At 40.8% G+C, this 41,982-nt stretch carries 38 protein-coding genes and 3 pseudogenes; 17 read left to right on the top strand and 24 right to left on the bottom strand.

The features are described from left to right. From QMF79_RS05580 to QMF79_RS05590, 3 genes and pseudogenes are all read right to left on the bottom strand, one after another. A pseudogene (locus tag QMF79_RS05580) lies at positions 1-118 on the bottom strand (NADPH quinone reductase MdaB); the annotation flags it as partial. A gap of 319 nt (positions 119-437) precedes the next feature. After that, positions 438-827 carry a LysR substrate-binding domain-containing protein gene (locus QMF79_RS05585; protein WP_281773046.1) on the bottom strand — a complete coding sequence of 130 codons (390 nt, stop codon included), beginning with the start codon at positions 825-827 and terminating at the stop codon, positions 438-440. Positions 828-1,115: 288 nt separating this feature from the next. Beyond that, positions 1,116-1,427, bottom strand: a pseudogene (locus QMF79_RS05590) (IS1595 family transposase); the annotation flags it as partial. Between the two features lie 176 nt (positions 1,428-1,603). On the opposite strand from QMF79_RS05590, the gene mnmC reads away from it, so the two are divergent. Further along, complete coding sequence (gene mnmC, locus QMF79_RS05595; protein WP_281773047.1) at positions 1,604-3,604, top strand: bifunctional tRNA (5-methylaminomethyl-2-thiouridine)(34)-methyltransferase MnmD/FAD-dependent 5-carboxymethylaminomethyl-2-thiouridine(34) oxidoreductase MnmC; 2,001 nt, start codon at positions 1,604-1,606, stop codon at positions 3,602-3,604. A 43-nt stretch (positions 3,605-3,647) separates the two neighbouring features. Here the strand turns inward: mnmC and QMF79_RS05600 are convergent, their stop codons facing one another. The 4 genes from QMF79_RS05600 to QMF79_RS05615 all read right to left on the bottom strand — a co-directional run bounded on the left by QMF79_RS05600 (position 3,648) and on the right by QMF79_RS05615 (position 7,293). After that, on the bottom strand, positions 3,648-5,027 hold the full coding sequence (locus QMF79_RS05600) for an L-serine ammonia-lyase (protein WP_281773048.1): 1,380 nt from the start codon (positions 5,025-5,027) through the stop codon (positions 3,648-3,650). A 123-nt stretch (positions 5,028-5,150) separates the two neighbouring features. Further along, a complete protein-coding gene (locus QMF79_RS05605) occupies positions 5,151-5,312 on the bottom strand; it encodes a hypothetical protein (protein ID WP_281773049.1) in 162 nt (53 codons plus the stop codon). A gap of 206 nt (positions 5,313-5,518) precedes the next feature. After that, positions 5,519-6,403: a folate-binding protein gene (locus QMF79_RS05610; protein ID WP_281773050.1), complete on the bottom strand. Its 885-nt coding sequence runs from the start codon at positions 6,401-6,403 to the stop codon at positions 5,519-5,521. A gap of 26 nt (positions 6,404-6,429) precedes the next feature. After that, entirely contained in the window at positions 6,430-7,293 is an 864-nt protein-coding gene (locus QMF79_RS05615) for a YicC/YloC family endoribonuclease (protein WP_281773051.1), read from the bottom strand. An 82-nt stretch (positions 7,294-7,375) separates the two neighbouring features. Here QMF79_RS05615 and rph point away from each other — a divergent pair, with 82 nt between their 5' ends. The 3 genes from rph (at position 7,376) to QMF79_RS05630 (ending at position 10,348) form a co-directional block, all read left to right on the top strand. Continuing rightward, on the top strand, positions 7,376-8,092 hold the full coding sequence (gene rph, locus QMF79_RS05620) for a ribonuclease PH (RefSeq protein WP_281773052.1): 717 nt from the start codon (positions 7,376-7,378) through the stop codon (positions 8,090-8,092). A 91-nt stretch (positions 8,093-8,183) separates the two neighbouring features. Further along, entirely contained in the window at positions 8,184-9,767 is a 1,584-nt protein-coding gene (rmuC, locus tag QMF79_RS05625; protein ID WP_281773053.1) for a DNA recombination protein RmuC, read from the top strand. Continuing rightward, positions 9,764-10,348, top strand: a complete 585-nt coding sequence (locus QMF79_RS05630; RefSeq protein WP_281773054.1) for an anthranilate synthase component II — start codon at positions 9,764-9,766, stop codon at positions 10,346-10,348. Before rmuC ends, QMF79_RS05630 begins: the two co-directional genes overlap by 4 nt. Here the strand turns inward: QMF79_RS05630 and QMF79_RS05635 are convergent. The 3 genes from QMF79_RS05635 to QMF79_RS05645 all read right to left on the bottom strand — a co-directional run bounded on the left by QMF79_RS05635 (position 10,334) and on the right by QMF79_RS05645 (position 13,323). Next, complete coding sequence (locus QMF79_RS05635) at positions 10,334-11,491, bottom strand: 3-phenylpropionate MFS transporter (protein ID WP_281773055.1); 1,158 nt, start codon at positions 11,489-11,491, stop codon at positions 10,334-10,336. The two genes, QMF79_RS05630 and QMF79_RS05635, sit on opposite strands and share 15 nt — an antisense overlap. Further along, positions 11,488-12,306 carry a pyrroline-5-carboxylate reductase gene (gene proC / locus QMF79_RS05640; RefSeq protein WP_281773056.1) on the bottom strand — a complete coding sequence of 273 codons (819 nt, stop codon included), beginning with the start codon at positions 12,304-12,306 and terminating at the stop codon, positions 11,488-11,490. Before proC ends, QMF79_RS05635 begins: the two co-directional genes overlap by 4 nt. A gap of 81 nt (positions 12,307-12,387) precedes the next feature. After that, on the bottom strand, positions 12,388-13,323 hold the full coding sequence (locus tag QMF79_RS05645; protein ID WP_281773057.1) for a hypothetical protein: 936 nt from the start codon (positions 13,321-13,323) through the stop codon (positions 12,388-12,390). 181 nt (positions 13,324-13,504) lie between these two features. On the opposite strand from QMF79_RS05645, the gene QMF79_RS05650 reads away from it, so the two are divergent. Further along, positions 13,505-13,723 carry a YdcH family protein gene (locus QMF79_RS05650; protein WP_005706248.1) on the top strand — a complete coding sequence of 73 codons (219 nt, stop codon included), beginning with the start codon at positions 13,505-13,507 and terminating at the stop codon, positions 13,721-13,723. Between the two features lie 131 nt (positions 13,724-13,854). Here QMF79_RS05650 and nth read toward each other — a convergent pair whose 3' ends face one another. From nth to proB, 3 genes are read right to left on the bottom strand one after another with little or no spacing between them, the layout of a single operon-like run. Then, positions 13,855-14,490 carry an endonuclease III gene (nth, locus tag QMF79_RS05655; protein ID WP_111427398.1) on the bottom strand — a complete coding sequence of 212 codons (636 nt, stop codon included), beginning with the start codon at positions 14,488-14,490 and terminating at the stop codon, positions 13,855-13,857. Continuing rightward, positions 14,490-15,254 carry a TSUP family transporter gene (locus tag QMF79_RS05660; protein WP_281773058.1) on the bottom strand — a complete coding sequence of 255 codons (765 nt, stop codon included), beginning with the start codon at positions 15,252-15,254 and terminating at the stop codon, positions 14,490-14,492. Before QMF79_RS05660 ends, nth begins: the two co-directional genes overlap by 1 nt. Before the next feature lie 8 nt (positions 15,255-15,262). Then, positions 15,263-16,354, bottom strand: a complete 1,092-nt coding sequence (proB, locus tag QMF79_RS05665) for a glutamate 5-kinase (protein WP_281773059.1) — start codon at positions 16,352-16,354, stop codon at positions 15,263-15,265. A 288-nt stretch (positions 16,355-16,642) separates the two neighbouring features. Between proB and QMF79_RS05670 the strand changes: the two genes are divergently transcribed. From QMF79_RS05670 to ispC, 6 genes are all read left to right on the top strand, one after another. Then, entirely contained in the window at positions 16,643-17,758 is a 1,116-nt protein-coding gene (locus tag QMF79_RS05670) for a porin (protein ID WP_281773060.1), read from the top strand. 145 nt (positions 17,759-17,903) lie between these two features. Next, positions 17,904-18,767, top strand: coding sequence for a peptide chain release factor N(5)-glutamine methyltransferase (gene prmC, locus QMF79_RS05675; protein ID WP_281773079.1), 864 nt, complete (start codon positions 17,904-17,906; stop codon positions 18,765-18,767). Positions 18,768-18,805: 38 nt separating this feature from the next. Further along, a complete protein-coding gene (locus QMF79_RS05680; RefSeq protein WP_281773061.1) occupies positions 18,806-19,675 on the top strand; it encodes a SirB1 family protein in 870 nt (289 codons plus the stop codon). Positions 19,676-19,708: 33 nt separating this feature from the next. Then, positions 19,709-20,563: a 3-deoxy-8-phosphooctulonate synthase gene (kdsA, locus tag QMF79_RS05685; RefSeq protein ID WP_281773062.1), complete on the top strand. Its 855-nt coding sequence runs from the start codon at positions 19,709-19,711 to the stop codon at positions 20,561-20,563. Between the two features lie 30 nt (positions 20,564-20,593). Continuing rightward, complete coding sequence (locus QMF79_RS05690; protein ID WP_111427392.1) at positions 20,594-20,854, top strand: hypothetical protein; 261 nt, start codon at positions 20,594-20,596, stop codon at positions 20,852-20,854. Between the two features lie 47 nt (positions 20,855-20,901). Continuing rightward, positions 20,902-22,092 carry a 1-deoxy-D-xylulose-5-phosphate reductoisomerase gene (gene ispC / locus QMF79_RS05695; protein WP_281773063.1) on the top strand — a complete coding sequence of 397 codons (1,191 nt, stop codon included), beginning with the start codon at positions 20,902-20,904 and terminating at the stop codon, positions 22,090-22,092. 143 nt (positions 22,093-22,235) lie between these two features. On the opposite strand, the gene purB is transcribed toward ispC, so the two are convergent. From purB to QMF79_RS05715, 4 genes are all read right to left on the bottom strand, one after another. After that, entirely contained in the window at positions 22,236-23,606 is a 1,371-nt protein-coding gene (gene purB, locus QMF79_RS05700; RefSeq protein ID WP_281773064.1) for an adenylosuccinate lyase, read from the bottom strand. 104 nt (positions 23,607-23,710) lie between these two features. Then, the gene (gene purT / locus QMF79_RS05705) at positions 23,711-24,892 is read right to left on the bottom strand and encodes a formate-dependent phosphoribosylglycinamide formyltransferase (RefSeq protein WP_281773065.1); all 1,182 of its coding nucleotides are present in this window, start codon (positions 24,890-24,892) and stop codon (positions 23,711-23,713) included. 115 nt (positions 24,893-25,007) lie between these two features. Beyond that, positions 25,008-25,514, bottom strand: a complete 507-nt coding sequence (locus QMF79_RS05710) for a DUF2301 domain-containing membrane protein (RefSeq protein WP_281773066.1) — start codon at positions 25,512-25,514, stop codon at positions 25,008-25,010. Positions 25,515-25,532: 18 nt separating this feature from the next. Continuing rightward, positions 25,533-26,945: an SPFH domain-containing protein gene (locus QMF79_RS05715; protein ID WP_281773067.1), complete on the bottom strand. Its 1,413-nt coding sequence runs from the start codon at positions 26,943-26,945 to the stop codon at positions 25,533-25,535. Between the two features lie 292 nt (positions 26,946-27,237). Between QMF79_RS05715 and gss the strand changes: the two genes are divergently transcribed. Continuing rightward, a complete protein-coding gene (gene gss / locus QMF79_RS05720; RefSeq protein WP_281773068.1) occupies positions 27,238-29,130 on the top strand; it encodes a bifunctional glutathionylspermidine amidase/synthase in 1,893 nt (630 codons plus the stop codon). Positions 29,131-29,203: 73 nt separating this feature from the next. Here the strand turns inward: gss and QMF79_RS05725 are convergent. Beyond that, positions 29,204-30,330: pseudogene (locus tag QMF79_RS05725) on the bottom strand (hypothetical protein). Between the two features lie 200 nt (positions 30,331-30,530). On the opposite strand from QMF79_RS05725, the gene deoC reads away from it, so the two are divergent. Together deoC and queF are read left to right on the top strand one after the other, a co-directional pair. Next, complete coding sequence (deoC, locus tag QMF79_RS05730) at positions 30,531-31,202, top strand: deoxyribose-phosphate aldolase (protein ID WP_281773069.1); 672 nt, start codon at positions 30,531-30,533, stop codon at positions 31,200-31,202. A gap of 248 nt (positions 31,203-31,450) precedes the next feature. Beyond that, entirely contained in the window at positions 31,451-32,290 is an 840-nt protein-coding gene (gene queF / locus QMF79_RS05735) for an NADPH-dependent 7-cyano-7-deazaguanine reductase QueF (RefSeq protein ID WP_281773070.1), read from the top strand. Positions 32,291-32,386: 96 nt separating this feature from the next. Here queF and groL read toward each other — a convergent pair whose 3' ends face one another. The 4 genes from groL to QMF79_RS05755 form a co-directional block, all read right to left on the bottom strand. After that, positions 32,387-34,033: a chaperonin GroEL gene (groL, locus tag QMF79_RS05740; RefSeq protein WP_281773071.1), complete on the bottom strand. Its 1,647-nt coding sequence runs from the start codon at positions 34,031-34,033 to the stop codon at positions 32,387-32,389. Between the two features lie 19 nt (positions 34,034-34,052). After that, positions 34,053-34,343 (bottom strand): co-chaperone GroES, encoded by a 291-nt coding sequence (locus QMF79_RS05745; RefSeq protein ID WP_005706053.1) that lies wholly within the window; start codon positions 34,341-34,343, stop codon positions 34,053-34,055. A gap of 115 nt (positions 34,344-34,458) precedes the next feature. Continuing rightward, positions 34,459-35,280, bottom strand: coding sequence for a D-alanyl-D-alanine carboxypeptidase family protein (locus tag QMF79_RS05750; RefSeq protein ID WP_281773072.1), 822 nt, complete (start codon positions 35,278-35,280; stop codon positions 34,459-34,461). 76 nt (positions 35,281-35,356) lie between these two features. Continuing rightward, positions 35,357-36,394, bottom strand: a complete 1,038-nt coding sequence (locus QMF79_RS05755) for a glycosyltransferase family 9 protein (RefSeq protein WP_281773073.1) — start codon at positions 36,392-36,394, stop codon at positions 35,357-35,359. A gap of 150 nt (positions 36,395-36,544) precedes the next feature. Here QMF79_RS05755 and argG point away from each other — a divergent pair, with 150 nt between their 5' ends. After that, entirely contained in the window at positions 36,545-37,876 is a 1,332-nt protein-coding gene (argG, locus tag QMF79_RS05760; protein ID WP_281773074.1) for an argininosuccinate synthase, read from the top strand. A gap of 75 nt (positions 37,877-37,951) precedes the next feature. After that, a complete protein-coding gene (gene rnhA / locus QMF79_RS05765; protein ID WP_281773075.1) occupies positions 37,952-38,413 on the top strand; it encodes a ribonuclease HI in 462 nt (153 codons plus the stop codon). A gap of 101 nt (positions 38,414-38,514) precedes the next feature. Here rnhA and QMF79_RS05770 read toward each other — a convergent pair whose 3' ends face one another. Further along, positions 38,515-39,102, bottom strand: coding sequence for a YajG family lipoprotein (locus tag QMF79_RS05770; RefSeq protein ID WP_281773076.1), 588 nt, complete (start codon positions 39,100-39,102; stop codon positions 38,515-38,517). Between the two features lie 20 nt (positions 39,103-39,122). Then, positions 39,123-39,752 carry a MarC family protein gene (locus QMF79_RS05775; protein WP_281773077.1) on the bottom strand — a complete coding sequence of 210 codons (630 nt, stop codon included), beginning with the start codon at positions 39,750-39,752 and terminating at the stop codon, positions 39,123-39,125. 58 nt (positions 39,753-39,810) lie between these two features. Between QMF79_RS05775 and QMF79_RS05780 the strand changes: the two genes are divergently transcribed. Beyond that, positions 39,811-41,760 (top strand): ABC transporter ATP-binding protein, encoded by a 1,950-nt coding sequence (locus QMF79_RS05780; protein ID WP_281773078.1) that lies wholly within the window; start codon positions 39,811-39,813, stop codon positions 41,758-41,760. Positions 41,761-41,982: the final 222 nt, after the last annotated feature.

A 41,982-nucleotide genomic window follows, 5' to 3' on the forward strand; every position in this document is an offset into this window, starting at 1 on the left:
CTTGTACATTGTGTCCAAGTGCGGTCAAAACTTCTTTCGCTTTTTTGTGAAGTGTGTGATTTAACTCACCATGCGAATGTCCGAAATTTTTACCACCATCCAATAATAAAATCTTCATCTTTTGCTCCTAAAATAAATAATTATAAAAATGAGGCCATCATTATGCCTTTTTACTTTAATTTTTAAAAGTACATTTGCTTACCATACTATTTGAGACTATAAGGGATGCTACCTATTACGACTAAGCAGTAGCATCAATATTCATTATTTTCCTTCAACCAAACAAGCCTTTTCAATCAGCTCTCTCACCCAGCAATAGGCAGGATCTTTATGTGTCCGTTCGTGCCAAATCAATGTTTTGGTGAAACCTTGAATTTTAAGAGGGGGCTCAAAGCGTTTGAGATTATTAAAATGAATAATCAAGCGCTCAGGCACAACTACCAGTAAATCGCTTTGCTCCAGCAATTCAGGCAAGACAATAAAGTTTTGTACCGATAGGCTGACATTTTTTGTAGCCCCATCGCTTGCAGGGCTTTGTCTGTAACACCGCTGAAGCTGCCGCCATGATAGGAAATCAAGGCTTGCTCTAACTGGCAAAACTGCTCAAGGGTCAGTTGGGATTGTTGGGCTATGGGGTGATCGTGTCGAACGGCACAGATATAGCGTTCATCATACAAATTTTTTCCGTGAATATCTGGTGCTTGGAAGTCCGGCGTGACTAACGCAAAGTCGATTTGTCGCTGTTCCAGCTGATTTTTTATGATGCTTTCGTTAATCGCCAATACCGCCACTTTAATTTTCGGTGCTTGGATTTTCAGTAAATACAAGACGGGCTGCGGTTTTCAGTTCATTGCCGAACAGCGTTTACTGTTGTTAGGCTATTTCCTCGTTGCCTCAACCTCCGGCTTGGTTATGTTGTTGCTGGCTACTTTGAATTTGGCGAGACAGAGACGGTTGTTGGTGAAATGAAAAATCATGTGGCTTCAAGGTGTGATAAAACTGACATGGTTTTAGGTTGCCTGAAAACAGCGTAAGCACAGTCGGATTCTAAAATCCAGATACACTTACTGCCAGTGTATCCTTACACCTCCTTCAGCCACTCAAACACCAATTCTGGTATTTTCTAGCACTACCGTAAATACTTTTCCTTGTCGCTTTAACAAACCGAATACGGCAACTCTTTGTTTTCCTTTACGATGACCGACAAAATAGTTTTCATTAAACTCAATTTGACCATCACAAACCTCATCGGCTTTAAGGGCTAAATGATAGCTAATGACTTCACAAATTTTTCGGTAAAATAAAATCGCTGAATTGGCTTGGATACCGAGTAAATCAGCCACTACCCGGGCTGTAATTTCTAATACAAAAAATTCAAGGAGCTTATTTTGTATAGATTTCTTTAATTTACAATGAGTTATCTTCATTTTTATAGACTAGCATACTTGCTAATCTACGTTAGTCCCTAAATTTATTTCAAAAGTTAGCTTTTGATTTTTCTAGGCAGAATAGAAAAATTCGGTATTATGTAGCGGTAGCATAATAAAATAATTAACACTCTTTCAATGAGAAACGGAATATCTCCACTTGTTAGGAGCTAGATATGAAAAAACTCACCTTCTCTCAACTCACATTTAATGAAAACAACACACCCGTTTCCGAGCAGTTTGACGACATCTATTTTTCTACCCAAGATGGCTTGGCAGAAAGTTACTACGTTTTCCAAGAGGGTAATCAACTTTGGGAACGCTGGCTTTCACATGAGCGTGAAAGTTTTGTAATTGCCGAAACAGGCTTTGGCACGGGCTTAAATTTTATGGCGGTAGCAGATAAATTTCAGCAATTTCGGGCGGAAAACTCAACACATAAACTGCAACGTTTGTATTTTCTCTCATTTGAAAAATATCCGTTAACTTCCGCACAATTAAGCCAAATTCACGAAAATTATCCGCAATTTGCAACACTTTCAGCAAATTTAACCGCTTGTTGGAAACCTCGCCAAGTAGGCGGCCAGCGTTACCATTTCGGTGAGATTTATCTTGATATTTGGTTTGGTGATATGCAAGAGAGTCTTTCACAATGGGGCGATTTATATGACGAAGCTGTAGATGCTTGGTTTTTGGATGGTTTTTCGCCCGATAAAAACCCCGAAATGTGGAATGAGGGGCTTTATCAGCAGATGTTCCGCACTACACGTATGGGCGGCACTTTTGCCACTTTTACGGCTTCAAGCAATGTTAGACGAGGATTGCAAGCGGTCGGTTTTGAGGTGAAAAAACGCAAAGGCTTCGGCAAAAAACGAGAAATGTTGTGGGGCACAAAAAATGCTGAAGTTGAAAGCCAATCGCAACAATTTCCTTACTTTTACCAGCAAAATGCTGAACATTGCCAAGATATTGCGATCGTTGGCGGTGGTGTAGCAAGCCTCTTTTTGGCGTTATCACTGATTGAAAAGGGCAAAAAAGTCACGCTTTATTGCAAAGATGATCAGGTTGCTCGCAATGCTTCGGGTAATCTGCAAGGGGCTATTTATCCGCAATTAAGCGATGATGATGATCGCAATGTGCGATTTTATGTGCACGCTTTTGATTACGCTCTGCAACGCTTGAATGGGCTTAAACAAGCGGTCGATTTTGAGCATGCTTTAACAGGCGTGGCACTTTATGCCTACGATGAAAAGCAGGTCAAAAAGTTAACAAAAATGGCGGAAATCATGCAAGATGATAGCCTATTTCAACTCTGTTCTGCAGAAGAATTGAGCGAAAAATTAGGTGTTTCTGTGCCAAATAGCGGTGCCTTTATTCAAGAGGGTGGTTGGCTTTCGCCCGTGCAATTGGTGCAAAACGGCTTTGCTTTATTAGAGAAAATGGGGCTGAGTATTGTGCTTAATCACGAGGTTTGTGCTCCGCAATGGGAGAATGAAAAATGGCACTGGCAACATTCAGGCGAAACTTTCTCGCATGAGGTTCTAGTGCTTGCCAATGGACATAGTTTTAACGAATTCGTACAGGCTCAAGGCATTCCGCTTTACTCTGTTCGCGGGCAAGTAAGCCAAGTGCCGACCACTGAAAAGTTATCTTCGCTCAAATGTGTGATTTGTTACGATGGTTATTTAACGCCGCGATCTTCAAAAGGTTTGCATTGCATTGGTGCAAGCCATATTCGTGATAATGCGACTACCGAATTTAGCCTTGCAGAGCATCAAGAAAATCTTGCAAAACTTCAGCAAAATGTGACCGCTTGTGATTGGGTACAGGGGCTGGATTTATCAGGCAATCTCGCCAAAGTTGGCATTCGAGCAGCCTTTCGAGATCGTATTCCAATGGTTGGGGCAGTGCCGAATTTTGAGGCTCAAAAAGCTCAATATGCAAATTTGTATAATTTGCTTCGCCGCAAACAAGCGGTCGAAAAGGCGGAAAATTTTACCAACCTCTATATGATTAACGGCTTGGCTTCTCGGGGCTTAACCTCAGCCCCGTTATTGGGCGAATTGTTGGCAAGCTTAATTGTAGGTGAGCCTGTGCCAATCAGCGAAGATATTTGGCAAGCCTTAAACCCAAACCGCACGTGGATGCGAAAGTTGTTGAAGGGGAGTAGAGTATAAAAGTAGCCCAAAGTAAATTATGACTTTGGGCTATTAATTTAGGTTAATCACACGGCAAAATCTTAATTGCCAAGCCGCCTGTTGAGGTTTCACGGTATTTGGCGTTCATATCTTTTCCCGTTTCGTACATCGTTTCAATAACCTTATCTAAGGTAACTCGAGGTTGTGTTGTTAAGCGTAACGCCATTCGGCTGGCGTTGATGGCTTTAACCGCTGCAATCGCATTACGTTCAATACAAGGCACTTGCACTTGTCCGCCCACAGGATCGCAAGTTAAGCCTAGGTTATGTTCCATTGCAATTTCTGCTGCAATACAAACTTGATCTGGTGTACCGCCCATAATTTCGGTTAAGCCCGCTGCTGCCATTGAACAAGCCACACCCACTTCGCCTTGGCACCCCACTTCTGCCCCTGAAATTGAGGCATTCATTTTATATAACGAGCCAATCGCACTGGTTGCTAACAGATAACGCTCTATGGTTTCTTGGTTAAGTGGGGCGATAAATTGCTGATAATAAGCCAACACGGCAGGCACAATGCCACAAGCACCATTCGTAGGTGCAGTAACTACTCGTCCACCTGCTGCATTTTCTTCATTTACCGCTAAGGCAAACATATTAACCCAGTCGATAATTTGCATTGGATCTTGGTTGAATTTACTATTCGCTTCCAAACTTCGACGCAGTGAGGCTGCTCGGCGAACTACTTTTAGCGAACCTGGCAATAAGCCTTCAGTGTGCAAGCCACGCTGAATACAGGCTTCCATTGTCTGCCAAATATGAGCAAGATAGTGTTCAACTTCTCCTTTCGAACGCAATGCCAACTCATTTTTCCACATTAGGCTAGAAAGCGGTAAACCTTGCTCACGGCAATGTTTTAACAAGTCTTCCGCATATTGATAAGGAAAAGGTACGTGCACTTCGTTTTGAGCCGTTTTACCAAAATGTTCATCATCGACAATAAACCCACCACCAATCGAATAAAATGTTTTTTCGAAAAGTAGCTCATCTGCATTGAACGCTTTAAGCGTCATCCCATTTTCGTGACGAGGTAAAAAGTCGTAATGAAACGGCATATCTTTGTAGAAATCAAAATCAATGGTATGCGTGTTTGAACTATCTGCTTGAGCTAAATAGAGCTTATGGGTTTGCTTGATTTGCTCAATCGTTGGCTCAATGCTTTCAATATCCACATTATCTGGCAAATATCCCATCAAGCCCATTACTACGGCAATGTCAGTGTTATGCCCACGGCCAGTAAGCGAAAGCGAGCCATAAATATGAGCTTCTAAGCGGTTAGTTTTGCCTAATAATTTGCAAGCAATAAGTTCATCAATAAACTGTTTTGCAGCTTTCATTGGACCGACAGTATGAGAACTGGAAGGACCAATTCCTACTTTAAACATATCAAACACGCTAATCATAAAATTTACGAACTATACTTTGTAAAACTAAAGGAGCGGTATTCTACTTGAAAGTCGAAAAGATATAAACTTAAAAAAGCTATTTTAATTTATAACGATTAATGCTTTGTTTACTTCGACAGCTCAAATTGTGTTACCAATCAAGTAAACAGTTGGATAGCCTTTCGCTTGGAATGTTACGCCCATCGCCTCACCTAAAATCTCGGTCAATTGTGGTGTAGCGTACATTTCCGTTGTGCCGTGAGAACCGCCAGTTTTATTTAAAATAATACCTTTGAACTCCATCGATTTTTCCAACGATAAACTGGTTATATTAGTAAAACTTTGTGCTTTGAGTAGGTTGCTATTCCCGTTCATATTGCACAAAAATTTTGATGGATTTAGGTACAGTTTTTTTGGGCAATTTCACCCAATGATCTTCATGTGTATGAGTCAAGATAATGGCATCAACACTTTTGAAAGTGTCTTCTGCTTTGTCTACTATGCCTATACTATTCTTCTAACGAATACGGCAATTCACAAATCTGCAATGCAATGCCATTCACACGGAAATTTGCTTCTCGCTCTACATCTTTGTTCATTACTACTTGCAGACACAATTTATCTTGATAATGCACAGCAGAAAGAATTGTTCCTGTTGCACGCCAGTTTTCACCGAGTTGCATTTCAATGCTAGAAGCAATTTCTGGTAAGGTAATTTCGCCTGCAACTTGACCAACCAACGTAAACATCGCACGTTTATTTGCACCGCGATATTTTGCTCTTGCCACGGTTTCTTGCCCGATATAGCAACCTTTGGTAAAGGAAATCGCATTTTCGATCGCTTGTAAATTTGCTGCTTGAGGAATAAGTTCAAATTGGTTCGCTTTAAGTAAAATCGGCAAACCGTCTTGAATATCTATTAAATCCCAAAGTTTAGCCGGACCATTTATTTCTAAATTTTCACCCCACACAATTGCACGCTTTTGCCCTTGTGGGAACACTAAAGCGGTCGAATTTTCGTGAAGTTTTGCCAAGATCTCACTGCTTGTTACACCATAGAGTTTGGTATCTAATTCGGTGAAAGTCACTTTCGAGAACACTGCATATTTTTTGAGCTGAGTTAAAGCCTCAGGCAATAAATCTTGATGGATGATGGCAAAAAATTGCTCTTGGCTCGCTCGATATAAACGGAACAAGGCACTCATTTTACCTTTTGGATCACAGTGGCAAGTCAGAGTGTGGCTGCCTACTTCAAGCTTCGCTACATCGCAAGTTAATTGCCCTTGCAGATATTTTTCTGCATCCACACCAGCAATTTCAATCAAACGATATTGTTCAAGTAATACGCAAAGATCAGGATAGATTTTGCTAATTTGATTACATTCACATTTCATTTTAAATCCTTAAAAAAATCCTTGTTCTATTCTAAATTTTGGATCTGCTCACGCATTTGCTCAATAAGCACTTTCAATTCCACCGCAGAATTAGTAATATCAGCGTTGATTGATTTTGAAGCCAGTGTATTGGACTCGCGATTGAGCTCTTGCATCATAAAGTCTAATTTACGTCCTACTGCACCGCCTTTTTTAAGGATTGAGCTAGTCTCTTTCACGTGCAATTGCAAGCGGTCTAATTCTTCCGCCACATCGACACGCTGTGCGGTGAGTACCATTTCTTGCTCTAAGCGTTGTGGATCAAGTTGTAGATTAAGCTCCTCAAAGCGTTGTTGCAGGCGATCTTTTTGCCATTGCAACACTTCTGGCATCTGCTGTTGCACGCTTTGTGCAATCTCAGTAATGCTGTCTAAACGCTGTTGAATAATCGCCTGCAGATTCTCCCCTTCGCGCCCACGCATTGCGATAAAGTCAGCTAAAATCTGTTCAAAACCCGCTAATAAATCTTGGGCGATTTGGTCTAAATCTTGGCTTTGTGTATCTACCACTCCTGGATAACGTAACACATCTACCAAATTAATTTCTCCTTCTCCCGCAATGCTTTGCAAGGTTTTAAGCGAAGCGATAACTTGTTCTGCATAATCATTATTTAATGCAATTTTATTGTTGCTTGCTTGTGCTAATTCTACACGTAGGCTACATTCTACTTTCCCACGGGTAAGCAAGTTACGCAGGCGTTCGCGTAAGCCCATTTCTAAATGGCGGAAGACTTCAGGCAGACGGAAATAGGTTTCTAAAAAGCGTTGATTGACAGAGCGAATTTCCCATACTGCATTGCCCCACTCTTTTTTAATTTCTAAATGAGCAAAGGCGGTCATACTATAAATCATCTTGATTGTCCTGTTTTATAATGAAAATTAGCTTATTGTACTGTAAAATAGCCAAGAATTTTAGTAGAAGGAAAGAAAAACTATGCGTCCAAATAATCGCGAATTAAACCAAATCCGCCCTGTAAAAATTACCCGTCACTACACCAAATATGCTGAAGGCTCTGTGTTAATTGAATTTGGCGAAACCAAAGTGCTTTGCAATGCAACTATTGAAGAAACTGTGCCGCGTTTCTTAAAAGGGCAACAACAAGGCTGGGTAACGGCAGAATATGGCATGCTCCCACGTGCCACCCATTCCCGCACCCAACGCGAAGCGGCAAAAGGCAAGCAAACAGGCAGAACGATGGAAATTCAACGTTTAATCGCGCGCTCTTTACGTACTGTGGTCGATCTTAAAGCCCTTGGCGAACGCACTATTACCGTGGATTGCGATGTGATTCAAGCCGATGGCGGCACGCGCACCGCATCTATCACTGGTGCTTGTGTAGCACTACACGATGCCATTGCTCACTTAATCGAAAATGGTACGCTTAAAACCAGCCCACTTAAAGGCTTAGTCGCTGCGGTTTCTGTTGGTATTGTGGATGGCGAAGCGGTTTGTGATTTGGAATATGTGGAAGATTCAAATGCGGAAACCGATATGAACGTGGTAATGGTTGAAGATGGCAGAATGGTTGAAGTGCAAGGCACTGCAGAAGGCGAACCGTTCTCACACGATGAATTATTGCGTTTGTTAGACCTTGCAAAACAAGGGATTAACCAGTTAGTTGCAGCACAACGTGAAGCGTTAAATCTATAATTTTCCATCATTTATTTGGTAGGGCAGACTTCCAGTCTGCCATTGCATTTCTTTAACAGGTGGACTGGAGTCCGCCCCACATTTAGTACCTATGACAATCGATCCAATCTGGCTCTACATCGGCTTAATTTTACTCAGTTTTCTCTCCATTACCCTCTTTTTTCTGCATTCTCGCTTAGCAAACGAAGCGGCAGAACAGAAAGTTCAACTTGCCCAACTTTCGCAAAAGGCAGAACAGCTTGCGACTGAAAAATCACAGGTAGAACAATGGGCTGTGCAGTATAAAGTTCGCTCCGAAAATGCGGAAAATCGTATTAGTGAAAAAGAGAGCGAAATTCACCGCTTGCAAGCGAAAATTGATCAAGCAGCTCAGTTGGAAGATCAGCAAGAGAGTTACATCAACGAGTTGAAAGAACGCATTGGGGCAACACAAGCAAAGGTGGAGAGCTTGGAAGAACAACTTGCTTTTAGCCATCAACATTTGAACCAAAAAGAACAAGAATGCCAACGCTTGAATGGACAATTCATTCAATCTCAAAATGAACTAACTGAATTACGCACGACTTTAAACGAAAAACAGGCAAATTTTGAAGAGCAACAACGCAATTTTGTGCAGGTAAAACAGCAGCTAAATGTGGAATTTCAACATCTGGCTCAACAGATTTTAGAAGAAAAAAGCCAACTTTTCGCTCAAAGTAATCAATCCTCATTAGATGCATTACTCAAACCATTTAAAGAGCAAATCGAAGGCTTCCAAAAACGTGTGAATGAAGTACATAGCGAGTCGCTTAAAGGCACGGCAAACTTGGAAGCAGAGATCAAGCGAGTGTTACAAATTGGTGTGTCGATGTCAGAAGAAGCACAAAATTTGGCAACTGCTTTGAAAGGCAACAATAAAATCGCAGGTAACTGGGGTGAAGTGCAACTAGAAAGTGCGTTGCAATCGGCGGGTTTATTGGCAAATGAGCATTATGTGGCTCAAGAAAATTTTCGCGATGAAGAGGGCAAGCGTTTTGCTCCTGACTTTGTATTGCATTTGCCTGATAACAAGCATTTAATTATCGACAGCAAAGTCTCGCTGGTAGCATATGACAAAGCAATTCGTGCCGAAAATCAAACTGAAGTGTTACAAGCACTCGATGAACACTGCCGCTCGTTGCGGGCACATATTGATGGGCTTTCCAAGAAAAATTATAGCTCACTTTTAGGCGTGAAAAGTCCTGATTTTGTGCTGATGTTCGTGCCGATTGAGCCTGCTTATATTGAGGCAATGAAGCACGATCCGCAGCTCTTTAACTTTGGTTATGAACGTAATGTGATTTTGGTTTCGTACACCACGCTAATGCCGATTTTACGCACAGTCGCAAACCTTTGGCGAATTGAACGAGGTAACAGCGAAGCTCGTGAGATCAGCGAAAAAGCGGGTGATATTTATAACCAAGTGTGTACCATTGCTGAACGTTTGAGTAAGCTTGGCAACACGCTAAATACCGTAAATAATCAGTACAATCAAACAGTCACGGCTTTGGTTGGGCGACAAGGTTTGCTTGGTAAAGTTGAACGTTTCCAACAGCTTTCAACTAAAGCCAGCCAAAATGTGCCGCAAGTCGAATTTATACAGAATGATTTGGATACGGCGAGATTGGAATTGTTGGTGGAGAAAGAGGAATCATGAAAAAATTACTTATCATCGACAACCACGATTCTTTTACCTTTAATTTGGTGGATCTCCTCCGTCCGATTTGTCGTGAACTCAACATTCCAATGCAGATTATCTTTAGTGAGGAATTGGATTTGGATGAAGTGGAAAATTTTAGCCATATTCTGATTTCGCCAGGGCCTGATGTCCCAAGAGCTTATCCGAATAATTTTGCGATGTTAGCGCGTTATTCTCAGCATAAATCTATTTTGGGTGTCTGTTTGGGACATCAAACCATTGCGGAATTTTTTGGTGGGGGGCTATATAACCTTGCAGAAGTTCGGCACGGGCAACAACGCCCATTAAGCCAGCTTGAAGAGAATCCGCTGTTTGATGGTTTGCCTGAAAGTTTCAACATTGGGCTTTATCATTCATGGGCAATTTCGCAAAATTCTCTTGAAAAAACACCGCTTGTTGCAACCTCAATTTGCGATCAAGCGGTGTTAATGGCGTTCAAACATGCTAATCTGCCAATTTACGGGGTACAGTTTCACCCCGAATCTTTTATTACCGAATATGGTCGGGAAATGTTATCCAATTGGCTAATGAGCGAGTAGGCTTGGAAATTTTTTTGGCACAAGGAAAAAGGCTGGCACAACAAAAATTGCCATTAAAATAAACATATAAGAAGGGCTATATTGATAGAGCAAGCCCGAAATAAAGGTAAAAATTGCCACAATAGCACAGTTTGATAAGCCAAAATAAAGCCCTTGTAACTTGGCGATTTTTTCTACTTTTTGGCTAGAAATATAGCGAATCATCGCAAAATGCGTCATGGCAAAACTAAATGAATGCAAACATTGTTCAAAAATAAACAATGTTGGATCGGTAATGTTTGCCAGCAAAATCCAACGAGAAATGGTGACTGCTGCGGCAACCATCATTAAATAGTGGATTTTTACCTTGCCTAAAAAACGTTTAGCAAGAAAGAACATACAGATTTCCGCTACCACTGCAATGCCCCAAAGCAGGCTGATCATCTCTGTTGAAATACCAAGCGATGACCAATAGAGCGTGCTGTAAGTGTAGTATGCCGCATGCGAGCCTAAAATGAGCGAAACGGTAATTAGCATTCGGCAAGCGGTCTGTTCTTTGAAAATTTCCCAAGAACTTGGCGAATTTGTTGCGTGATGTTCGCTGTTTTGTTGTAACGTAATTGAAGGCTTGAATGATTGCCCGAAAGCGAGTAATAACATAAACCCCATGAAAATAAAGAGCACTGATTCTGCGCCTAAAAAGCCGACAAGATAACCGCAACTCAGTGAGCCCACCACAAAGGCGATTGAACCAAACAAGCGAGACTTACCATAATCTAATCCCACCTGTTGCTGCCAGATGGACGCGATACTGTCTGCGATTGGCATAGCCCCTGCATTGAATATGTGAAACAGCATTAACAACGGGAAAAGCACCCAAATATTATCCGCAAAGAGGAAAATGAACGGAATGACAGCGAGATTCAGCCAAGTTAAACCGCGAGCGGTTGGAATGAGATGATCGACATGTTTTACCCGTTGTGAGGCGAGTAAGCCCCCTAGAAAGCGGAAAATATAACCCACAGAGGCGATTAAACCGATCATTTCTGCACTATATCCATAATGTTTGAGCCAAACAGGTAGGAATGGCAACATTACGCCATAAGCACAAAAAAAGCCGAAAAAGTTAAAAGATGCCCATTTAAACGGGGAAAGTGTGATCATAACAATTGCTCCATTTCGTTAGCTCGTGAAATAGCGGCTTGCATTGCTTGCTCAACAGTTTCTGCTAAACGTTGTTGCTCGAAAACTTCCAACGCTTTTGCAGTTGTACCACCTTTTGAAGTCACATTTTCACGTAGCTGTGAAAGTGGAATATCGGGATTGGCTTGCACTAATTTCGCCGAGCCAAGAGCGGCTTGTTGTACTAAAAAGCGAGCATCTTCCGCAGAAAAACCCATTTTTTCCGCGGAGTGTTGCATCGCTTCCATAAAGCGGAAAAAGTAAGCGGGGCTTGAACCTGTAAGTGCGATAATCTGATTGATTTTATGCTCTTCATCCACCCAATGACATTGCCCAATGGCAGACATTAGCATCTCCGCCAATTGACAAGCGGTCGGATTCACTGACGATTTTGCAAATAAGCCCGTTAAACCTTCGCTAATTAACGCAGGCGTATTTGGCATAGTGCGAACGATGTTTTTAGCGGTCGGTAAAAGTTGTTCAAGACGAGCGATAGAAATGCCAGCTGCCACCGAAATAACGATTTTTTGTGAAAAATCAATATCTGCAAATTCAGTGCAAACTTCCGCCATTATTTGTGGCTTCACAGCTAGGACGACAACCTCAGCCTGCTCAACTGCTTCACGATTGGTAAATTGTGTTGCAATTCCTACCGCTTGTAATTCATTGCGACGGGTTTGGTTGCTTTTGTTGCAAGCAATAATTTGGCTTACAGGATAACCGCTTTTTAATAAGCCTTGAATGATTGCCCAAGCCATATTGCCTGTGCCTATGAAGGTAAGTTTTGGATGTTGCATTTTAGTGTCTCTTTTATTATTTTTTCCTACAAGGGAGAAATAGTAGATAAAAAATAGCCGACCATTCAGTCGGCATAATATTTAACTTGCTCTGATATTCTCAGGCATAGGATCTTCAATCGGACGGATGTCGATTTCTGGGTTTTCAGGATCAACCTTATTTTCCGATTTCGGTTCTGTTTTCGGTTCTTCTTGCTGGGCTTTAGATGCATCTTGAGCTGGCTGCTTTTCTGACTTTTCAGTCGTTACTTCAGCTACATTTTCAACCGCTTGTGCAGTTTTAGTTTCAGGCGTTGGCTCCACTTTCATTGGCTCAATAATGGCTTTATCAGGCATGCCAACAACTGGTTGTTTGTGCATTTTCACTTTTTCATGTGCATTTTCTGACTCAAGATCGACCACTTGTTCCGTTGTGGCAGTTTTATCTGAAAGTTCAGGATTTGGCTTACTATTTTTTTCTTCCAGCAATGGTGAAACGACATTGATTTCATCCGAATCTTCAGGAGCATTCTCAGCAATATGAATATTCTGAGAACCATTGGTTTTCTTCACAATCAATTTGCGGCTAAGCTCCACTTTTGGATCAAGCCAGATAGCTAAAATGGCATCATTGGTAGCTTTGTCAAATTCATCTGCAATAACTTGATTATTAACGATAAAATAACCACGATCAGTCAACGCAACATAATAGAGTATATCGCCTGGTTTTAAATCGGGCAAAGTTCTACGCAAGCGGTCGATTATTGCCTCTTGATTGGGAAATTTTATTTCTAAATGTGCCCAAGAGCGAGCGATAGAAATAGCAAAATCACGTCCATCCACAGGCTTATCATATTTTAGGCTCACCATAAGTGGACGAATATTGGGTTGATATTCGCCCGTTTCAGTGAAAAGAGATATGTTGTAAATTTTAAAGGGACCCCATGTGTAATCTAAATCATTGATTTTCTTCCAATCAGACAGAGCATTGCCACTTAATAGGGTAAATAACAAAGTAAAGAGAGCTTTATAGCGCATTCTTGTTGCCTCTTGAATAGTTGAGTTTACATTATACCGTTAAATTTTCCGCTTGTCGTAGTAGAAGTGGGTAAAAATTTTGTGATCTAGTTCAAAAATTTGTGAGATTTCACTACAAAATTAAATCAAAAGGAGTAGGATGAAATTAAATCTATTAATAATCTAATTTAAGGAGTTTACTATGTTTCCTGAATATCGTGATTTGATTACTAAATTGAAAAACGAAGATGCTCATTTCGCTCGTTTATTTGATAAGCATAATGAAATCGATCAAAAAATTAAAAACCAAGAAGCGAATATTGAATTCGCCACTCAACAGGAAGTTGAAACGCTTAAAAAAGAAAAATTGAAAATTAAAGATGAACTTTATGCGATTTTAAGAAAATATTCTGCGAAATAGGTTGTTAATTGAACGTTGAAAGGGGTGAATATCAAATATTCAGCCCTTTAATTTTTTAGTCAATAGGGATTAGATATTTCAAAAAAGCTTATCTTGAAACTTCAAACAAAGATCTAAAATGAGGATATTTATTAAATATCCGTCTTCTCTTTATACTCACACAAATCTTCAATAATGCACGAGCCACAACGGGGTTTGCGGGCAATGCAGGTGTAGCGACCATGCAAAATCAACCAATGGTGCACATCAACTTTAAACTCAGCAGGTACAACTTTCAGTAGTTTCTTCTCTACCTCAACCACGTTCTTCCCAGGAGCAAAACCTGTGCGGTTCGAAACACGGAAAATATGCGTATCAACTGCAATGGTTGGATGACCAAACGCGGTATTCAACACCACGTTAGCGGTTTTTCGCCCAACACCTGCAAGGGCTTCTAACGCATCACGATCTTCGGGCACAATGCCGTTATGTTTTTCAATCAAATCACGGCATGTTTTGATGATATTTTCCGCCTTGCTATTAAATAGCCCAATGGTTTTGATGTACTCTTTTAAGCCATCAACGCCCAAGGCTAAAATCGCTTCAGGCGTATTAGCAACGGGGAAAAGTTTATCTGTTGCTTTGTTCACGCCTTTGTCTGTCGCTTGGGCAGAAAGAATGACTGCGATCAACAATTCAAAAGGTGAGGAATAATTTAATTCAGTGGTAGGATGCGGGTTTTCATTCCGCAATCTTGTTAAAATTTCAATACGTTTTGCTTGGTTCATTATCCAAAAAATCCTTGTTCATAGAGCATTTTGGCGACCATTATAAACGAAATTGTCACTAACATTGGGCGAATTAGTTTTTTGCCTTTAGTTACCACCATTCTCGCCCCCAATGTTGCTCCGATAAATTGCCCAATAAGCATAATAAAGCCAATTTCCCATACGACGGCACCGCCAAAAATGAAGAAAAGTAGCGATGCGAAGTTAGAGGTAAAGTTCAATACTTTAGCGTGAGCAACCGCTTTGGTGAGATTAAAACCAAGTAAAAGCACGAAAGCGAGTGTGTAAAATGAGCCGACTGCAGGTCCGAAAACACCATCGTAAAAGCCTAATCCCATTCCCGCCGTAAAGCCGAATAGCGAGTAGCTGATGCGTTGTTTGCGATCTTGATCGCCAATGTTTGGGCTAAATAAAAAATAGATGCCGATAGCAAAAATTAGAAAAGGCAAGCCGATTTTCAATGCATTCACATCAATATTTTGTACCACAATCGTACCAAGAGCGGCGCCGATAAATGTCAGTAAAATCAGCAGTGCAACCTGTTTTAAATCGACCGCTTTTTTGCGAACAAAATAGAGCGAAGCTGAAAACGAACCACCGCACGCTTGCAATTTATTCGTACCTAAAGCAATGGCAGGCGGCAAGCCTGTCGAAAGCAAAGCGGGAATAGTTAATAACCCACCACCGCCCGCAATCGCATCAATAAAACCTGCAACTGTCGCAACGCCAAAAAGCATTGCAATCACATCAAATCCAAGTTCCATACGTTTTCCTAATAAACCACCATTTCATCGCTATGAATTGCCACCGTACCAAATTCATAGCCGAGCAAGTGTTCAATTTCAGCTGATTTTTGTCCTTTAATACGGCGTAAAGCCTCATCACCGTAGCGAACTAAGCCAAGTGCCAGAGGTTTCGCTTCGGTGTTGAATACTTTCACCAATTCACCGCGAGCAAACTCACCTTTGACTTCTAAAATCCCAACAGGTAAGAGCGATTTGTGCTGCAATAATGCAGTTTCTGCCCCTTTATCTACTACAATGCTTCCTACTTGAGGGGCGGCAAAAAGCCACTGCTTACGCCCTTCCAAGCGGTCGGATTGAACCAGAAATTTACTACCAATCGCTTGTCCATTGGCTAAATCGACCAGCACATTTTCACGTGAACCAGAGGCTATAATGGTTTCTACGCCTGAACGAGTTGCAATATCAGCGGCAATAATTTTGGTACTCATTCCGCCAGTGCCAAGCCCAGTTGAGCTTCCGCCCGCAATTTGGCGAATTTCAGGTGTGATTTTTTCAACCACAGAAAGTAAAGTTGCATTTGGATCTTTACGTGGATCAGCTGTAAATAAACCTTCTTGGTCGGTTAATAAATAGAGCTGATCGGCTTGAGCTAAAATTGCCACTAAAGCAGATAAATTATCGTTATCGCCTACTTTAAACTCTTCGGTTGCCACGGTGTCATTTTCATTGATAACAGGGATAATTTTTTGTTCAAGCAAGGCATTGAGCGTATCACGAGCATTTAAGAAACGTTCGCGATCATCAATATCAGCACGGGTCAAGAGAATTTGCCCGATATTGATACCATAAATATCAAAAAGATTTTCCCAAGTGCGGATTAACTGGCTTTGCCCAACCGCAGCAAGCATCTGTTTATAAGCAAGCGTTTTTGGCAGTTCTGGATGCCCTAAATAATCTCTCCCTGCCGCTGCCGCGCCAGAGGTCACGACAATAACACGATGATATTTATGAAGCTCGGCAATTTGTTTTACTAACTCCAACATATAAGGGCGGCTAAGGCTTTTCCCTCCGTGGGTTAAAGTGCTTGTACCGAATTTGATGATGATGGTTTTTGACATAGTGGATTCCATTTTGAAAGGGCTCAGAGACTTGGTTCATACTATAAATGAAGCTATTGTAAGTCAAGAGCGGTACGATCAATACTTTTATATCAAATATTAAAAACTATTTGTCACCTCGATAAGGAGTGTCGAAGAGATATACTTTACATTTATAAAATATCGAAAATAAAAAAACTTACTACTTATGTTTGTATAACTTTTATTTATTTTATATTGTAAAATAAACTAGATGGCACGTTTTATATGGAGTAAAATGCTCCACCTTTTTACTCTAAGGATTTTACAATGAAAAAAACCGCATTAGCACTTTTCGCAGGTGCATTTTTAGTAAATGATGTATCTGCTTTAATTTATAAAGCAGAAGAAACAGGCACGCAAATTGATTTCACTGGTTCTGCACGCTTGCAATGGCGTAGTACTGCAAATAAAACTTCACCCGTAAATGGTAACATTACCCGCAACCACGTAAATCAAGCGGTTCGCGACAATGGCTCACGTTTTGGCTTCAAAATAACTCAACAATTAGGTGAAGGCTTCTATGCATTGGGGCGTGTGGAATGGCGTTTCCAAGATTTAGCTTCATCACAACACGGTTTTGATCACTTATACGACCGCTACCTTTATGCCGGTTTTGGTCACAAATCATTTGGTGAGTTAACTTACGGTAATATGGCAACCATTACCGATGAAGTAAAGCAAACAGATTTAGCAAATACATTAAGCCTTTCTGATGGTTTATTACCTTATGCAGCACGCCACGCAATACAATATACTTACTCTGGTGTTGAAGGCTTAAAAGTGGGGGCATTCTATTCAGGTCATAGCCAACGAGGTGCAAACGGTTTAGATTTAAGCAATGAGCTAAAAGATATTTGGGGTGTAGGTGCAACCTATAAATATAAAATTGACGGCAAACAGAGCATAAAAACAGGTATTGGTTTCGCTCGTGATCGTTTCGAACAAGCTAACCGCCCAACTTATGACCGTAACGCATACGCTTTAGGCTTAGCTTACACTTACGATAAAACAACTGTAGGTGTAGATTTAGAGCGTCGTATAACCAAAGATCAAACCTATGTGGGTAACAAACGCATTGAGAAAGAAGTACGTACCGTTGCATTACAAAAATTAACCGACGATTTAAGCGTGTATACAATGTATGCGTATAAAGAAAATAAATTGAATGCGGTATCTGGTCAAAATGATACTAAACGCCGTAATAATCAGTTTATGGTTGGTTCTGAATATTACTTATTCAGCGACTACCTCAAACCAATGAACTTAAAATTTAAAGCGTTCGTAGAATGGCAGAGTAACCATATCAAAAACTTCACCAATGGTAACAAATCAAACCGTGTTCGCGATAACGTAACCGTTATCGGTGCTCGTGCTTATTGGTAATTTTCCATGTTTTCACTTGAAATGATGCTTACTGAGCTTGCCGAAGTGTAGTCTTTTCAATAAATAGAACCTAGCCTCGAGCTAGGTTTTTTATTTGGGCGTGAGTGTGCTATCCTAGCATTATTCTTTATTGACTAAATCTAATATGACTTATTCCGACTGGCTAACTTATGCCAACCAATTATTAACCGAAAAATTAAGCCAAGATCCTTATCTGAATGCGAAATTAGATGTGAACTTGCTATTACAAGCGGTGACAAAACGCTCACGTTCTGCGATTTTTGCATTTGGAGAAACAGAGCTGAATGAAGCAGAGCAAAATCAGCTAAATCAGATGTTGGAACGTCGCACAAAAGGAGAGCCAATGGCGTATATTTTAGGTGAAAAAGAGTTTTGGTCGTTGCCATTAAAAGTTTCGTCTGATACTTTGATTCCCCGTCCAGATACAGAACGATTGGTTGAAGTCGCATTAGATTGGGCAAACAAGCGGTTGGAAAATCAAGAAAGTTTGCAAATTTTAGATTTAGGGACAGGGACAGGGGCAATTGCACTGGCACTAGCTTCCGAATTAAAGCAGAAAGTGCAAGTATTAGGTGTCGATTTTAAGCCCGAAGTGGTAGTACTTGCGGAAAGTAATCGCCAAACGTTGCAGATTGAAAATGCTCGTTTTCAGCAAAGCGATTGGTTTTCAACATTAGGAAATCTGCAGTTCGATTTGATCGTAAGTAACCCGCCTTATATTGATGCGGAAGATGAAAATTTGCAGATTGGCGATGTGCGGTTTGAGCCTTTAACCGCATTGGTGGCAGATAATCACGGTTTGAGCGATTTGCAAAAGATTATCGAAAATGCACCGCTTTATTTAAAGCCGAATGGGGCGTTATTTTTAGAACACGGTTGGCAACAAGCGCGCGATGTACAACATATTTTCCGCCAAAATCATTGGCAAGCGGTTGAAACTTTCCAAGATTATGCCAATTTAGATCGTATTACTAAGGCTGAGAAATAAAGCTAGAAAAGTAAAAAAGAATAAAAAAGAAGGACAAAATGGACGATATTATTAACGAAATTTTGCAAGAACTGGAGTCGCCGAAAACCACCATAAGTGATGAAAAATTGCAGACGTTTTTGTATGAAGAGATGGATCGAATTGGTGGAATTGTGGATGAAAGTGTAACGCCTCGCCAACGTAGTGCACGTACTTCGGCTTTGGTACGCAAGGTGAGACAGCTCATTACTGCCGAGAATGAGCTTGATAGATTGCATCAATTGCTAGATGTGATTTATTGCCAAATGAAATTTTCTTATCGCTACACCGACTATTTCAACAGCGATAATTTGGTGCTGCATAAAGTTTTGCAAACTAAGCAAGGAATGCCCGTCTCTTTTGCGGCAATTTTGCTCTATTTAGCGGCGAAATGTGGCATTCCGCTGTTTGCGGTGAATTTCCCTACACAAATCATTTTGCGTGCGGAAATTACTCACTATGATGGTCGCCAAGAAACGCTTTTTATCAACCCTGCAGATGGTAAGTTTTTAAGCATTGAAGATTTAGAAAAATGGCTAGATGGTGAACCACCAATGGTTGGTGTGTTGGTTACACCTGTTTTAATTCGTCGAGCTGAGCCGTTTGAACTATTAGAACGGGTCGAAACGCTCTTTAAAATGGCATTAACCAAAGAAAAAAAATTCCAAGAAGTGCTAGAAATGATAAACTTCCGCCTGATTTTCTCGCCTGATGACCCGTATGAAATTCGTGATCGTGGGATGATTTTTGCCACGATGGATTGCTTCCAAGCAGCTTATGAAGATTTAAGCTATTTCGTTGATCAATGCCCTGATGATCCTTCTGCGATGATGATAAAGATGGATATTAAGCAGCTTGAGCAAAAAGGCAAAGAGATAGTTTTACACTAATTTTCCCTATTTTATTACCGTAAGGACTAAAAAATGACCGATAAAATCGTAAAAGTCGGCAACGTTGAAGTTGCGAATAACAAGCCATTCACCTTGTTTGGTGGAATGAATGTATTAGAAAGCCGTGATATGGCGATGCGTGTGTGTGAAAAATATGTAGAAGTTACGCAAAAATTGGGCGTGCCTTACGTATTTAAAGCCTCATTTGACAAAGCAAACCGCTCTTCTATCCACTCTTACCGTGGACCAGGTATGGAAGAAGGCTTAAAAATCTTCCAAGAATTAAAAGACACATTCGGTGTAAATATCATCACCGATGTGCATGAAATCTACCAATGCCAACCTGTTGCCGAAGTGGTAGATGTAATCCAGTTACCTGCTTTTTTAGCCCGTCAAACTGACTTAGTTGAAGCGATGGCGCGTACAGGAGCAGTGATTAACGTGAAAAAACCGCAATTCTTAAGCCCAGGTCAGATGGGAAATATTGTAGAGAAAATCGAAGAGTGTGGTAACGACAAGGTGATTCTTTGCGACCGTGGGACGAACTTCGGTTACGACAATTTAGTTGTGGATATGCTTGGCTTCAACATGATGAAGAAAGTCTCTAAGGGTTGTCCTGTGATTTTTGATGTGACTCACTCACTGCAATGCCGTGATCCATTTGGTGCAGCTTCTGGCGGTCGTCGCGATCAAGTCACAGAACTTGCTCGTGCGGGTATGGCAATTGGTTTAGCAGGGCTTTTCTTAGAAGCGCATCCAGATCCAAACAACGCAAAATGTGATGGTCCATCAGCACTTCCGCTTTCTAAATTAGAAGCCTTTGTTTCACAAATGAAAGCGATTGATGATTTAGTGAAATCATTTGAAGAGATTGATACCTCTAACTAATTTAATAAGTATTTACCAAAGGAATATAAAATGAAAAACATAATGTTATTTGGTACTATTTTGGCACTTTCTGCTTGTTCATTACCTCAACAACAAAGCTCTGTGCCAATGGATGCACAAGCTGTTCAAGCATATCAACAACGTATTAATACGAAAAATACTGTTGATAAAAACCACCCTGTACAGCAAGAAGCTCTGAATCAAAGTGATACACGTAAAAGAGAAGTAAATTATTATCCTGCTGTTCCTGCGATTTACCCTGCGGTACATTATGGTCATTGGTATTACTAATCTTATCTGTGCTAAAATGCCCTGTCTTTTCTTGAAGGTAACTTACTATGAAAAAAATCGTTATTCTAGGATCGACAGGGTCCATTGGCAAAAGCACCCTTTCGGTCATTCAAAATAATCCGTCTGATTATCAAATTTTTGCTTTAGTAGGCGGAAAAAATGTGGAGTTAATGGCAGCTCAATGCGTATTATTCCAACCTCAATTTGCGGCATTAGATGATGAAAATGCAGCCGTACAACTCAAAGCTCACCTCATAACACTTAACATCAAAACGGAAGTATTAGTTGGGCAAAAAGCAATTTGTGAACTTGCCTCTCACCCTGAAGTAGATATGGTAATGGCTGCAATTGTTGGGGCTGCGGGACTTTTGCCTACACTTTCCGCCGTTAAAGCGGGGAAACGTGTATTACTTGCAAATAAAGAATCGCTGGTTACTTGTGGGCAGATTTTTATTGATGAAGCGAAAAAGTCAGGTGCAAAACTCTTGCCTGTTGATAGCGAACATAATGCGATTTTCCAATCTTTGCCTGCGGAAGCACAAAATAAGATCGGTTTTTGCCCGCTTGCAGAGCTTGGTGTGAGCAAAATTATCTTAACAGGTTCAGGCGGCCCGTTCCGTACTAAACCATTAAATGAATTTGATGCGATTACACCAGCTCAAGCCGTTGCTCATCCAAACTGGTCGATGGGTAAAAAAATCTCTGTTGATAGTGCAACAATGATGAACAAAGGCTTGGAATATATTGAAGCACGTTGGTTGTTTAATGCAGCCGCAGAAGAGATGGAAATTATTATTCATCCGCAATCCATAATCCATTCGATGGTTCGTTATATTGATGGTTCGGTAATTGCTCAAATGGGAAGTCCTGATATGTGCACGGCAATTGCACACAGTATGGCGTATCCTGATCGCATCAATGCGGGTGTACCACCACTTGATTTTTTTAAACTTAAAGAATTAACCTTTATTGAGCCTGATTTTGAACGTTATCCAAATCTTAAATTAGCGATTGATGCTTTCTCTGCTGGGCAATATGCAACTACTGCAATGAATGCTGCAAATGAAATTGCTGTTGATGCATTTTTAAATGAGCAGATCCGTTTTACGGATATTGTAAATGTGAATCGAAGTGTTATTGAAAATATAGCACCAATTGATATTCAAGACATTGATGATGTTTTACATATCGATAAACTGGCGAGAGAATTGGCAAAACAAATTGTATTACAGATATAAAATATTAAAACGGTTAGACGAGTAAATAGAAAAGCTAATTTTATTCCTTTCTCCTTATCATCGTTGAAAAAGAGGCTTTTGCCTCTTTTCTCTACTACTTTGTCCTAATTTTAAGTGGTAATTCTCTTCTAGAGTTTTACTTATTAAAGTTTCTCAACCAGCTCCACCGCATAGCCAATATAGCTTTCAGGTGTCATCTCTTTTAAGCGAGCTTTTTCTGCTTCTGGTAGGCTTAAGCTATCAATAAACTTACGCATTGCTTCGCCTGTTACACGTTTGCCGCGGGTGAGTTCTTTTAATTTCTCATACGGTTTTTCGATGCCGTAGCGACGCATTACTGTTTGGATTGGTTCTGCTAATACTTCCCAGTTTTGATCTAATTCATCACGTAAGTGCTGCTCATTTACTTCTAATTTGCTGATGCCTTTTAAAGTTGAAGCATACGCAATTAATGCATAGCCTAAGCCGACGCCTAAGTTACGTAATACGGTTGAATCGGTTAAGTCTCGTTGCCAGCGAGAGATTGGTAATTTTTGACCTAAATGGCTCATAATTGCATTTGCTAAGCCTAAGTTACCTTCGGAATTTTCGAAGTCAATTGGGTTTACCTTGTGAGGCATGGTTGAAGAACCAATTTCGCCCGCAATAGTGCGTTGTTTGAAGTGGTTTAATGCAATGTAGCCCCACATATCTCGGTCGAAGTCGATCACGATAGTGTTGAAACGAGCGACACAGTCAAAGAATTCTGCAATGTAATCGTGTGGTTCAATTTGAGTAGTGTACGGGTTCCAAGTTACCTCTAAAGATTGTTCGATGAACTCTTGGCTGAAAGTATGCCAGTCAATATCTGGATAAGCTGATAAATGAGCGTTGTAGTTACCTACAGCACCATTGATTTTCGCCAAAATCTCTAAATTTTCGAGCTGTTTATATTGGCGTTTTAAGCGGTAAGCGACGTTTGCCATCTCTTTACCGATGGTTGTTGGGCTGGCTGGCTGACCGTGAGTGCGAGAAAGTAATGGAATGTTTTTGTAACGCTCTGCAAGTTCAACCAGAGCATCAATCACTTTTTTCCACTCTGGCAATAACACTTCTTCACGTGCGGTTTTAAGCATTAACGCGTGCGAGGTATTATTGATGTCTTCAGAAGTGCAAGCAAAGTGAATGAATTCGTTGATTTTGTAAAGCTCTGGCAAGGCTTCGCATTTCTCTTTTAAGAAGTATTCCACTGCTTTTACATCGTGGTTGGTGGTGCGTTCAATGGTTTTGATACGGTTTGCATCTTCAATAGAAAAGTTTGCCACAATGCTATCAAGATAGTTGCTTGCTTCTGCAGATAATGCTGGCACTTCTTGAATTTGTGTATGTGTAGCTAATTTTTGCAACCAACGCACTTCGACTGTAACACGATATTTTAATAGACCAAATTCACTAAAAATCGGGCGAAGGGCTGCCGCTTTGTCTTGATAACGACCATCAATTGGGGACAAGGCGGTTAAAGCGTTAAGTTCCATTGAGATTTCTCCGTAATAAATAAAAATAAGCGGGTGAAATATAGCATTTTTTTGCAAATCTTTCACGAATGAAAAGGGAAAGCGGAGTACACTCCGCCTGAATTTTATAATTGAATGTCTAACTTATAGTAAGCTCGCAAGGCTTTTTCTCTCGCTTTTTCAGTATTCTCATCGCAAGCTAAAATCACGCCCATACGACGGTGACCATCTACGCTACCTTTACCAAATAAGCGAATATTTGTGCCGATTTCTTCTAACACTTTATCGAGATTGCTGAAAGTCACATTATCTGATTTACCTTCCACCACAATCGCTTTAGAGGCTGCTGGGCTAATTTGATAGATCTCTGGAATAGGTAAGCCTAAAATCGCACGAGCATGTAAGGCGAACTGGGAAAGTGCTTGAGAAGCCATTGTGACTATACCCGTATCGTGTGGGCGAGGAGAGACCTCATTGAAAATAATTTCATCGCCACAAACAAAAAGTTCTACGCCGAAAATACCATGACCGCCAAGTGCTGAGGTGATCTTTTCAGCTACTTCTTGAGCTTTGCGTTGAGCCGCTTCGCTCATGACTTGTGGCTGCCAAGACTCTTGATAATCGCCATTTTTCTGAATATGCCCAATCGGGGCAAGGAATGAAGTGCCGTGTATATGGCGAACTGTGAGCTGCGTAATTTCATAATCAAACTGAATAAACCCTTCCACAATCACACGCCCGCTACCTGCACGGCCACCTTCTTGAGCATATTGCCACGCTTGCTTAATTTGGTCGGTTGATTTAATAATCGATTGCCCGTGTCCAGAAGAAGACATTATCGGTTTGACCACGCAAGGAATGCCAATTTCTGCAATGGCTTGCTTGAACGCCTCGAAATTATCTACAAAACGATAAGGCGAGGTTTTTAACCCTAATTCTTCAGCCGCTAAACGGCGAATACCTTCACGGTTCATTGTTAGTTTTGTTGCTTTCGCTGTTGGAATCACGTTATAGCCTTTGTTTTCTAATTCCACTAAGGTATCAGTCGCAATGGCTTCCACTTCTGGAACGATGAAATCAGGCTTTTCTTTTTCGACCAACGCACGCAATACCTGTCCGTCTAGCATTGAGATGGTATATGCTCGATGTGCCACTTGCTGAGCAGGTGCATTTTCATAGCGATCAACTGCAATCACTTCTACACCTAAACGCTGAAGTTCAATCACGACTTCTTTACCTAATTCGCCTGAGCCTAACATCATTACTTTAGTTGCATTCGGTCTTAACGCTGTTCCGATTGTGGTCATGTCTTTGATCCTTTTGAGTAAAATAAAAAGCAAACGTTTGCGTGAATTATACAGAAAAGCGGTAAGATTTTGTAATTTTTTTGTAAAATCTTACCGCTTAATAGAATGCTCAAGTCTAAACCTGATATTTTGTTTTGTCTCCGATATCAAAGTGCAGCGGCATTCGCCATTTTTGAATAGACAGAATGAGTAATAAAATGCCAATAATGATTGAGAAAATTCGCACTAGCAAAGCTTGCTCAAAAACAAAAGCAAACCAAAGTATAGCAACAAAAATCGGTTGAGCATTTAAACCAAATATTCTAAAACAGAAATATTCTTTATAACTTAATCCTCCAATTACAAGCAACATTGCTCCCAATGCAATCATTGGCAGGTTGAAAATGAAACAAAGTAACCCTATCCATGCAGCAAATTGAAAAATAAGACGAAATTGTTTGAGGTACAAATGCAAAGATGAAGCAAGCATAGTACCCGCAATTAATAATCCTCTTATTGCTATTTCAGATTGATAAGGCAACAAGAATATTGCAAGTGTCGCCAAGACAAAGCCTGAGCGGTAAATGATTACGGTAAGATAATCCCAGAAATCCATCGGGGATTTAATTTGCGGATCTGCCATTTCTTTCTCCTTTATAAATTATGTGTTATCTAATTTCTGATTGCCTAAAAACTTCCCAATCAACGCTTTTCCTAATTCTGATTGATTTAATCCCTCCAATGTTGCTGCGATTTTTGTGCCGCCTGTGGAGCTGAATAGTTCACCCACACGCTGAATACCGCTATCCACTTTTTCATCGTTAATGATGAATTTCATATCAGAATTTGAAAGTGCTTTCGCTTGTTCGATACCGATGGCTTGGTTTGCTTCAATTTGACGAATACTGATTAAGTAGCTTTGGTATCCCTCGTTGCCACCGATCTCTTTCGCTAACTCAATTTGACCTGAAACCAAGGAAATTTCAAGTTTTTGTTTCGCTTCTGCTTCTGCTGCACCAATCTTTGCAATACCTTGGGCTTCTTTGTCTTTCGTTTCAAGCAAGGCTTCCGCGGCTAAGAAGGCTTTTTGTTTTTCCCCTTCTGCCACCAAAATTTGGTGTTGGCGTTCTGCTTCAGAATTAATAATCAACGCATTTTTGTTTGCTTCGGCACGAATTTCTTGGGTGCGTTTTTCTTGATCGGCTTTTACGATTTCCACATCTTTTAAGATTTCTGCTTGTTTTACTTCCGCCACGCGTTTAACTTCCATTTCACGTTCTTTAGTGATTTTCTCTTGCTCTTTCACTAATTGTTGTGCTTGCTCGTTAGAAACAGCGACCTCGCGTTGATTTTCTACGGTTTTCAAACCCACGGCTTTTTCCGCCTCTTGACGCTTGACGTCCGCTTCTTTTTTGGCTTCAATTTCGGCAATTTGTGCTTCTTTTTGATTGCGTGCGACTTCTACACGGCTCTCTTTCTCAATAAAAGATTTTTTGATTTCCATAATGTTGAAAATCACTTTGGAAGAACCACTATCGCGAATATCCATTAACTCAATATTTTTCACTGGTTCAATCCCCCAACTTTTGAGCTGCTCTTTTACCGCTTGGGTAAAATCATCGCCCAATTCTGAACGCACTTGTAAAATATCGTTCAAGTTACGGCTAGAAAGGATTGAACGCACCGAACCTTGAATAATATCCACTAACTGAATGTTCATATCATGGAAATCTGATACACGTTGTGCCGCTAAATTAGAGTCTGACACGCGGAAGAATGCGGTGATGTCCACTACAAACGGCAAACGTTCTAAATCATAGGCTTCGTAGTTATCAATCTTGATGGAAAACACCGATACAGGAAGCACAATGGTGCTTACCCCAATGACAGGTAACCAAGAGGGGAATGCATAGTAAACGTTACCATTACCTGTATCTTTACCGTAAGATGTTGTTTTACCGCCTGATTGCACAATATGCACCTCGTTAGTTTTCACTACTCGGCGGAATAAAAGTGCAATGACTAACATTGCTACAATAAGTAAAATGACGAAAATACCAACTAATAAATACATAAATAGTCTCTATCATTGATGAAAAGGTAATTACTTTATACTGTTCAAGTGGTGAAATTTCAAGCCTGTTATTTGAAATAATCTTTTCAAAATAGGTTATGTGTCTCTAAATTATTTCAAATTAGAATACACCTGTTTGGTAGAATCTCAAGAATATTTCCTGAAAATTCAGTTAGAAATTTCCCTTAATACTGCTTGAGTGAATTTGTTGGAAAAAGCAGCGTAAAGCAGTTTTTTTAAGCAAATAAAAGATCTATACTAACTCCAATCATTTCTATTGTTTGGAGTTTTTATGTCAGACCGTTCCCCTAACATCACCACCCACGATCCCTTTGGTAGCTTGCTCGGTTATGCCCCAGGTGGAGTCGCGATTTATTCGTCGGATTACAATACTGCCGATGAAAAGGAGTTTCCCAATGATGCGGCGTTTCGTAGCTATGTCGGGCGGGAATATATGGGCTACAAATGGCAGTGCGTGGAGTTTGCCCGCCGTTATTTATATCTCAATCACGGCATGGTGTTTGCTGATGTGGGGATGGCGTATGAGATTTTCTCGTTACGTTTTCTTCGCCAAGTGGTTAACGATGCCTTGTTACCGCTGCAGGCGTTCGCTAATGGCTGTAAACGCAAACCACAAGCGGGAGCATTGTTAATTTGGCAGGAAGGGGGAGAGTTTAAGCACACAGGGCACGTAGCGATTATTACCGATGTGCTGGAAGATCGGGTTCGTATTGTGGAGCAAAATGTGATTCACTCGCGTCTGCCAAGCGGTCAGCAATGGACGCGTGAATTGCTGATGAGCGTTTCCGAACAAGGCTATCTTCTGCACGACACTTTCAACGACACTCACATTCTCGGCTGGATGATTCAAACCGATGATACCGAATTTGCCGAGCCGCAACCTTTCCCAAAACCGACCGCACTTTCTCTTCAAGCTCGCCACGTGGAAAATCACGGACAATTTGACGGTAAATGGCTCAATGAAAATGCACCTTTTGATGCAGCTTATATCAAAGCAATGGGCGGGCATAAAGTGAGTCATTCCGACCAATATCGCTATTTTGTTATGTCTGAAAGTGCCCAACAAGAGCTGATTCACGCCACCAACGAACTGCATTTGATGTACCTGCATGCCACCGATAAAGTGCTGAAAGATGATAATTTGTTGCAATATTTCAACATCCCAAAATTGCTTTGGCCGCGTCTGCGGCTCTCTTGGCAAAATCGCCGTTATCAAACCATCACAGGACGTTTGGATTTTTGTATGAGCGAACGTGGGCTGAAAGTCTATGAATACAACGCCGATTCCGCTTCTTGCCACGCCGAAGCAGGCTATATTATGAGCCGTTGGGCTAAACAAGCGGTCGGAAATGCAGGAAAATTTGCAGGTGAAAACCCAGCGGACGGCTTACGCAATGCCTTAGCTGATTGTTGGCAACATAGCCAAGCCAGCTCGCTCGTACACATTCTACAAGATCACGATGATGAGGAAGATTACCACGCGATGTTTATGCGCGAAGCCTTGTTGCAAGCGGGTTTCCAAGCCAAAATTATTCACGGCACAGAAGGACTACATTGGGACAAACGCGGTCAGTTAATTGATGATGAAAACAATTTAGTGCAAACCGTTTGGAAAACGTGGGCGTGGGAAACAATGCTTGAACAGCTCCGCGAAGATGCCACAGGCACGGAAGTTGCCCCACCGATTCGCACAGGTTACCCCGAAGATAAAGTGCGGTTAATCGACGTGCTACTTCGCCCAGAAGTGTTGGTATATGAGCCACTTTGGACAGCTATTCCAAGCAACAAAGCGATTTTGCCCGTGCTTTGGTCGCTCTTCCCAAATCACCGTTATTTACTGGAAGCTAGTTTTGAACTCACACCGAATCTGATTAAAAACGGCTATGCCCAAAAACCGATTGCTGGTCGCCGTGGCGATAACGTGAAATTGATCGGTGAAAACAACGCTACACTCGATACCACCGATGGGCAATTCGGCAAACAAGAAAACATCTACCAACAACTTTGGTGCTTGCCAAAAGTGGAAGAACAACACCTGCAAATTTGCACCTTTACCGTCGGTGGGCACTATGGAGGCACTTGCCTACGTTCTGATCCAAGCCGCGTGATTATGGGCAATAGTGATATGCAGCCGTTGAGAGTGGTGAAGGATAGAGCGTTTTAAGGGAAAAATTGCGTAAAGACAAGCGGTTGATTTGCAAAATAGTTTTACAAATCGACCGCTTTCATTTAATAAATCACGCTACAAACAACAATATTGCTATCAATTGCGGGGAGATGATCCGTAAGAACATCACAAGCGGATAAACGGTGGCATAAGAAAGGGATTGAGCACCGCTTTCTTCTTTCATTTCATTGGCGAAAGCAAGTGCTGGCGGGTCGGTCATTGAACCTGCAAGCAAACCGCAAAGGCTGAGATAGTTCATTTTTGCATACCAACGGGCAATCACACCGACAATCAATAATGGGATAAGGGTAATGAAAATGCCGTAACCCATCCACTCTAAACCTGAGCCGTTGGTGAGTGTATCAACAAAGCTTCCGCCTGATTTTAAGCCAATTTTTTTAGCGAGATGCTTTCGCCAACCAGATGTAAGACATCGCCTAAACGCACTTCGCTATCTGCTTTCGGCACAAAGGTTTCTTCGCCCCGTTTAAGGTGTGAACAAACGACATCTTCTTCATTAAATCCAGGGATTTCGGTTAAATTGATGCCGTCTAAATTGCGGTTGGAGACTTGCACAACAAGGGGGGCGAGTGTCTCTTTATCTTGCCCACTCTCTTTGATAAAATTGTGCGCTTCTTCATCAATTTTTACGCGGAAGAAGAGGCAGAGCAGCCACATACAGAGCAAAATACCGCAAATGCTGAAAGGATACGCCATGGCATAGGAGTTCCCCATTGTGCTGGTTACGCCTGTCATTCCAAGCTCGGTTAAAACCTGTTGCCCTGCACCTAGTGCTGGTGTGTTAGTTACCGCACCTGAGTAAATTCCAATAGCTACATCAAGCGGAATACCAGTGAGTTTGTAGATGATAATGGTCGCAAGCGAGCCAAGCACGACAATTAAAATCGCAAAGCCGTTTAGTTTCAGCCCCGATTTACGCAAAGAGGAGAAAAAACCTGGGCCGACTTGGATGCCGATGGTATAAACAAACAAAATTAAGCCAAACTCCTGCACAAAATGTAGCGTGTGACTGTCAAGCTGAATACCGTATTGCGTGGTGAAGTGGGCGACAATAATCCCGCCAAATAATACGGCACCGATACCAAGCCCTACACCTTTGATCTTCCAATGACCTACCCAAAGTCCAATTACAGCAACAAGGGCAAGCAGACCGATGGTTATCGCTGTTTCACTCATATAAATCTCGAAATTAATTAACTCTTTCGGATTATAGCAAGATGATGTTTTGAAAACAGAGTGAAACTTCAAAAATGATAACTGCGTCACATTTTTTCTTCATCAAGAAAAAGTAAGTGGTTAAGATTGTAAAATCTTTTGCAAATTTAACCGCTTGGCGTATATTGTGGGCAATGTTGTTTTCATTTAAAGGAGATTTTATGAACGACTCTCAACTTGCTAAATATATCGACCATACAGCACTCACAGCTGAAAAAACAGAACAAGATATTTTAAAACTCTGTGAAGAAGCCCTTGAATATGGCTTCTATTCTGTCTGCATCAATCCTTGTCATATTCCACTTGCCAAGCAAAAACTGGCGGATTCATCGGTGAAAATCTGCACCGTTATTGGCTTCCCACTCGGGGCAAATGCAACCTCTGTCAAAGCCTTTGAAACCGATCAAGCGATTCAAGCGGGTGCGGGTGAAATTGATATGGTAATTAACGTCGGTTGGCTCAAATCGAATCAGTGGGAAAAAGTGCAAGCTGATATTCAAGCCGTGTTTAATGCCTGCCAAGGTACACCGCTTAAAGTGATTTTGGAAACTTGCTTACTCACTAAAGAAGAAATCGTCAAAGCGTGCGAAATCTGCAAAGCAATTGGTGTTGTTTTCGTGAAAACCTCAACAGGATTTAACAAAGGCGGTGCAACCGTGGAAGATGTGTCGTTAATGAAACAGACAGTTGGCGAAATCGGTGTAAAAGCTTCAGGTGGCATTCGTGATACACAAACTGCATTAGCCATGATAACAGCAGGTGCAACGAGAATTGGTGCAAGTGCAGGGATTGCGATTGTCAGTGATGCTTTGGCTGAAGGTGAAGGGTATTAGCGAACGATCACAAAAATAAAAGCGGTAATATTTGCAAAACAATTTGCAGATCTTTCCGCTTATGTTTTTTGAGTTATTTCTGCTGATTACCGACTTTACCATTGCTCACAATGTCTGGTTGATAAAATAGAAAGACCGCTTCCATAATAAAATGTGATGGCTAAAAATTGCCTTTATTATAAGTTTTCTCATTTCTCGTTTAAATCAGAAATATGCTACACTTCTTGCCTATTTTGTGAGGAAATGTTATGAACTATCAAGATAAATCTCTTTCTGCCCTTAAACTTGGGCAAAATACTGAATACAAAAGTCAATATGATGCTTCGCTTTTGCAAGCCGTACCACGCCGATTAAATCGTGAAGGTTTGCGGATTGTAGAGCAACAACCGTTCAATCAAGGCGCGGATGTATGGAGTTGCTACGAACTCTCATGGTTAAACCCACATGGCTTACCACAAGTCGCAATCGCTGATGTAGAAATTGATTTTAAAAGCGAAAATTTAATCGAATCAAAGAGCTTTAAACTCTATTTAAACAGCTTTAATCAGACCAAATTTGCTTCAATCGAAGAGGTTGAACAAACACTTACGAGAGATTTAAGCCAATGTGCAAGCGGTCAAGTTTCGGTGAGAATTCACAAATTAGCCGATTACACTAACCAACCAATTGTGAATTTCGCAGGTGAGTGTATTGATGAGCAAGAGATTCAAATTGAGAGCTACACATTTTCGAATCAGTATTTAGAAAATATTGCAGAAGATGAAATAGTAGAAGAAACGCTAGTTAGTCACCTGTTGAAATCTAATTGCTTGATTACCTCACAGCCAGACTGGGGGAGCGTGCAAATTCACTATATTGGCAAGCGGTTAAATCGTGAAAAACTTTTGCGATATTTGGTTTCTTTCCGTGAGCATAATGAATTCCACGAACAATGCGTAGAACGCATTTTTACCGATTTAATGCAATTCGCTAAACCTGAAAAACTCACCGTTTATGCTCGTTATACTCGCCGTGGTGGGTTAGACATCAATCCATTCCGTTCTAATTTTGAGCGTGTTCCAGTGAATTTGAGAATGGCGAGACAGTAACTGAGATTATTAGTAGAAAAAAGTTGATATCTACTATATCCCTATAAAAAACACCCGAGTTTTCACTCGGGTGTTATTGTTAGAAATTAGGGGAAATTACATCATTCCGCCCATACCACCCATTCCGCCCATACCTGCTGCGGCTAGGTCTGCTTTGTCATCTTTTGGAAGGTCTGTAATCATACATTCTGTCGTGATCATTAAACCTGCAATAGAAGCTGCGAATTGTAATGCAGAGCGAGTTACTTTCGTTGGGTCCAAGATACCCATTTCTAACATATCGCCGTATTGTTCTGTACCAGCATTGTAACCGTAGTTACCTTTACCATCTTTTACATTACGAGCAACAACTGATGCTTCTTCGCCTGCGTTAGTCACGATTTGACGAAGTGGAGCTTCCATCGCACGTAATGCTAAACGAATACCAACGTTTTGTTCTTCGTTGTCGCCTTTTAATTCTTCAGCCACTTTGCTTGCTGCACGAACTAATGCGACACCGCCTCCTGGTACAATACCTTCTTCCACTGCTGCACGAGTCGCGTGAAGTGCATCATCCACACGGTCTTTTTTCTCTTTCATTTCAACTTCGGTTGCAGCACCAACTTTGATAACAGCCACACCGCCTGCTAATTTAGCAACACGTTCTTGAAGTTTTTCTTTATCGTAATCTGAAGTTGAATCTTCGATTTGTTGGCGAATTTGAGCTACGCGTGCTTTGATTTGTGCTTCATCACCTACGCCATCAATGATGGTTGTATTGTCTTTGGTGATTACTACACGTTTTGCTTGACCAAGTTCTTCTAAAGTTGCTTTTTCAAGCTCCATACCGATCTCTTCAGAAATCACTGTACCTGCAGTTAAGATTGCAATATCTTGTAACATTGCTTTACGGCGATCACCAAAACCAGGAGCTTTAACGGCAGCCACTTTCACGATACCACGCATTGTGTTTACAACTAAAGTCGCTAATGCTTCGCCTTCAATATCTTCAGCAATGATTAACAATGGTTTACCAGCTTTTGCAACCGCTTCTAACACAGGTAAAATTTCGCGGATGTTCGTAATTTTTTTATCTACTAATAAGATGTATGGGCTATCTAATTCAACTGTACCTGCTTCAGGCTTGTTGATGAAGTATGGCGATAAGTAACCACGGTCAAATTGCATACCTTCCACTACATCTAATGCATCATCTAAACCTGTGCCATCTTCAACGGTAATTACGCCTTCTTTGCCCACTTTTTCCATTGCTTGGGCAATTAATTGACCTACGGTTGCATCAGAGTTTGCAGAAATAGTACCGACTTGCTCGATCTCTTTTGCGGTTTCGCAAGGTTTTGAGATTGCTTTTAATTCGGTTACTACTGCCGCAACTGCTTTATCGATACCGCGTTTTAAATCCATTGGGTTCATACCCGCTGCAACCGCTTTTAAACCTTCGTTTACGATTGCTTGAGCAAGCACTGTTGCGGTTGTTGTACCGTCACCCGCTGCATCATTTGCTTTAGAGGCGACTTCTTTTACCATTTGAGCGCCCATGTTCTCGAATTTATCTTCTAATTCGATTTCACGTGCTACTGAAACACCATCTTTAGTGATGGTTGGTGCACCGTAAGCTTTATCTAAAACAACGTTACGACCTTTAGGGCCCAAAGTTACTTTTACTGCGTCTGCTAATACGTTCACGCCTTTTAACATTTTTACGCGTGCATCGTTACCAAATTTAACGTCTTTTGCTGCCATTTTTATATTCCTTTTTTAATTATTCTACAATCGCCAAAATATCGTTTTCAGAAAGAATTAACACTTCTTCGCCATCAATTTTTTCTGATTTCACGCCATAACCTTCGTTGAAGATCACCACGTCACCAACTTTTACCGCTAATGGTTGCACATTGCCATTTTCTAATAAACGACCTGTACCCACCGCAATTACTTTACCACGGGTAGATTTAGTTGCTGCAGAACCTGTTAAAACAATTCCGCCTGCTGATTTTGTTTCTACTTCTTCACGTTTTAAAATTACTTTATCGTGTAATGGACGAAGAGCCATATTTCAATTCCTCTGTTAAAAATTAAACAATTTACGCTTTATTTGCGTCACGCCCAGTTAAATGGAGCTATGCTCGGCATTTTCAAGGGCAAAAATAAAAAAATTAGTACATAGATTATGAATCATCATTATCTGAAAAATGATGATTGTGAGCCAAACTCGAACAACCATATTGTTCTAGCTTAGTTTTGGTAAAATGTGACCGCTTGGCAGAACTACGATTATTCAAACTAATTACGCCAATGGTCGCATTATTACCACAACGATGTTTATTTACAAACACCAAGTTGTAACCCGATTCACGAATATAGCCTGTTTTATTCAATGCCGCATCGAAAATCTCTTCTCGCACTAATGCACTTGTATTTTGCATAAATACACGGCGATTGCCCACTTGCACAAGCGTTGCTCTTTCATTCGATAATTTTTGTAATTCAGGTTTTTTCAACGAGTATTTCGCCAATTTCACCAAATCCATCGCACTAGACACGTTACTACTTGATAAACCAGAGCTATCACTAAAGTGGGTTGCTGTCATCCCCAATTGACGAGCCTTTTCATTCATTTTTTGAATGAACTGAGTACGGCTTATTCCTGCTGAGCGAGAAAGAGCGTGAGCGGCATAATTATCAGAGTGGACAATCATCGCTTTTAATAATTCATCACATGAAATCGGTGTATTTCTTGGTAATTTTGTGCCTGTACCTTTAATCGTATCCTCGTCGTCACGTGTAATAGATGCCATACAGTTTTTCTGTTTATTATTTTCTAAAAAGATATTTGCCGTCATCAATTTAGTGACAGACGCAATGGGTTGAGCAGAATGTGGATCGCGACTTTCAAGCACGCGATCGTGAGTAAAGTCATAGACAACGTAAGATTGTGCTAATGTGATACTTGGTAGAGCTAAACAGGAAAGCAGAATTTTTTTTAACATAATGTGAATAGATATATTGCAGGCTAATAAAGAGGTCTAGTGTAACAAATTTCTCTTGACTAGACCATTGAAAGAACTAGGCTTTTTGCCAATTTCTTGCCACAAAAGGGATAATCTCTTTGAGTGCTTTCTCAATAGAAATTAGGCTCAAATTCATCTGCGAAGCACGATCGTGTGCTAATGGCGGCATAAAAGCAAGATGTTTTCCCTCAGCGTTAATTGGTCGCCAACGTTGTGGTTGGGCAGAAAGTCGGCTTGGGTAGAAGCCGATAGTTGGCACGTTTAATGCTCCCGCAATATGTAATGGACCTGTTGAACCTGCAATAAAAAGATCGGCACAAGCAATTGAACGGCTAAAATCTTGCAAGCCATCATTTTTGGCATAAACCGCCGCTTTTTGCGTAAGTTGAGATGCCAATGCGTTTGCTCGCTCTTCCTCGCCTTTTCCCGCCGTTAAAATTACTTGGCAATCAAAGTGTTCGGTTAAGTTATTAAGCAATGTTGCATACTGTTCAAGCGAAAGACTGGTTGCTGAACCGCCAGTAGAACTATGCACAAAGACCCATTTGCAAGCGGTTGAAATGCCCAAAAGTTTTGCTAATTTAGTTTTTTGTGTCGTTATTTCTTGTTCACTAAATTGCAAATAAGGCAGCATAGGCTCAATTGCGGGAACGCCTTGTTTTTCTAAGAACGCACGAGCTAAGTCTAAATTATATGCCGATTCCGATTTTGCTGATTGAGAACGGCGCTGGGTTAAGCGGTGGTTATATAAAAATTGAAATAATTTTGTTGCAGGTGCAAGGCGATAATGAATTCCACTTTTCCATGTGAGTTTAGCATTGTACCAATCGGAGACAAACGAAATTACGGCATCAAATTGCTCTTTTTTGACTGCTTGTAATACGCTTTGAAATGCCACAGGATCTTTTTTATTTGGGGCATCAATGATGACCTTATCAATAGAAGGGCAGAGTTCCGCAAGTGGAGCAGTGTAGCTTGGCACAAGGGCAGTAATTTCTACATTTTGTAAAGATTGTTTGAGCATTGCAAAAGCAGGAAAGCAAACCATAAAATCGCCGATTTTATCGTTTCGGATAACAAGGATTTTTTTCATTTGAGACTCTTTCTATTCATTTTATGTGGTCGATTTTCGCTAAATTTTAGATGAAATTTGTTTTTTTTTCTAATAGAATATGTCAGTTTTACTTACTCGCAACCGTTTGCGATTGGTAATTTTCCATTCATTTCAAATATAGGAATTTGTATGTCAGCAACAATTTTAGAATCTCTCCCATTAGGTCAAAAAGTGGGGATCGCGTTCTCAGGCGGTTTAGATACATCAGCAGCATTACTTTGGATGCGTAAAAAAGGTGCATTGCCTTATGCTTACACGGCAAATTTAGGTCAGCCAGACGAAGATGATTACAATGCAATTCCGAAAAAAGCAATGGAATACGGTGCGGAAAATGCACGTTTAATCGACTGCCGCCAACAATTAGCCCACGAAGGGATTGCGGCAATTCAATGTGGTGCGTTCCACATTTCAACAGGCGGTATTCCTTACTTCAACACTACACCACTTGGTCGTGCGGTGACTGGCACGATGCTTGTGGCAGCAATGAAAGAAGATGATGTAAACATTTGGGGCGATGGTTCAACATTCAAAGGTAACGACATTGAGCGTTTCTACCGCTATGGCTTATTAACTAATCCGAAATTAAAAATCTATAAACCGTGGTTAGATAACCAATTCATCGACGAGCTTGGCGGCCGTTTTGAAATGTCTAAATTCTTAATCGCAAACGGCTTTGACTATAAAATGTCGGTAGAAAAAGCCTACTCAACCGACTCAAATATGCTTGGTGCAACGCACGAAGCGAAAGACTTAGAAGAATTAAGCACTGGAATGAAAATCGTAAAACCAATTATGGGCGTGGCATTCTGGGACGAATCTGTTGAAATCAAACCAGAAACTGTTTCAGTTACTTTTGAAGAAGGTGTGCCAGTTGCTTTAAACGGCAAACATTTTGATGATGCTGTAGAGTTAATTCTTGAAGCAAACCGTATTGGTGGTCGCCACGGTTTAGGTATGTCAGACCAAATCGAAAACCGTATCATTGAAGCGAAATCTCGTGGTATCTACGAAGCCCCTGGAATGGCATTATTACACATCGCTTACGAACGTTTAGTGACCGGTATTCACAACGAAGACACCATCGAACAATACCGCATTAACGGTTTACGTTTAGGTCGCTTGCTTTACCAAGGTCGTTGGTTCGATCCGCAGGCATTAATGTTGCGTGAAACTGCACAACGTTGGGTAGCGAAAGCAATTACTGGTACGGTGACACTTGAATTACGTCGTGGTAACGACTTCACAATTCTGAACACAGAATCACCAAACTTAACTTACGAAGCAGAACGCTTAAGTATGGAAAAAGTAGAAGATGCACCGTTTACCCCAAGCGATCGTATCGGTCAATTAACGATGCGTAACTTAGACATCGTGGACACTCGCGGTAAATTAGCAATTTATACCGACACAGGTTTAATCTCTGCGAATAACCAAGTAGTACCGCAATTAGGTAGTAAATAATTAAAAGATAGTATTTATTATAAAAATCAATAATATAGGGGCGTGTTAAACACGCCCTTTGTATTAAAAAGTGAAATGAAAAAAGTTGAAATTTTTACTGATGGCTCTTGCTTAGGCAACCCAGGAAAAGGCGGTATCGGGATTTTATTACGCTACCAACTACACGAAAAAACAGTGAGCAAGGGATATTTTCAAACCACAAATAATCGAATGGAATTACGCGCGGTGATTGAAGCTTTATCAATGTTAAAAGAACCTTGTGTGGTTGAGCTCAATTCTGATAGCCAATATATGAAGAACGGTATTCAAAAATGGATTTTCAACTGGAAGAAAAATGACTGGAAAACCAGCGATAAAAAACCAGTTAAAAATAAAGATTTATGGATAGCTTTAGATCAAGAAATCCAACGTCATCAGATAGAGTGGGCTTGGGTAAAAGGGCATTCAGGACATCGTGAAAATGAAATTTGTGATGAACTGGCAAAACAAGGGGCGAATAATCCTAGTTTGGAAGATATTGGGTATGAATCGGTATAATAAAAAATTGCCGCTAAAAGTGATTTCAAATTATCAGATATAACTTAAAGACCACATGGGTAGATATGGTCTTTAAGTATGGTCAACTGAATATTAATTTCTTATTTATATTGATGAATCGCATTCGCCACTTCGTTGTCGTTATAAATGGCATTGATCACATCTTGATAGGCTTGGTTTAAGATTTTTTGGATGTCTTTATTATCTGCACCCAACGCACCTTCATAGCCACGGGTAGCGTTAAAGGATTTGTTGAAGTTACCTTTTGCACCTTGCACGGTAATATCAACATTTACTTCCGCATTAGTTTTATGGCGAAGATTACCTTGTTCAACCGTTGCGAAGAAACGTTTTACATTCACAGTTACGTTCGCATTAGCAGCACCTTGCACTAATTGGAAACCTTTTGCATTTAAATCTTGTTGTACCGCTTGTTGTAAAAGTTGCACTACTTCAGGGCTTGAAGTTAAACGGATCACTTCGCCATTTTTAGTGTAAGAAGAGACTTCGCGTGAAGTACGTAAATCACGTGTATTAACGCTTACTGCAGCGATTTGGTTATTGGTATTAAAGGTTGCCGTTGGCGATGGCGTATTGAATACCAAGACATTAGATTGTGCTTGGCAGCCTGCAAGCACGGCTGAGGTTAATGCCGTTGCTAAAAAGAGAGCTTTTTTAGAGAATTTCATAGTGTTTCCTTAAAATTAAATTAACTAAGAGGTGTTACTTGTTGTGTAAAAAAGTCGCGAATGCCGATAAGCAGATTATTAACCGCAACAGAGGCTAAAATCAAGCCCATTACACGACTAATAATTGCCGCGCCCGAATTACCAATTAAATGCTGAACACGGTTTGCCAACATCAATAAGATATAGGTAATAAATAACACCAAGACCATAATGCCTGCGGTTACCGATTGTTCTACAAAGTTAAAACGGTGGTTGTCAGTTAAAAGCACGATTGCCATCATCGCCCCTGGTGAAGCAATGGAAGGCACTGCAAGCGGATAAACCGCCAGCTCGTTGATGTTTGTTCGCATTTTAATCTCGTGCTCAGGTTTGCTTTCACCAAAAATCATCGTGAGGGCAAAAATTAAAAGCACCAATCCGCCTGCAATTTGGAAAGCTGAAAGCGGGATTTGCATCGTTTCAAGCAATAATTGACCGCTTATTAAGAAAAAGAACAAAATACCGAATGAAATTAATATCGCATTACGGGCAATTTTTTTACGATCTTCTAAGGCTAAACCACTGGTTTTAGCTAAATAAACAGGAATCGAACCAATTGGGTCGATTACCGCCCAAAGCACGACAAATTGTACAACTAACGAATCAAACATCTCTCCTCCGATTATGTTAAAATATGCTGTTAATTTTAGCATATTTAGATAATTTATTATGATTTTTTTTACAGATTTAATTTTAAAACGCGGTTTAAGTACTCTTTTGGAAAACACTTCCGCCACTATCCACACTGGTCAAAAAGTGGGGCTAGTCGGTAAAAATGGTTGTGGAAAATCTTCGCTTTTTGCCCTTTTAAAAAATGAATTACAGCCAGAAGGCGGTGAAGTTAGCTTGCCGAAAAACTGGGCAATTTCATGGGTAAACCAAGAAACGCCTGCGTTAGATATTTCCGCAATCGATTATGTCATTCAAGGCGATCGTGAATACACACAACTCATGGCACAACTTGAACAAGCCAACCACGATAACGATGGTCATTTAATCGCCACCACACATGCCCAATTAGACACCATTGATGCGTGGACAATTCAATCTCGTGCAGCAACATTATTAAATGGCTTAGGCTTTAGCACCGAACAACTCAATTTTCCTGTGAAATCTTTTTCGGGCGGTTGGCGTATGCGTTTAAACTTAGCACAAGCACTAATTTGTCGTTCCGATTTATTGCTTCTTGATGAACCAACCAATCACTTGGATTTGGATGCCGTCATTTGGCTAGAACGCTGGCTCGCCAATTATCGTGGCACGCTCATACTCATTTCCCACGACCGCGATTTTCTTGATCCAATCATAGACCGCGTTATTCATATTGAGTACCAAAAATTGAATGAATACACAGGTAATTACACCTCGTTTGAAATTCAGCGTGCGACTAAAATCAGTCAACAAAATGCGGCTTATCAACAACAGCAACGCAAGGTGGCTCATTTACAAAGTTTTATCGACCGCTTCAAAGCAAAAGCAACCAAAGCCAAACAGGCTCAAAGCCGTATTAAAGCCTTGGAAAAAATGGAACTGATTGCCCCTGCCTATGCAGATTCCCCGTTTGAATTTGAGTTCCGCTCGCCATTGAGCTTACCAAGCCCGCTCTTGATGATGGAAAATGTTGCGGCGGGTTATGGCGAGAAAACAGTGCTAAAATCGGTCAAACTCAACCTTGTGCCAGGTTCTCGCATCGGGCTTTTGGGTCGAAACGGGGCAGGTAAATCCACGCTGATTAAACTGCTTGCAGGGGAGATTCCAGCCCAATCAGGACAAGTGCAACTCGCAAAAGGCGTGCAACTTGGCTACTTCGCACAGCACCAAGTCGATACGCTACGTTTTGATGAAAGCCCTCTCTGGCATCTGGAAAAGTTAGCTCCTGAAAAAACGGAACAGGAGTTACGCAATTATTTGGGAGGATTTGATTTCAAAGGTGATAAAGTGAAACAAGCGGTCGGATCTTTCTCAGGTGGTGAAAAAGCTCGTCTGGTACTTGCCTTAATTGTATGGCAGCGCCCGAATTTACTTTTATTGGATGAGCCAACCAACCACCTTGATTTAGAAATGCGACAAGCCCTCACTGATGCATTAACCTATTATGAAGGCTCGCTCGTGGTAGTTTCGCACGATCGCCACTTATTACGTAGCACCGTGAACGAATTTTATTTAGTGCACGACCATAAAGTGGAGGAATTTAAAGGCGATTTAGAAGATTATCAAAAATGGCTAAACGAACAAAATGCTCTTGCATTGGCTTCTGCAAAAAAAGTAGAAAATTTGACCGCTAACAGTGAAGAAACGTCAAATGAAACTGTGAATGCAAGCGGTAATCTTTCAGCACAAGATCGCAAAGAGCAAAAACGCTTAGAGGCAGAACTTCGCCAACAAACCGCTCCACTTCGTAAGAAAATTACTCAGCTTGAGAAAGAGCTAGAAAAGGCAACAGTAATGTTAAATAAGCTCGAAGAGCTACTCGCAACCAGTGAAATTTACGAAGCGGAAAATAAAGCACAACTGACAGAAACGCTTGCCAAACAGATCTCTGCAAAACAGAAAGTAGAAGAGATTGAGCTAGAATGGCTAGAGGTGCAGGAAGCATTGGAAGGAATGTTGAATAGCTAGACATAAAGTTATTGTACAAAATGAATACTTGAGCAACTCTTAAATAAGCACAGGTATAACTTTAAAACGTTTTGTGCATTTGCTAAATAACGTAAAATCTATTAAATCATAAAAAAATGATATAAAAAAAGCACCTAAAGGTGCTATCATTTATTTTCTATTGTAAGAAATGGAGCGGGAAACGAGGCTCGAACTCGCGACCCCGACCTTGGCAAGGTCGTG

The sequence above is a fragment of the Pseudohaemophilus parahaemolyticus genome (genome assembly GCF_938021905.1).
Lineage (GTDB): Bacteria > Pseudomonadota > Gammaproteobacteria > Enterobacterales > Pasteurellaceae > Haemophilus_A > Haemophilus_A parahaemolyticus_B.

What these genes read in the sequence shown, in the direction of transcription:
- mnmC (WP_281773047.1), top strand. Translation starts at nt 1,604, where the DNA reads ATGAAAAAACTCACCTTCTCTCAACTCACATTTAATGAAAACAACACA.
- QMF79_RS05600 (WP_281773048.1), bottom strand. Translation starts at nt 5,027, where the DNA reads ATGATTAGCGTGTTTGATATGTTTAAAGTAGGAATTGGTCCTTCCAGT.
- QMF79_RS05605 (WP_281773049.1), bottom strand. Translation starts at nt 5,312, where the DNA reads ATGGAGTTCAAAGGTATTATTTTAAATAAAACTGGCGGTTCTCACGGC.
- QMF79_RS05610 (WP_281773050.1), bottom strand. Translation starts at nt 6,403, where the DNA reads ATGAAATGTGAATGTAATCAAATTAGCAAAATCTATCCTGATCTTTGC.
- QMF79_RS05615 (WP_281773051.1), bottom strand. Translation starts at nt 7,293, where the DNA reads ATGATTTATAGTATGACCGCCTTTGCTCATTTAGAAATTAAAAAAGAG.
- rph (WP_281773052.1), top strand. Translation starts at nt 7,376, where the DNA reads ATGCGTCCAAATAATCGCGAATTAAACCAAATCCGCCCTGTAAAAATT.
- rmuC (WP_281773053.1), top strand. Translation starts at nt 8,184, where the DNA reads ATGACAATCGATCCAATCTGGCTCTACATCGGCTTAATTTTACTCAGT.
- QMF79_RS05630 (WP_281773054.1), top strand. Translation starts at nt 9,764, where the DNA reads ATGAAAAAATTACTTATCATCGACAACCACGATTCTTTTACCTTTAAT.
- QMF79_RS05635 (WP_281773055.1), bottom strand. Translation starts at nt 11,491, where the DNA reads ATGATCACACTTTCCCCGTTTAAATGGGCATCTTTTAACTTTTTCGGC.
- proC (WP_281773056.1), bottom strand. Translation starts at nt 12,306, where the DNA reads ATGCAACATCCAAAACTTACCTTCATAGGCACAGGCAATATGGCTTGG.
- QMF79_RS05645 (WP_281773057.1), bottom strand. Translation starts at nt 13,323, where the DNA reads ATGCGCTATAAAGCTCTCTTTACTTTGTTATTTACCCTATTAAGTGGC.
- QMF79_RS05650 (WP_005706248.1), top strand. Translation starts at nt 13,505, where the DNA reads ATGTTTCCTGAATATCGTGATTTGATTACTAAATTGAAAAACGAAGAT.
- nth (WP_111427398.1), bottom strand. Translation starts at nt 14,490, where the DNA reads ATGAACCAAGCAAAACGTATTGAAATTTTAACAAGATTGCGGAATGAA.
- QMF79_RS05660 (WP_281773058.1), bottom strand. Translation starts at nt 15,254, where the DNA reads ATGGAACTTGGATTTGATGTGATTGCAATGCTTTTTGGCGTTGCGACA.
- proB (WP_281773059.1), bottom strand. Translation starts at nt 16,354, where the DNA reads ATGTCAAAAACCATCATCATCAAATTCGGTACAAGCACTTTAACCCAC.
- QMF79_RS05670 (WP_281773060.1), top strand. Translation starts at nt 16,643, where the DNA reads ATGAAAAAAACCGCATTAGCACTTTTCGCAGGTGCATTTTTAGTAAAT.
- prmC (WP_281773079.1), top strand. Translation starts at nt 17,904, where the DNA reads ATGACTTATTCCGACTGGCTAACTTATGCCAACCAATTATTAACCGAA.
- QMF79_RS05680 (WP_281773061.1), top strand. Translation starts at nt 18,806, where the DNA reads ATGGACGATATTATTAACGAAATTTTGCAAGAACTGGAGTCGCCGAAA.
- kdsA (WP_281773062.1), top strand. Translation starts at nt 19,709, where the DNA reads ATGACCGATAAAATCGTAAAAGTCGGCAACGTTGAAGTTGCGAATAAC.
- QMF79_RS05690 (WP_111427392.1), top strand. Translation starts at nt 20,594, where the DNA reads ATGAAAAACATAATGTTATTTGGTACTATTTTGGCACTTTCTGCTTGT.
- ispC (WP_281773063.1), top strand. Translation starts at nt 20,902, where the DNA reads ATGAAAAAAATCGTTATTCTAGGATCGACAGGGTCCATTGGCAAAAGC.
- purB (WP_281773064.1), bottom strand. Translation starts at nt 23,606, where the DNA reads ATGGAACTTAACGCTTTAACCGCCTTGTCCCCAATTGATGGTCGTTAT.
- purT (WP_281773065.1), bottom strand. Translation starts at nt 24,892, where the DNA reads ATGACCACAATCGGAACAGCGTTAAGACCGAATGCAACTAAAGTAATG.
- QMF79_RS05710 (WP_281773066.1), bottom strand. Translation starts at nt 25,514, where the DNA reads ATGGCAGATCCGCAAATTAAATCCCCGATGGATTTCTGGGATTATCTT.
- QMF79_RS05715 (WP_281773067.1), bottom strand. Translation starts at nt 26,945, where the DNA reads ATGTATTTATTAGTTGGTATTTTCGTCATTTTACTTATTGTAGCAATG.
- gss (WP_281773068.1), top strand. Translation starts at nt 27,238, where the DNA reads ATGTCAGACCGTTCCCCTAACATCACCACCCACGATCCCTTTGGTAGC.
- deoC (WP_281773069.1), top strand. Translation starts at nt 30,531, where the DNA reads ATGAACGACTCTCAACTTGCTAAATATATCGACCATACAGCACTCACA.
- queF (WP_281773070.1), top strand. Translation starts at nt 31,451, where the DNA reads ATGAACTATCAAGATAAATCTCTTTCTGCCCTTAAACTTGGGCAAAAT.
- groL (WP_281773071.1), bottom strand. Translation starts at nt 34,033, where the DNA reads ATGGCAGCAAAAGACGTTAAATTTGGTAACGATGCACGCGTAAAAATG.
- QMF79_RS05745 (WP_005706053.1), bottom strand. Translation starts at nt 34,343, where the DNA reads ATGGCTCTTCGTCCATTACACGATAAAGTAATTTTAAAACGTGAAGAA.
- QMF79_RS05750 (WP_281773072.1), bottom strand. Translation starts at nt 35,280, where the DNA reads ATGTTAAAAAAAATTCTGCTTTCCTGTTTAGCTCTACCAAGTATCACA.
- QMF79_RS05755 (WP_281773073.1), bottom strand. Translation starts at nt 36,394, where the DNA reads ATGAAAAAAATCCTTGTTATCCGAAACGATAAAATCGGCGATTTTATG.
- argG (WP_281773074.1), top strand. Translation starts at nt 36,545, where the DNA reads ATGTCAGCAACAATTTTAGAATCTCTCCCATTAGGTCAAAAAGTGGGG.
- rnhA (WP_281773075.1), top strand. Translation starts at nt 37,952, where the DNA reads ATGAAAAAAGTTGAAATTTTTACTGATGGCTCTTGCTTAGGCAACCCA.
- QMF79_RS05770 (WP_281773076.1), bottom strand. Translation starts at nt 39,102, where the DNA reads ATGAAATTCTCTAAAAAAGCTCTCTTTTTAGCAACGGCATTAACCTCA.
- QMF79_RS05775 (WP_281773077.1), bottom strand. Translation starts at nt 39,752, where the DNA reads ATGTTTGATTCGTTAGTTGTACAATTTGTCGTGCTTTGGGCGGTAATC.
- QMF79_RS05780 (WP_281773078.1), top strand. Translation starts at nt 39,811, where the DNA reads ATGATTTTTTTTACAGATTTAATTTTAAAACGCGGTTTAAGTACTCTT.